This window comes from Providencia sp. PROV188, assembly GCF_027595165.1.
GTDB classification, from domain to species: domain Bacteria; phylum Pseudomonadota; class Gammaproteobacteria; order Enterobacterales; family Enterobacteriaceae; genus Providencia; species Providencia lanzhouensis.
This window is the reverse complement of the sequence record NZ_CP097291.1, coordinates 3690975-3746501: the sequence shown is the minus strand read 5'-3', so window position 1 is coordinate 3746501 and position 55527 is coordinate 3690975. Positions and strand designations below refer to the sequence as shown.

The window sequence follows — 55527 nt, the reverse complement described above, 5'->3', positions numbered from 1 at the left end:
AGTATTCGATGGTATTCCCTTCACCTTTTTGTTCCATAATCGCTTGGCCGATATGAATAATCTCAGCCGCTCTCTCACCGAAACAGTGAATACCTAAAATTTGAAGTGTTTCTCTATGGAAGAGAATTTTCAAACTACCCACATTCATGCCCGCAATCTGTGCTCGTGCTAAATGTTTAAACTGAGCACGACCGACTTCATAAGGGACTTTCATTGCCGTCAATTCTTGTTCTGTTTTACCCACAGAACTAATTTCTGGAATGGTATAAATACCCGTCGGAATATCTTCAACTAAATGGGCATTACCTAAACCAGAGGTAATTGCGCGAGCCGCAATACGTCCTTGATCATAAGCCGCAGAAGCTAGGCTTGGATAGCCAATCACATCACCAACAGCATAGATGTGCTCATTACTTGTGCGATAAGCATGGTCAACTTTAACTAAGCCGCGACCATCCGCTTCGATTCCCACATTCGCCAGACCGATATTATCAGTATTACCAGTACGGCCGTTCGCGAACAGCAAGCAATCCGCTTTCACTTTTTTGCCCGATTTAAGATGAACAATAACGCCATCATCTAAACCTTCAATCTTTTCATATTCTTCGTTGTGACGAATAACCACGCCACTGTTCCAGAAATGATAAGACAACGCATCAGACATCTCTTGATCAAGGAATGCCAATAAGTGATCGCGGGTGTTGATCAAATCGACTTTGACCCCTAACCCACGAAATATGGATGCGTACTCACAACCAATCACACCCGCACCATAAATAATCACATGGCGAGGTTCGTGGGAAAGGCTGAGAATGGTATCGCTGTTATAAATTCGGGAGTGAGTAAAATCAACATCAGGCGGGCAATAAGGTCGTGATCCAGTCGCAATGATAATCTTATCTGCACTTAGGACATCACAACTTCCATCTGCATAGCGCACGCTAACATGCTGATCATCAACAAAAGTTGCTTCACCAGAAAACATTTGGCAACCATTGCGTTCATAAAACCCTTCACGCATGCGAGTTTGCTGACTTATCACGGTTTCGGCATGAGTAAGAATTTCAGAAAAAGAGGAGCGTAAACTGCGGGAATTATCACTATATAGAGGGTTTTGATTAAATTCGATAATGCGACTAACAGCATGACGAAGGGCTTTAGAGGGAATCGTACCCCAGTGGGTACAGCCGCCGCCGACACTGTTATAACGTTCTATAACAGCAACGTTTTTTCCTTGTTTAACCAGCCCCATAGCGGCACCTTCACCACCAGGACCGGAACCAATGACAATTGCATCAAAATGGGTATGTTGTTGCATGAGGTAAGCCTGTTTTAATTCTAGGGACGTTGTGATAGTAACATTCGTTTGCCATCTTGTCTCAATTCGAAATCCTAAAGACAAATAAGTATAGGAAGTAGATAAAAATAAAGAGGTGCAAAGTATATAAAAAGTTTATAGGAAAAAAGTCGATAAAAGACACAGCCTAGAAAAAAATGAAGCTGGGTGAAATTCTGAAAATGGCGAAATTGATGGGAGAGTCATCTTTTCATTAAACTAGATTAATAATTTTCAGGTATGCTTAACGGATGGGCGTATTCAAAAGTGATATTTTGATCTATTCGCGGCGTTTTAATTGTAGAAAACTAGGAAAATCGTGAGCAACACTATTGGCGTTAGAGCAAAACAAAAAGAAAAAACTCGTCGTTCACTCGTGGAAGCGGCATTTAGCCAATTAAGTGCAGAACGTAGTTTTACTAGCCTCAGCTTACGGGAAGTAGCTCGTGAAGCGGGCATCGCACCAACTTCGTTTTACCGTCACTTCAAAGATGTTGATGAGCTTGGGTTAACCATGGTTGATGAAAGCGGTTTGATGCTACGCCAACTGATGAGACAAGCGCGCCAACGTATTGCAAAAGGCGGGAGTGTGATCCGCACATCAGTCTCCACTTTTATGGAGTTTATTGGTAATAACCCTAACGCGTTTAGGTTACTATTGCGTGAGCGCTCAGGAACTTCTGCTGAATTTCGTGCTGCGGTCGCACGAGAAATCCAACATTTTATTGCAGAATTAGCGGATTATCTTGAATTAGAAAATCGTACGCCGCGTTATTTCACTGAAATGCAAGCCGAAGCCATGGTCACTATCGTGTTTAGTGCGGGTGCTGAAGCGCTTGATATTGATGAAGAAAAACGTCGACGCCTCGAAGAGCGGTTAGTGTTGCAACTACGTATGATAGCCAAAGGCGCTTATTACTGGTACCGCCGCGAGCAAGAAAAACAAAATGATACAGACCCTGACTTAACCAAAGAGTAAAGGAGAGACAATGACGGAACACAAGAATTATGAGAGGAGCACATTACTGCTATCTTTAGTAATTGGCTTATCGACTCACGGAACGTTCTCTACCCTGTTTAATTCCCTTGTGGAATTTTCTATCTTCCCAATCGTCACATTAATTTTAGCTGTTTACTGCTTACACCAGCGTTATTTAAATCAAGCCATGCCAATGGGATTACCAAAATTTGTCGCTGGCAGCTTTTTCTTAGGCATGTTTGGCTACGCAGCGATTTTACGCGTCCAACATCCTGATGTCGGTTCTAACTTTATCCCGGCCACGGTGATCGTCATTATTGCATTGTGGATGTACACCAGTTGGAAAGCACGTAAAAAAGTGCTACACGAACAAGCTCTCGAAAGCGAAACTGAACATTAATATCAGTTTTGAATAAAAAGAAACGCCGCAACATAATAGTGCGGCGTTTTTTATGGATAATTTATAGGGAATAATTTATAGAGAGTATTAGCGTCGAGTGAGTAACACACCACTTTCCATATGATGGGTATATGGGAATTGGTCAAATAAAGCCAGTTTTTCGACTTTATGGGTTTTGGTGAGTTCCGCTAAATTATCGCACAGCGTTTCAGGGTTACAGGAGATATACAGAATATGGTCATATTCTTGAACCAGCTGAACAGTTTTGTCATCCAGGCCACTGCGTGGTGGGTCGACAAAAATAGTATTGCACTGGTAATCCGCTAAATTAATCCCTTCTAAACGATTAAACTCACGAACGCCATTCATGGCTTGAGTAAAATCTTCCGCAGACATTCGGATAATCTGCACATTATCTATTTTGTTCGCTTCTATATTGTATTGCGCCGCATGCACGGAAGGCTTGGCAATTTCAGTTGCTAAAACACGATTGAAGTTTTGAGCCAGCGCCAGTGAAAAGTTGCCATTACCACAATATAGCTCTAATAAATCGCCAGTTGAATGTTGAGTCGCATCAATCGCCCACTCTAACATTTTAATATTCACCTGTGCGTTTGGCTGTGTGAAACTATTTTCCACCTGGCGATAAATCATGTTTTTCCCTTTTACAGGTAAAACTTCATCAACATAATCGTGGTCGAGCATAATTTTAGTTTTAGAGGCGCGACCAATAATTTGAACATCAAAGCCTTTCGCCGTTAAATCCGCTTTCAATTGTTTGGCTTGTCCCGTCCATTCATCACCTAATTTTTTATGATAAAGCAGAGAAACAATCAGCTTATTACTCAGCGTCGATAAGTAATCTATCTGGAATAATTTATGGCGCAGTAGTTCAGTGCGTTTTAATAAAGGCAGAAGTTCAGCCATCATGTCGTTGATTAGCTGGCTAGCAACTGGAAATGACTCAATTCGAATGCGTTCTTTGGTCTCTTTATCAAACATAATATGAAATAGGTCATCACCTTCGTGCCAAATTCTAAATTCTGCACGCATCCGATAATGGGAAGTTGGAGATGAATAAATTTCAGGTTCAGGCGCAGCATAAGGGGCCATCAAACTCTTCAGACGGTCAACTTTCTCTGCAAGTTGCAGTTCGTAATCTTCGGTGTGCAAGGTGTTTTGCATCATATGGCCCCATAAAACAGTCAAAATTCACATCAGGGGCGAAATTGTAGGGCAAGCAGCGAAGATGTCCAGTTTTCATTATCGATTCATGGACACTGACAACTATTCAACTTAGGATAATAGTTCGTGGTTTTAGGGAATTTGGTGAGAGTCCAAAGCTGACGCGCAACGGTAATTAAGGTATTCCCGTCATTCTTCAAACTACATGGGTGTTGGCATCGCTCAGCTATCCTAGTCACATACTTCAGTATGCTCCTAGGAATATCTTCGCTTGCCACCTACATGCAGCTTGAGTTATTTAGGGGATATAACAGGTCGAATTTTTATTTTATATATCGCTTCATATATAGAAACCCAACTTGTCACTTTATAAGTCCGATACCTACCACACTTCTTATCGCTTTGTTGAATCTCAGCGCGGATCTGATTTTCGGCGTCGCGGAATGTTAATTTAATTGATTTTCCGAGTGTAAACATAATGAATAATAACAAGTCGCTATCGCTTTCGGTGGCAGCTCTGGCAGTGTTGTGCGGTATTTCCTCTTTGGCAAGTGCAAGCTCTAATTCGTCAGATGAAATGGTGGTGTCTGCTAACCGTTTCGAGCAACCTATCTCTTCTATATTAGCGCCAGTCACTGTAGTGACCCGTGAAGATATTGATCATTGGCAGTCAAATACCGTGATTGATGTATTGAGACGCCTGCCGGGTGTGGATGTTGCACAAAATGGTGGAATAGGGCAACAAAGTTCCCTCTTTATTAGAGGAACAGAATCACGCCATGTTTTGGTTTTAATTGATGGTGTTCGTCTTAATCAAGCAGGGATTTCTGGTTCTTCAGATATGAGCCAAATTCCAATCTCGCTAGTGCAGCGTATTGAATATATTCGTGGCGCACGTTCAGCAGTTTATGGCTCTGATGCAGTGGGTGGTGTGATTAACATTATTACTCGCCGTAATAATGAAGGAACCACACTAAATGCTGGAATTGGTTCTTATGGCTATCAAAACTATAACGGTTCAACGCAACAAAAAATTGGTGAGAATACAACCGTTACGGGCGCGGCGGCTTATACATATACAAAAGGGTTTGATGTAGAGGCAAGAGGAAATACAGGAGGACATCCCCAGCCAGACAAGGATGGTTTTCTTAATAAAACATTATGGCTAGGTGTGGAACATCAATTTACTCCAGATGTTTTAGCTTATGCCAGAGCCTATGGGTACGATAATCGAACAAATTATGATGCCTCTGAGTTTGCTGGTATTTTGGCTGATACCCGCAAGCTATATAGCCGTACCTATGAAACTGGTGTTAAATATCATCAGGAGAAATACTCTACTTCATTAATGGGCAGTTATAGTCACGTTAAAGATTATAACTATGACCCAAGATATGGAAAATACGGTAAAGGTTCTCGTGTTGATGATTCGAAACAGTATAACGTTCAATGGGGAAATAATTACCAATTTGAAAATGGTACAGTTTCGGCTGGCATTGATTATCAAAAGCAAACCATTGAAGCGGGAACATCTTCATTACCAAACAATGAATCAATCAATAATACTGGAATCTATTTAACGTCTCAGCAAGCAATCTCTGCTTTCACTATTGAAGGCGCTGTAAGGTCTGAAAAACATTCAGAGTTTGGCTGGCATACAACATGGCAAGCAGGTGCTGGATGGGAATTCATTGATGGATATCAGCTAATAGGCTCTTATGCTACGGCTTATAAAGCACCAAACATTAGCCAACTATATGCTTCAGCGCCATATGGCAATCCAGACCTAAAGCCAGAAGAAAGCAAGCAATGGGAAGGTGGAATGAAAGGGCTCACAGGTCCTTTAAATTGGCAATTAGTTGCATATAAGAATGAAATTACCAATCTTATTGATGCGAAAGCCGAAACTAATTGGGGATGGCAAAATGTTGGTGAGGCGACAATAAAAGGTATCGAGTGGAACGGGGATATGGATACAGGCATATTCCACCATCAGCTTACATATCAATATACCGATCCTAGGGATGAGAAAACGAATAAAGTCTTAATTCGTCGAGCTAAGCAACAGATCAAATATCAACTAGATTGGAATGTTGCCAATGTAGATTGGGGGCTAACTTATCAATACATTGGCTCTAGATATGATAAAGACTTCGGTCAATATGACACTAGTACTGGTGACTATAAAAGATTAAAACTCGGTGGCGTTAGCCTTTGGGATATCACAGCCGCATATCCAATCACTTCACATCTCACAATTCGTGGTAAAATAGCTAATATGTTCGATAAAGACTATGAGACCGCGTATGGTTATCGCACCGCTGGAAGAGAATATTTCCTCACAGGAAGCTACAACTTCTGATAACAACCTATCTGTTCGCCCGACCATTCTGGTGTTTGACTCCGGAGTGGGCGGGTTATCTGTCTATCGTGAAGTCAAAAAACTGATCCCGAATGCGCACTATATATATGCATTCGATAATGAAGCCTTCCCTTACGGGGAGAAAAGTGAAGAGTTCATTATTGATAGGGTTTATCAAATCGTTAATGCCATCGCGAAAAAGCATCCTCTCACCATTGCCGTCATTGCGTGTAATACTGCAAGCACGGTGAGCTTACCTAACTTAAGAGCAAATTTTACTTTCCCAATTGTCGGTGTCGTTCCGGCGATTAAGCCCGCAACTAAACTGACGCGTAATGGTGTAGTTGGTTTGTTGGCAACTCGGGGTACAGTAAATCGTGAATACACAAAAGAGCTGATTGAGCGCTTTGCGACAGACTGCAAAGTCATCTCTTTAGGTTCAGCGGAACTCGTACAACTGGCAGAGAGAAAATTGCATGGTGAAATATTGCCGCTGGATGAAGTGGCTCAAGCCGTCAAACCGTGGATTAAAATGAAAGAGGCCCCAGATACGGTGATTCTTGGCTGCACTCATTTCCCTCTTATAGTAGAAGAGTTAGAAAAAGTACTTCCAAGCGGAACTCGATTCATTGATTCTGGTGCCGCGATTGCCAGAAGAACCGTTTGGCTCATCAATAATCAGGCTGAAGTTACGGATTCAAATGAAGAAGACTTCGCTTACTGCTTATTAATGAATGAGAGCTTACAAGAATTACGCCCTGTTCTTGAGGCGGAAGGCTTCAAATCGCTGCAAAAACTGGCTATTTAAGTCAAATTCGCTGAAAAGCTGAGCGAACGAAAAAAAATATCAAAAAAAGGGTTGCCAGATTTTTCTGACTCCCTATAATGCGCCACCACTGACCGGGAACAAGCCAACGCAAAGCGCGATGGACACTGAACCGGCAGCGAGAGAATCTGAAAAGATTAAGTAAAAAAATACTTGACTCTCAATGAGGAAAGCGTAATATACGCCACCTCGCGACAACGACCTAAGTTGATAAAAACTGAGTCGAATTTCTCAAGAAATGTCGCACCGCTCTTTAACAATTTATCAGACAATCTGTGTGGGCACTCACAGGACACTATCAAAAAAATATTTGATTTTAAGTCTTGAAGAGTGACTAACACGTTAATTCATATATATGAACTAATAGGTAATTTGGTTTCTTCGGAAATCAAACGACAGTAACATTCTTTGAGCATCAAGCTTTTTAATTGAAGAGTTTGATCATGGCTCAGATTGAACGCTGGCGGCAGGCCTAACACATGCAAGTCGAGCGGTAACAGGGGGAGCTTGCTTCTCGCTGACGAGCGGCGGACGGGTGAGTAATGTATGGGGATCTGCCCGATAGAGGGGGATAACTACTGGAAACGGTAGCTAATACCGCATAATCTCTCAGGAGCAAAGCAGGGGAACTTCGGTCCTTGCGCTATCGGATGAACCCATATGGGATTAGCTAGTTGGTGAGGTAATGGCTCACCAAGGCGACGATCCCTAGCTGGTCTGAGAGGATGATCAGCCACACTGGGACTGAGACACGGCCCAGACTCCTACGGGAGGCAGCAGTGGGGAATATTGCACAATGGGCGCAAGCCTGATGCAGCCATGCCGCGTGTATGAAGAAGGCCTTAGGGTTGTAAAGTACTTTCAGTTGGGAGGAAGGCGTTGATGCTAATATCATCAGCGATTGACGTTACCAACAGAAGAAGCACCGGCTAACTCCGTGCCAGCAGCCGCGGTAATACGGAGGGTGCAAGCGTTAATCGGAATTACTGGGCGTAAAGCGCACGCAGGCGGTTGATTAAGTTAGATGTGAAATCCCCGGGCTTAACCTGGGAATGGCATCTAAGACTGGTCAGCTAGAGTCTTGTAGAGGGGGGTAGAATTCCATGTGTAGCGGTGAAATGCGTAGAGATGTGGAGGAATACCGGTGGCGAAGGCGGCCCCCTGGACAAAGACTGACGCTCAGGTGCGAAAGCGTGGGGAGCAAACAGGATTAGATACCCTGGTAGTCCACGCTGTAAACGATGTCGATTTGGAGGTTGTTCCCTTGAGGAGTGGCTTCCGGAGCTAACGCGTTAAATCGACCGCCTGGGGAGTACGGCCGCAAGGTTAAAACTCAAATGAATTGACGGGGGCCCGCACAAGCGGTGGAGCATGTGGTTTAATTCGATGCAACGCGAAGAACCTTACCTACTCTTGACATCCAGAGAATTTAGCAGAGATGCTTTAGTGCCTTCGGGAACTCTGAGACAGGTGCTGCATGGCTGTCGTCAGCTCGTGTTGTGAAATGTTGGGTTAAGTCCCGCAACGAGCGCAACCCTTATCCTTTGTTGCCAGCGATTCGGTCGGGAACTCAAAGGAGACTGCCGGTGATAAACCGGAGGAAGGTGGGGATGACGTCAAGTCATCATGGCCCTTACGAGTAGGGCTACACACGTGCTACAATGGCGTATACAAAGAGAAGCGACCTCGCGAGAGCAAGCGGAACTCATAAAGTACGTCGTAGTCCGGATTGGAGTCTGCAACTCGACTCCATGAAGTCGGAATCGCTAGTAATCGTAGATCAGAATGCTACGGTGAATACGTTCCCGGGCCTTGTACACACCGCCCGTCACACCATGGGAGTGGGTTGCAAAAGAAGTAGGTAGCTTAACCTTCGGGAGGGCGCTTACCACTTTGTGATTCATGACTGGGGTGAAGTCGTAACAAGGTAACCGTAGGGGAACCTGCGGTTGGATCACCTCCTTACCATTGAAGTGTTTTTGTGAAGTGCTCACACAGATTGTCTGATAGAAAGTAGAGCAAAAAGCGCGTCTGCGAAGCTGACTGTAGTGTCCCCTTCGTCTAGAGGCCTAGGACACCGCCCTTTCACGGCGGTAACAGGGGTTCGAATCCCCTAGGGGACGCCAATTGCGCGGAGAATGAGTGAAAGACGTTCCCCAAAAATAATGATTAAGCCAATTACGTTGTAGTTGGTTTAACAATTATGCTCTTTAACAATCTGGAACAAGCTGAAAATTGAAAACAACGCACATTGTTTATCGCTTAAACAATGTGAGAGTCTCTCAAAAATCTCAACGTGAATGTGTTCAATTGACCGTCGGGTCAGTTGGTAAAGACACCTTCGGGTTGTGAGGTTAAGCGACTAAGCGTACACGGTGGATGCCTAGGCAATCAGAGGCGATGAAGGACGTGCTAATCTGCGATAAGCGTCGGTAAGGTGATATGAACCGTTATAACCGACGATTTCCGAATGGGGAAACCCAGTGCAATTCGTTGCACTATCGTTTGATGAATACATAGTCAAACGAAGCGAACCGAGGGAACTGAAACATCTCAGTACCTCGAGGAAAAGAAATCAACCGAGATTCCCCTAGTAGCGGCGAGCGAACGGGGAGCAGCCCAGAGTCTTAATCAGCATTAGCATCAGGAGAACGGTCTGGAAAGGCCGGCAGTAAAGGGTGATAGCCCCGTATCCGAAGGTGTTAGTGTTGTGAACTCGACGAGTAGGGCGGGACACGTGTTATCCTGTCTGAATATGGGGGGACCATCCTCCAAGGCTAAATACTCCTGATTGACCGATAGTGAACCAGTACCGTGAGGGAAAGGCGAAAAGAACCCCGGCGAGGGGAGTGAAATAGAACCTGAAACCGTGTACGTACAAGCAGTGGGAGCACTTTATGGTGTGACTGCGTACCTTTTGTATAATGGGTCAGCGACTTATATTCTGTAGCAAGGTTAACCGTATAGGGGAGCCGTAGGGAAACCGAGTCTTAACTGGGCGAATGAGTTGCAGGGTATAGACCCGAAACCCGGTGATCTAGCCATGGGCAGGTTGAAGGTTGGGTAACACTAACTGGAGGACCGAACCGACTAATGTTGAAAAATTAGCGGATGACTTGTGGCTGGGGGTGAAAGGCCAATCAAACCGGGAGATAGCTGGTTTCCCCGAAAGCTATTTAGGTAGCGCCTCGTGAACTCATCTTCGGGGGTAGAGCACTGTTTCGACTAGGGGGTCATCCCGACTTACCAACTCGATGCAAACTACGAATACCGAAGAATGTTATCACGGGAGACACACGGCGGGTGCTAACGTTCGTCGTGAAGAGGGAAACAACCCAGACCGCCAGCTAAGGTCCCAAAGTCATAGTTAAGTGGGAAACGAAGTGGGAAGGCTCAGACAGCCAGGATGTTGGCTTAGAAGCAGCCATCATTTAAAGAAAGCGTAATAGCTCACTGGTCGAGTCGGCCTGCGCGGAAGATGTAACGGGGCTAAACTATGCACCGAAGCTGCGGCAGCGATATGTAAATATTGTTGGGTAGGGGAGCGTTCTGTAAGCCTGTGAAGGTGTACTGTGAGGTATGCTGGAGGTATCAGAAGTGCGAATGCTGACATAAGTAACGATAATGCGGGTGAAAAACCCGCACGCCGGAAGACCAAGGGTTCCTGTCCAACGTTAATCGGGGCAGGGTGAGTCGACCCCTAAGGCGAGGCAGAAATGCGTAGTCGATGGGAAACGGGTTAATATTCCCGTACTGGTGATAATTGCGATGGGGGGACGGAGAAGGTTAGGCTAGCCGGGCGACGGTTGTCCCGGTTTAAGGATGTAGGCAGGTGAATTAGGCAAATCCGGTTCACTATATGCTGAGGTCTGATGACGAGTCACTACGGTGGCGAAGTAGCTCATACCCCGCTTCCAGGAAAAGCCTCTAAGCTCTAGATTATCATTAATCGTACCCCAAACCGACACAGGTGGTCAGGTAGAGAATACTCAGGCGCTTGAGAGAACTCGGGTGAAGGAACTAGGCAAAATGGTGCCGTAACTTCGGGAGAAGGCACGCTGGCATTAGGTGAAGTGATTTACTCATGGAGCTGAAGCCAGTCGCAGATACCAGCTGGCTGCAACTGTTTATTAAAAACACAGCACTGTGCAAACACGAAAGTGGACGTATACGGTGTGACGCCTGCCCGGTGCTGGAAGGTTAATTGATGGGGTTATCCGTAAGGAGAAGCTCTTGATCGAAGCCCCAGTAAACGGCGGCCGTAACTATAACGGTCCTAAGGTAGCGAAATTCCTTGTCGGGTAAGTTCCGACCTGCACGAATGGCGTAATGATGGCCAGGCTGTCTCCACCCGAGACTCAGTGAAATTGAACTCGCTGTGAAGATGCAGTGTACCCGCGGCAAGACGGAAAGACCCCGTGAACCTTTACTATAGCTTGACACTGAACATTGAGCCTTGATGTGTAGGATAGGTGGGAGGCTTTGAAGCGTGGACGCCAGTCTGCGTGGAGCCAACCTTGAAATACCACCCTTTAATGTTTGATGTTCTAACGTAGCCCCATTATCTGGGGTGCGGACAGTGTCTGGTGGGTAGTTTGACTGGGGCGGTCTCCTCCCAAAGAGTAACGGAGGAGCACGAAGGTTGGCTAAGCATGGTCGGACATCATGCGGTTAGTGCAAAGGCATAAGCCAGCTTGACTGCGAGAGTGACGGCTCGAGCAGGTACGAAAGTAGGTCTTAGTGATCCGGTGGTTCTGTATGGAAGGGCCATCGCTCAACGGATAAAAGGTACTCCGGGGATAACAGGCTGATACCGCCCAAGAGTTCATATCGACGGCGGTGTTTGGCACCTCGATGTCGGCTCATCACATCCTGGGGCTGAAGTAGGTCCCAAGGGTACGGCTGTTCGCCGTTTAAAGTGGTACGCGAGCTGGGTTTAGAACGTCGTGAGACAGTTCGGTCCCTATCTGCCGTGGGCGTTGGAAGATTGAAAGGGGCTGCTCCTAGTACGAGAGGACCGGAGTGGACGCACCACTGGTGTTCGGGTTGTCATGCCAATGGCATTGCCCGGTAGCTAAGTGCGGAAGAGATAACCGCTGAAAGCATCTAAGCGGGAAACTTGCCTTGAGATGAGTCTTCCCTGACTCTTTAAGGGTCCTAAAGGAACGTTTAAGACTAAGACGTTGATAGGTTGGGTGTGTAAGCGTAGCGATACGTTGAGCTAACCAATACTAATGAACCGTGAGGCTTAACCTGACAACACCGAAGGTGTTTTCGAGAAGAGAGATTGAGTTGATTTTCAAAGAAAGTGAGAAGCCGAAAGGTAGGCACACAGCTTGTTCAGGATTGAAGTTCTGGTTTAAGAGAAAACTTAGACGGGAATAAACAGAATTTGTCTGGCGGCAATAGCGCGGTGGTCCCACCTGACCCCATGCCGAACTCAGTAGTGAAACGCCGTAGCGCCGATGGTAGTGTGGGGTCTCCCCATGTGAGAGTAGGGAACTGCCAGACATCAATTTTTAAGGTTGTGTCAGTGCTGACTGACCGTACCATATTGCTGATATGGCTCAGTTGGTAGAGCACACCCTTGGTAAGGGTGAGGTCCCCAGTTCGAATCTGGGTATCAGCACCATGAATACTAAAATAGTTTAAAAGAATTTACCTAGCGGCAATAGCGCGGTGGTCCCACCTGACCCCATGCCGAACTCAGTAGTGAAACGCCGTAGCGCCGATGGTAGTGTGGGGTCTCCCCATGTGAGAGTAGGGAACTGCTAGGTTTTAAATATAAGAAGCCACCCAATGGGTGGCTTTTTGCTATCTAACGATCTGTACTTTCCAAAACTCTTCTCAATTTTTTACTTATCATATTATTTCCGCCTACATGCTATTCACTGTTAGGTCTGGCTGATAGACTTATAAAATCTTAGATCACTATTTGAAATGAAGGTAGTAATGAACCTGACCGCCGAACTCAAATCACTTAATAGCTTCGGTATTGATGCCAAAGCTATTAAGGTGAATATTGTACAAAGCGCTGATGCGCTGTACCAACAGTGGACAACAGCAAAAAATGGCAATCTTCCAGTACTGCTATTAGGCGGGGGAAGCAATGTGTTATTTACTGAAGACTTTGAAGGTGTGGTCATTGTAAACAGAATTAAAGGTATCGAAATTACTGAGTCTGCAGATGCTTGGCATGTACACGCATCCGCGGGGGAAAACTGGCATCAACTACTTGAAACATTGCTTCATAAAGGAATATATGGCGCAGAGAATTTAGCGCTGATCCCTGGATGCGTAGGTTCTGCACCGATACAAAATATTGGAGCTTATGGCTTAGAGCTAAAAGATATTTGTGAATATGTGGATATCCTCTGCTTAAATACAGGTCGAATCACTCGAATCCTTGCTGAAGAATGCGGTTTTGGATATCGAGACAGCATCTTTAAACATGAATATCAGAATTCACATGCGATTATCAGCGTTGGATTGATTTTTGCTAAGGAATGGTCACCAAAGCTAACATATGGTGATTTAGCTAAGCTCGATCCTAATACTGTAACGCCTTCTGATGTGTTTGATACGGTATGTGCGACTCGCAGAAGTAAATTACCGGATCCCGCTGTAACAGGTAATGCTGGTAGTTTCTTTAAAAATCCGGTCGTCTCTGGTGAACTCGCGGAGACAATCAAAGCTAGCTATCCTAATTGTCCTCAATACGCTCAGGCAGATGGAAATGTGAAATTAGCGGCAGGTTGGTTGATTGACCAATGTGGCTTAAAAGGTTATGAACTAGGTGGTGCTGCAGTTCATACACAGCAAGCTTTGGTATTGATCAATAGAGAGAATGCGACAGGAAAAGATATTGTGGAGCTCGCTAAGCATGTCAGCCACACAGTTGCACAGCATTTCGATATATTTTTGGAGCCTGAAGTTCGTTTTATAGGACGAAATGGAGAGGTCAATGCGATGGACTGTATACAATGAAAGAGATGAGTATTCCATTACAGGTTATCGATATTTTGGCGGATGGACAAATTCATTCAGGAGAACAACTGGGTGAACGCTTAGGAATGACGAGAGCGGCAATTAACAAACATATTAAAACATTGCGCTCATGGGGTCTCGATATTCAAACAGTGACTAGCAAAGGATATCAGCTTCCTTCGCAAATTAACCTACTGAGTAAAGAACGCATTGAACAGTATGTTACTGACTCTAATGTTATAGTTGAACCGGTTATCGATTCAACTAACCAATATATGTTGGATCGAATCCCTCATCTGCAATCTGGGGATACTTGCTTAGCTGAATACCAAAGTGCGGGAAGAGGTCGTCGCGGGCGCCAATGGATTTCGCCATTCGGATGTAACCTTTACCTTTCAACATATTGGAAGTTAGAGCAAGGTCCTGCTGCTGCGATTGGTTTGAGCTTAGTTGTTGGTATTGTGATTGCTGAAACCTTAAATAAATTATGTGGAAATAAAGTCAAAGTTAAATGGCCTAATGACCTCTACATGAATGATAAGAAGCTTGCTGGAATTCTGGTTGAACTAACCGGTAAAACTGGTGATGCAGCGCATATTATTATTGGTGTTGGTATCAATATTGGTATGAGTAAAAATATCATTAAAAAAGAAGAAACAATAAATCAAGCTTGGTCTGCATTAATTGATGAAATTGAAAATATTGAGAGAAATGAGTTAGCTGGAAATATTATTAATTCATTAAAAGAATCATTATGTATATTTGAGAAACAAGGATTGGAACCATTTTTGTCTCGATGGTTTGAATTAGATAATTTTTTAGGACGCAAGGTTAAATTATTGATTGGTAATGATATTGTTGTAGGTGTTGAAAAGGGAATAAATGAGCAGGGCGCTCTGTTATTACAAAAAGAAAATGGAGACATTATCCCCTATATTGGCGGTGAAATATCATTAAGATCGAATGAAAATTAATTAAATTGGCCGGATAATACCGGCCTTATCAATTATTTTCTTAAGCGTACATTCCTAATAGAATGATTTTCACCCTTAGTCATAATTAAACTTGCCCGTTCTTTAGTCGGCAAAATATTCTCTTCAAGATTTAAACCATTAATCTCATCCCAAATTGAACTCGCTACATTGATAGCTTCTTCTTCACTGAGTTTAGAGTAATTATGGAAATATGAATCGGGATCAGAAAACGCACCTTGTCTAAATTTCAAAAAGCGTCCGATATACCATTGCTTCAGTAATTGAGGGTCAGCATCAACATAAATGGAAAAATCAACAAAATCAGAAACAAAGACATGGTGAGGATCTTGAGGGTAGTCCATATCACTTTGCAGGACGTTTAACCCTTCTAATATTAAAATATCAGGTTGGTCGATAACTTGTGTCTGATCAGGAACAATATCGTATGTTAAATGCGAATAAACAGGTGCTGCAACATTGCGCGCTCCTGACTTGATTTGAGAAACAAAGTTAACCAACTTCCGCATATCGTAAGATTGCGGAAAACCTTTTTTCTTCATTATATCTTTGTCGCGCAAGACTTGGTTTGGATATAAAAAGCCATCGGTAGTAATCAAATCAACTTTTCGATGTTCTGGCCAACGGGTTAGTAGCGCTTGTAGCAAACGAGCGGTAGTGCTTTTTCCTACAGCAACACTACCAGCGATACCAATGATATAGGGTACCTTTGCACCATTAGTCCCTAAAAATTGCTCTAACACCGCCTGACGGCGCAAATTGGAACTTATATAAAAGTTCAGCAGACGCGAAAGAGGAAGATAAATTTCGATGACATCATCCATGGAGAGCTCTTCATTAATACCTTTAAGTTCAAGAAGCTCACTTGATGATAATGTTAGAGGTACAGAATCACGCAAAGTGGCCCAATGCTCTCTATCGAACTCTAAATATGGTGTCGTCATAAAATTTTCTTTTTGTTTCATAAGCCAACATCTGCCTATTGTGTGCAGGTTGGACAGGCTGCAAAAGCATCTGTATCCATAAAATTTGGTAGCATCATAGCGAGTGAAGAGAAGTAGGCGTAGGTTTTTTTGTGTTTTATGTGAATTTTTTTTGACGTATGCAAAAAAAAGCAGGATTTTTGCTGAAAAACTAAACGATAAAAATAGGGGAAAAACTGTGATAGTGAATAAAAAAATTATATTTTACGAAACCAAACTCGATAACGGTGCTTTACTCCTAAGATTATAATCGATTATAGTTGATGGCTGCTGTTGATGTTTTAATCTCAAAATAGATAAAAAATCAACAAAATCGCAAAAAGTGAATAAAATATGAGCAAATGAACAAAAAATTAAATTTTTTTGTTGCAACCTGCGCTCACTCTCCCTAGAATGCGCAGCACTTGATGCCGGCATAGCTCAGTTGGTAGAGCAACTGACTTGTAATCAGTAGGTCCCGAGTTCGACTCTTGGTGCCGGCACCATTAAAAATTTGGATAGGTGGGATACCCAAGCGGCCAAAGGGAGCAGACTGTAAATCTGCCGTCACAGACTTCGAAGGTTCGAATCCTTCTCCCACCACCATCTCCAATAAGCTTCTATAAGCTTTGCGGAAAACAGTTTAACAGCTGATAACTCAGGTAGCCGAGTTCATTGCGGGCATCGTATAATGGCTATTACCTCAGCCTTCCAAGCTGATGATGCGGGTTCGATTCCCGCTGCCCGCTCCAAGATGTGCTGATATAGCTCAGTTGGTAGAGCACACCCTTGGTAAGGGTGAGGTCGGCAGTTCGAATCTGCCTATCAGCACCACTTCCCCGATGTTCTCAATTATCTCCTGTTTTGTCTCCTGTAAAGAAAGAATACAAGCGAATTTAATCCTTGCTTGGTTGATGTGGTTTAACCACCGATTCCGTGTCTTAGAGGGACAATCTAATGTCTAAAGAAAAATTTGAACGTTCAAAACCGCACGTTAACGTTGGTACAATCGGCCACGTTGACCATGGTAAAACTACCCTGACAGCAGCAATCACTACTGTTCTGGCGAAAACTTACGGCGGTAACGCTCGTGCATTCGACCAAATCGATAACGCACCAGAAGAAAAAGCGCGTGGTATCACCATTTCTACTTCTCACGTAGAATACGATACTCCAACTCGCCACTACGCACACGTAGACTGCCCAGGTCACGCCGACTATGTTAAAAACATGATCACTGGTGCTGCGCAGATGGACGGTGCAATTCTGGTTGTTGCTGCGACTGATGGCCCAATGCCACAAACTCGTGAGCACATCCTGTTAGGTCGCCAAGTAGGTGTTCCTTACATCATCGTTTTCCTGAACAAATGTGACATGGTAGACGACGAAGAACTGTTAGAATTAGTTGAAATGGAAGTTCGTGAACTTCTGTCTCAATACGATTTCCCAGGCGACGACACTCCAGTTGTTCGCGGTTCAGCACTGAAAGCGCTGGAAGGCAACCCAGAGTGGGAAGCGAAAATTGTTGAATTAGCAGGCTACCTGGATTCTTACATCCCAGAACCAGAGCGTGCAATTGACAAGCCATTCCTGCTGCCAATCGAAGACGTATTCTCAATCTCTGGTCGTGGTACAGTAGTAACAGGCCGTGTTGAGCGTGGTATCATCAAAGTTGGTGAAGAAGTTGAAATCGTTGGTATCCAAGCAACGGCTAAGACGACTTGTACTGGCGTTGAAATGTTCCGTAAACTGCTGGACGAAGGTCGTGCGGGTGAGAACGTTGGTGTTCTGCTGCGTGGTACTAAGCGTGAAGAAATTCAACGTGGTCAAGTACTGGCTAAACCAGGTTCAATCAAGCCACACACTCAATTCGAATCAGAAGTTTATATTCTGAGCAAAGATGAAGGTGGTCGTCATACTCCATTCTTCAAAGGCTACCGTCCACAGTTCTACTTCCGTACAACTGACGTAACCGGTACTATCGAACTGCCAGAAGGCGTAGAGATGGTAATGCCAGGCGACAACATCAACATGATCGTGACTCTGATTCACCCAATCGCGATGGATGATGGTTTACGTTTCGCAATCCGTGAAGGTGGTCGTACTGTAGGTGCGGGTGTTGTTGCAAAAATCATTGCATAATACCGCTCTTTCTGAATAAGAAAGAACCACAGAAAAAGGGACGTCTTAGGACGTCCTTTTTGTTTTTATATAGCTCATTAATTTGTTTTATTTTCAAATATTGCAATTAATGATAATTGAAATGCCAATCATTTTCATTTAAACTTGCTGTATGTAATTTGTGCAGGTAAATGATCATGTATGTATGCCTTTGTGAAGCAATCACTGATAAACAAATCAGGAACGTGGCGCGTAAATATCATGTCACCTCTTTGAAAGGGCTACGTCAGATTTTGCCAGTAGGGCGCGAATGCGGAAAATGTATCCGACAAACGCGCGAGATTCTGCAGGAAGAACTTCAGCATCTAGAAGAACAGTGTATTGAACACGTCGCATAACCCTTTCACATACCCCTTTATTGTTCAGTTAAAATTCGTCACGCAGATAACTGTGTAAATATTATTCTTATCATCAATTTCAGTACTACACTTATAGGACTGGAAGCGATGGAGGTAATATGAAAGGCGATAAAAAAATGATAGCCCACTTAAATAAATTACTGGGCAATGAACTTGTTGCAATTAATCAATATTTTCTACATGCCCGGATGTTTAAAAATTGGGGGCTAACTAAACTCAATGAAATGGAATATCACGAGTCGATTGATGAAATGAAACACGCGGATAAGTACATTGAGCGCATTTTATTTCTCGAAGGTATTCCGAATCTACAAGATCTAGGTAAGCTGAACATTGGTGAAGATGTCGAAGAGATGCTTGCTTCAGATTTGAAATTAGAACTCGATGGAGCCAAAAATTTAAAAGAAGCTATTAGCTATGCGGATTCAATCCATGATTATGTTAGCCGAGATTTAATGATAGAAATTCTTGCAGATGAAGAAAATCATATAGATTGGATTGAAACTCAGCTGGAATTGATCAAACGTTTAGGTATTCAAAACTATCTTCAAGCACAAGTTATTGAAGAATAGTTTTGTATGATTGGCGAAAACATAATTAGGCCCAGTAATGGGCCTTTTTTATATCTGCTAAATTTGCACATCAGAAAATTCGCACATATTTTCCCCGATTGCTTGCGTTTCGCGATAAATTACGTATAATGCGCGGGCTTACTGATGAGTAAGCCCTAAATTTTAGGACTGAAATCTCAGTATTGAGTCAACGATTTGTTGCTCATTTAGACAATACTCCCGATATGGGGGTTACATCAAGAACGATTACACTCCCCTATCAATCGAAATGGGTGCGAGGAGTAATCATTTACGTTTATAAAATAGTTGGAGCTCTGGTCTCATGCAGAACCAAAGAATCCGTATCCGCCTGAAAGCTTTTGATCATCGTTTAATCGATCAATCAACTGCGGAAATCGTAGAGACTGCTAAGCGCACTGGTGCGCAAGTACGTGGTCCTATCCCGCTGCCGACACGTAAAGAGCGTTTTACCGTTCTGATCTCTCCGCACGTTAACAAAGACGCGCGTGATCAGTACGAAATTCGCACTCACAAACGTCTGGTTGACATCGTTGAGCCAACCGAGAAGACCGTTGATGCTCTGATGCGTCTGGATCTGGCTGCCGGCGTTGACGTGCAGATCAGCCTGGGTTAATCAGGTCGTCGAACGATTGAGAGGTTGAAACAATGATTGGTTTAGTCGGTAAGAAAGTGGGAATGACTCGTATCTTCACTGAAGATGGCGTATCTATCCCTGTAACTGTTATCGAAATTGAAAATAACCGCGTTACTCAGGTTAAAACTGCAGAAACTGACGGTTACAATGCAATTCAGGTTACTACTGGTAGCAAAAAAGCTAACCGTGTAACTAAGCCTGAAGCAGGTCATTTCGCTAAAGCTGGCGTTGAAGCTGGCCGCATTCTGCGTGAATTCCGTACTGAAGAGGGTACTGAATTTAACGTAGGTCAAAGCATTAGCGTTGAAATTTTCGCTGACGTTAAAAAAGTCGACGTTACTGGTACATCTAAAGGTAAAGGTTTTGCCGGCACAGTTAAGCGCTGGAATTTCCGTACTCAAGATGCTACTCACGGTAACTCCTTGTCTCACCGTGTTCCGGGTTCTATCGGTCAGAACCAGACTCCGGGCAAAGTGTTTAAAGGCAAGAAAATGGCAGGCCAACTGGGTAATGAACGTGTAACTGTTCAAAGCTTAGATGTAGTACGTGTTGACGCTGAGCGCAACCTGCTGCTGGTCAAAGGTGCTGTTCCAGGAGCAACTGGCAGCAACCTGATCGTAAAACCGGCTGTCAAGGCTTAACGTCGAGGAGATAGGAATGGAATTGGTAATGAAAGACGCGCAAAGCGCGCTGACTGTTTCCGAAACTACCTTCGGGCGTGATTTCAATGAAGCGCTTGTTCACCAAGTAGTTGTTGCGTATGCAGCTGGTGCTCGTCAAGGTACTCGTGCTCAGAAAACTCGTGCTGAAGTTTCTGGTTCTGGTAAAAAACCATGGCGTCAAAAAGGCACAGGCCGTGCACGTTCTGGTTCAATCAAGAGCCCAATCTGGCGCTCTGGTGGTGTTAGCTTCGCAGCTAAACCACAGGACCACAGTCAAAAAGTTAATAAGAAGATGTACCGCGGTGCTCTGAAAAGCATCCTGTCTGAATTGGTACGTCAAGATCGTCTGATCGTTGTCGAGCAGTTCTCTGTAGAAGCGCCTAAAACTAAGCTGCTGGCACAGAAACTGAAAGATATGGCTCTGCAAGATGTTCTGATCATCACTGCTGAATTAGATGAAAATCTGTTCTTAGCAGCACGTAACCTGTACAAGGTTGACGTTCGTGATGCAGCAGGTATCGACCCAGTTAGCCTGATTGCTTTCGACAAAGTGGTTATGACTGCTGATGCTGTGAAGCAAGTTGAGGAGATGCTGGCATGATCCGTGAAGAACGTCTGCTACAAGTACTGCGCGCGCCGCACGTATCTGAAAAAGCTTCTACAGCGATGGAAAAAAGCAATACCATCGTTCTCAAAGTTGCAAAAGACGCAACTAAAGCAGAAATCAAAGCTGCTGTACAGAAACTGTTTGAAGTTGAAGTTGAAGGTGTTAACACTTTGCTGGTTAAAGGCAAAACTAAACGCCACGGTCAGCGTTCTGGTCGTCGTAGTGACTGGAAAAAAGCTTACGTTACGCTGAAAGAAGGCCAGAATCTGGACTTCGTTAGCGGCGCAGAGTAAGTCGGAGGAGTAAAGAACAATGGCAGTTGTTAAATGTAAACCTACGTCTCCGGGCCGTCGCCACGTTGTTAAAGTGGTTAACCCTGAGCTGCATAAGGGTAAGCCTTATGCTCCGCTGTTAGAAAAAAACAGCAAATCCGGTGGTCGTAACAACAATGGCCGTATCACTACCCGTCATATTGGTGGTGGCCATAAGCAGCATTATCGTTTAGTTGACTTCAAACGCAACAAAGACGGTATCCCTGCAGTTGTTGAACGTTTGGAATATGATCCAAACCGTTCTGCGAACATTGCACTGGTACTATATAAAGACGGTGAACGTCGTTATATTCTTGCACCAAAAGGCCTGAAAGCTGGTGACCAGATTCAATCTGGCGTTGATTCAGCTATCAAAGCTGGTAACGCACTGCCAATGCGCAACATCCCTGTTGGTTCTACAGTTCATAACATCGAACTGAAACCAGGTAAAGGTGGTCAGTTAGCGCGTTCAGCAGGTACTTACGCTCAAATCGTTGCTCGTGATGGTGCTTATGTCACCCTGCGTCTGCGTTCTGGTGAAATGCGTAAAGTTTTAGCTGATTGCCGTGCAACCTTAGGTGAAGTTGGTAACGCTGAGCATATGTTACGAGTTCTCGGTAAAGCTGGTGCTAGCCGCTGGCGTGGTATTCGTCCTACCGTTCGCGGTACTGCGATGAACCCAGTTGACCATCCACATGGTGGTGGTGAAGGCCGTAACTTTGGTAAACACCCAGTAACACCATGGGGCGTTCAGACCAAAGGTAAGAAAACTCGTAGTAACAAGCGTACTGATCAATTCATCGTACGTCATCGTTCTAAAAAATAATTAGAGGATAAGCCATGCCACGTTCTCTCAAGAAAGGTCCTTTTATTGACCTGCACTTGCTGAAGAAGGTAGAGAAAGCGGTGGAAAGCGGAGACAAGAAGCCTCTCAAGACTTGGTCCCGTCGTTCAACGATCTTTCCTAATATGATCGGATTGACCATCGCTGTCCATAATGGTCGTCAGCATGTTCCAGTATTCGTAACCGACGAAATGGTTGGTCACAAACTGGGTGAATTCGCACCGACTCGCACTTATCGCGGCCACGCGGCAGATAAGAAAGCTAAGAAACGTTAAGGATAGGAGGAAGAGATGGAAACTTTAGCTATGCATCGCCACGCTCGTTCTTCTGCCCAGAAGGTTCGCTTAGTAGCCGACCTGATTCGCGGTAAGAAAGTGTCGCAAGCTCTGGAAATTCTGACCTACACCAACAAGAAAGCTGCTGGTTTAGTGAAGAAAGTACTGGAATCTGCTATTGCTAACGCAGAGCAAAACGATGGCGCTGACATTGATGACCTGAAAGTTGCGAAAATTTTCGTAGACGAAGGTCCAACTATGAAACGCATCATGCCGCGTGCGAAAGGCCGTGCAGATCGTATTCTTAAGCGCACCAGCCACATTACTGTGGTTGTGTCCGATCGCTGAGACTCTGGAGACTAGCAATGGGTCAGAAAGTACATCCTAATGGTATTCGCCTGGGTATTGTCAAACCTTGGAACTCTACTTGGTATGCGAATACTAATGAATTCGCTGACAACCTAGACAGCGACTTTAAAGTACGCCAGTACTTGAATAAAGAATTGGCAAAAGCGTCAATTTCACGCATCGTAATCGAGCGTCCTGCTAAAAGCATCCGTGTGACTATTCACACTGCTCGCCCAGGTATCGTTATCGGTAAGAAAGGTGAAGACGTTGAAAAACTGCGTAAAACAGTAGCGGATATCGCTGGTGTTCCTGCGCAAATCAATATCGCCGAAGTTCGTAAACCAGAACTGGACGCTAAATTAGTTGCTGACAGCATCTCTTCACAGCTGGAACGTCGTGTTATGTTCCGTCGTGCTATGAAGCGTGCAGTACAGAACGCAATGCGTCTGGGCGCTAAAGGTATCAAAGTTGAAGTCAGTGGCCGTTTAGGCGGTGCTGAAATCGCTCGTACCGAGTGGTATCGTGAAGGCCGTGTGCCACTGCACACATTACGTGCTGACATCGATTACAACACTTCAGAAGCGCACACCACTTATGGTGTTCTCGGCGTTAAGGTATGGATCTTCAAAGGTGAGATTCTGGGTGGTATGGCTGCAGTTGAACAAGCTGAGAAACCAGCTGCTCAACCTAAAAAGCAGCAGCGTAAAGGCCGCAAGTAAGGAGCGTCGCTATGTTACAACCAAAGCGTACAAAATTCCGTAAGGTGCACAAAGGCCGCAACCGTGGTCTGGCGCAAGGTACGGATGTTAGCTTCGGCACTTTCGGTCTTAAAGCTGTTGGCCGTGGTCGTCTGACTGCACGTCAGATCGAAGCGGCACGTCGTGCTATGACCCGTGCTGTTAAGCGTCAAGGTAAAATCTGGATTCGTGTATTCCCAGACAAGCCAATCACTGAAAAGCCACTCGAAGTTCGTATGGGTAAAGGTAAAGGTAACGTAGAATATTGGGTTGCCTTAATTCAGCCTGGTAAAGTCCTGTATGAAATGGACGGTGTGCCTGAAGAGCTGGCTCGTGAAGCATTCTCTCTGGCAGCAGCGAAACTGCCTATCAAAACCACCTTTGTAACTAAGACGGTGATGTAATGAAAGCACAAGAGCTGCGCGAAAAAAGCGTAGAAGAGCTGAACGCTGAACTTTTAAACCTGTTACGTGAGCAATTTAACTTACGTATGCAGGCTGCGAGTGGTCAGCTGCAACAGTCTCATCTAATGAAACAAGTGCGTCGTGATATCGCACGCGTGAAGACTTTACTGACTGAGAAGGCAGGTGCGTAATGAACGATAAAATCCGTACTCTGCAAGGTCGTGTAGTTAGTGACAAAATGGAGAAATCTATTGTTGTTGCTATCGAGCGTATGGTGAAACACCCTCTGTATGGTAAATTCATCCGTCGTACGACTAAATTGCACGTACATGACGAGAACAATGAATGTGGAATTGGTGACGTGGTAGAAATCCGCGAAACTCGTCCACTGTCTAAGACTAAGTCTTGGGCCTTAGTTCGCGTTGTAGAAAAAGCTGTTCTGTAATAGAATAGATTTTTCGTGATGAATAAACGGCTCTTTTTGATCGAGCCGTTTATTTTTTCCTGTCCAACACGAAGATGTGGTGTTATAATGCCGCGCCCTCGTAGTATGGGTATATTTGAACGGCCTCTTCATAATGAGGTGGCTCAGTAGTAGTTGACATTTAGCGGAGCACTAAAATGATCCAAGAACAGACTATGCTGAACGTGGCCGACAACTCCGGTGCACGTCGCGTAATGTGTATCAAGGTTCTAGGTGGCTCGCACCGTCGCTATGCACATGTAGGCGACATCATTAAAATTACTGTTAAGGAAGCAATTCCACGCGGTAAAGTTAAAAAGGGTGATGTCCTGAAAGCGGTAGTGGTGCGCACCAAGAAGGGTGTACGTCGCCCTGACGGTTCTGTCATTCGCTTCGATGGTAATGCTTGTGTGTTATTAAACAATAACAGTGAGCAAGTAATCGGTACGCGTATTTTTGGGCCGGTAACTCGTGAACTTCGTAATGAGAAGTTTATGAAAATTATCTCTCTGGCACCTGAAGTACTCTAAGGAGCGAACTATGGCAGCGAAAATCCGTCGTGATGACGAAGTTATCGTGCTAACTGGGAAAGACAAAGGTAAGCGCGGTAAAGTAAAGCAGGTTATTTCTTCTAGTAAAGTTATCGTTGAAGGTATCAATCTGGTTAAAAAACATCAGAAGCCAGTTCCGGCTCTGAACCAACCAGGTGGCATCGTTGAAAAAGAAGCGGCTATTCAAGTTTCTAACGTTGCAATCTTTAACGCGGCAACTGGCAAGGCTGACCGTGTAGGCTTTAGATTCGAAGACGGCAAAAAAGTCCGTTTCTTCAAATCTAACAGTGAAACTATCAAGTAATTTTTGGAGTATACGATGGCGAAACTGCATGATTACTATAAAGACGAAGTAGTTAATAAACTCATGACTGAGTTTAACTACACTTCTGTCATGCAAGTCCCTCGGGTCGAGAAGATCACCCTGAATATGGGTGTTGGTGAAGCGATCGCTGATAAAAAACTGCTGGATAACGCAGCAGCTGACTTAACAGCAATCTCTGGTCAAAAACCATTGATCACCAAAGCACGCAAATCTGTTGCAGGCTTCAAAATCCGTCAGGGCTATCCAATCGGCTGTAAAGTAACTCTGCGTGGCGAACGCATGTGGGAGTTCCTTGAGCGTCTGATTTCTATTGCTGTACCACGTATTCGTGACTTCCGTGGCTTGTCCGCTAAGTCTTTCGATGGTCGCGGTAACTACAGCATGGGTGTACGTGAACAAATCATCTTCCCTGAAATCGATTACGATAAAGTGGATCGTGTACGTGGTTTAGATATTACTATCACCACTACTGCGAAATCTGATGATGAAGGTCGCGCACTGTTAGCAGCGTTCAACTTCCCGTTCCGCAAGTAAGGCAGGTTACTCATGGCTAAGAAATCTATGAAAGCGCGTGATGTTAAGCGTGCTAAATTAGCTGAGAAATTCTTCGCAAAACGCGTAGAACTGAAAGCTATCATCTCTGATGTTAAAGCATCTGATGAAGATCGCTGGGACGCTGTTCTCAAGCTGCAAACACTGCCACGTGATTCAAGTCCTTCTCGTCAGCGTAACCGCTGCCGTCAAACTGGGCGTCCGCATGGTTTCCTGCGGAAATTTGGTCTGAGCCGTATTAAAGTCCGTGAAGCCGCTATGCGCGGTGAAATCCCGGGCCTTAAAAAGGCTAGTTGGTAATTGTCACCATATTGAATCACGGGAGTAAAGACAGATGAGCATGCAAGATCCCATCGCGGATATGCTGACCCGTATCCGTAACGGTCAGGCCGCGAATAAAGTTGCGGTCACCATGCCTTCCTCCAAGCTGAAAGTGGCGATTGCCAAAGTGCTGAAGGAAGAAGGTTATATTGAAGATTTTAAAATTGAAGGCGACATCAAGCCAGAATTGGAACTGACTTTACGTTATTTCCAAGGTAAGGCTGTCGTAGAAAGCATCCAGCGTGTAAGCCGCCCAAGTCTGCGCATCTATAAGAAAAAAGATGAGCTGCCACAAGTTATGGCTGGCTTAGGTATCGCTGTTGTTTCTACCTCTAAAGGTGTCATGACTGATCGTGCAGCTCGCCAAGCTGGTCTTGGTGGCGAGATTCTCTGCTACGTAGCTTAATTCGGGAGGAAAGAATGTCTCGTGTGGCAAAAGCACCCGTCGTCATTCCTGCCGGCGTAGAGGTAAAACTCAACGGTCAGGTTATTTCGATCAAGGGTAAAAACGGCGAGCTTACTCGTACTATCCATAATGCAGTTGAAGTTAAACATGAAGATGGCCACTTAACTTTCGCTCCGCGCGAAGGTTTTGCTGATGCATGGGCACAAGCGGGTACTTCTCGCTCACTGCTGAATGCAATGGTTATCGGTGTTACCGAAGGCTTCACCAAAAAACTTCAACTGGTCGGTGTTGGTTACCGTGCAGCAATCAAAGGCAACGCAGTAAGCTTGTCTTTAGGTTTCTCGCATCCGGTTGAACACGCACTGCCAGCAGGCATTACTGCTGAATGTCCAACACAAACTGAAATCGTACTGAAAGGTGCGGATAAGCAAGTGATTGGTCAAGTTGCAGCAGAACTGCGTGCTTACCGTCGTCCTGAGCCTTATAAAGGCAAAGGTGTTCGTTACGCCGATGAAATCGTGCGTACTAAAGAGGCTAAGAAGAAGTAAGGTAACACTATGGATAAGAAAGCAGCTCGTATCCGTCGTGCGACCCGCGCACGCCGCAAGATCCAAGAGTTGGGTGCGACTCGCCTGGTGGTACATCGTACTCCACGCCATATTTATGCGCAGGTTATTGCACCTAACGGTTCTGAAACATTGGTTGCCGCTTCTACTACAGAAAAAGCTATCAATGAGCAAGTGAAATTCACTGGAAACAAAGATGCAGCAGCAGCAGTTGGTAAATTAATTGCTGAGCGTGCACTGGAAAAAGGCATCACTGTTGTTGCTTTTGACCGTTCTGGTTTCCAATATCATGGTAGAGTCCAGGCACTGGCAGATGCTGCCCGTGAAGCTGGCCTTCAGTTCTAAGGTAGAGGTGTAAGATGTCTCACATCGAAAAACAAGCTGGCGAACTGCAGGAAAAGCTGATCGCGGTAAACCGCGTAGCTAAAACCGTTAAAGGTGGCCGTATTTTCAGCTTTACCGCACTGACTGTAGTTGGTGATGGTAACGGTCGCGTTGGTTTTGGTTACGGCAAAGCGCGCGAAGTTCCGGCAGCAATCCAGAAAGCGATGGAAAAAGCCCGTCGCAGTATGAAAACCGTTGCTCTAAACAACGGCACATTATTCCACCCAGTGAAAGGTACACACACCGGTTCTCGCGTGTTTATGCAACCTGCTCACGAAGGTACCGGTATTATTGCCGGTGGTGCAATGCGTGCTGTTTTAGAGGTAGCTGGAGTTCGCAACGTACTGGCTAAAACCTATGGTTCCACTAACCCAATCAACGTGGTTCGTGCAACACTGGATGCTTTAGACAGCATGAAGTCTCCAGAAATGGTCGCAGCTAAGCGTGGAAAATCCGTCGAAGAAATTCTGGGGTAATCAGCCATGGCTAAGACTATTAAAATTACACAAGTTCGCAGTTCAATCGGTCGTCTGCCGAAACACAAGGCAACACTGGTCGGTTTAGGTCTGCGTCGCATTGGTCATACAGTAGAGCGCGAGGATACTCCTGCTGTTCGTGGTATGATCAACTTGGTTTCCTACATGGTTAAAGTTGAGGAGTAAGAGATGCGTTTAAATACTCTGTCTCCGGCTGAAGGTGCCAAGCACGCGCCTAAACGCGTAGGTCGTGGTATCGGTTCTGGTCTGGGTAAAACCGGCGGTCGTGGTCACAAAGGTCAGAAGTCTCGTTCTGGCGGTGGCGTACGTCGTGGTTTCGAAGGTGGCCAGATGCCTTTATACCGTCGTTTACCGAAATTCGGTTTCACTTCACGTAAAGCAATGATCACTGCGGAAATCCGTCTGTCTGATTTTGCTTCTGTTGAAGGCGATGTTATTGATCTGAACGCACTGAAAGCCGCGAACGTTATTGACATCCAGATTGAATACGCAAAAGTTATTCTGTCTGGCGAAGTGAATCGTGCAGTTACTGTACGTGGCCTTCGTGTTACTAAAGGTGCTCGCGCTGCAATCGAAGCTGCCGGCGGTAAAATTGAGGAATAAGTGACAGATGGCTAAACAACCAGGATTAGATTTCCAAAGTGCCAAAGGTGGAGCTGGCGAACTAAAACGCAGACTTTTGTTTGTTATTGGGGCGCTAATTGTTTTCCGAATTGGTTCTTTTATTCCAATCCCTGGTATTGATGCCACTGTGCTTGCCAAATTGCTCGAACAGCAACAAGGCACCATCATTGAAATGTTTAACATGTTCTCTGGTGGTGCTCTTAGCCGTGCTTCTATCTTTGCTCTGGGTATCATGCCGTATATTTCGGCATCGATCATTGTCCAGTTATTATCTGTGGTTAACCCACGATTAGCAGAGATCAAGAAGGAAGGAGAAGCAGGTCGTCGGAAGATAAGCCAATATACTCGCTGGGGTACTCTGGTATTAGCAATATTCCAATCTATTGGTATTGCAATGGGTCTACCGAATATGCCAGGGATGCAGGGATTAGTTCTTGATCCAGGCCTCCCATTCTACTTCACGGCAGTTGTTAGCTTAGTCACAGGAACTATGTTCCTTATGTGGTTAGGTGAGCAGATAACTGAAAGAGGTATCGGTAACGGTATTTCAATTATTATCTTCGCTGGTATCGTTGCGGGTCTCCCGCCGGCTATTGGCCATACCATCGAGCAAGCTCGGCAAGGCGATCTGCACTTCCTCCTGTTGCTGTTGGTTGCGGTATTAGTATTCGCGGTAACTTTCTTTGTAGTGTTTATGGAACGTGGTCAACGTCGTATCGTCGTAAACTACGCTAAACGCCAACAAGGACGCCGTGTCTACGCTGCACAAAGTACACATTTACCGTTAAAAGTGAATATGGCGGGTGTAATTCCTGCAATTTTTGCTTCCAGTATCATACTATTCCCGGGTACAATAGCGTCTTGGTTTGGTGATGGAACTGGCTGGGACTGGCTGACTACAGTATCTATGTACTTACAGCCTGGACAACCGTTATATGTGTTGCTTTATGCCTCTGCGATCATCTTCTTCTGTTTCTTCTATACTGCGTTGGTTTTCAACCCAAGAGAAACAGCAGATAACCTGAAGAAGTCCGGTGCATTTGTACCAGGAATTCGTCCGGGAGAGCAAACGGCCAAGTACATCGATAAGGTAATGACACGATTAACATTAATCGGTGCTCTTTATATTACCTTTATCTGCCTAATCCCGGAGTTCATGCGTGACGCAATGAAAGTACCTTTTTACTTTGGTGGTACTTCCCTCTTAATCGTGGTTGTCGTTATCATGGACTTTATGGCTCAAGTGCAAACTCTGATGATGTCAAGTCAGTATGAGTCTGCATTGAAGAAAGCAAATCTAAAAGGTAAATAATCACGCGAGTGATTATGGTTTGCTTAGAAGTTACGGAGAGTAAAAATGAAAGTTCGTGCTTCCGTCAAGAAATTATGCCGTAACTGCAAAATTATCCGTCGCAATGGTAGCGTTCGTGTGATTTGCAGTGTTGAGCCAAGACATAAACAACGTCAAGGCTAAGAAAAAGCATTTTTTTCTTGCAAAGTTGGGTTGAGCTGGCTAAATTAGCCAGCCAATCTTTTTTATCTAAGATACATTATTGTTTGAGTATCCTGAAAACGGGCTTTTCAGCACAGTAATGTATATTTTAACTTAGGAGTGCATAGTGGCCCGTATAGCAGGCATTAACATTCCTGATCATAAACATACCGTAATCGCTTTAACATCGATTTTCGGCATCGGCAAAACTCGTTCACAGGCTATCTGTGAAGCAACTGGTATTGCTGAAAATGTTAAGATCAGTGAGCTGTCTGAAGAACAAATCGACAAGCTGCGTGACGAAGTTGCTAAATACGTTGTAGAAGGTGACTTACGCCGTGAAATTACCCTGAGCATCAAGCGTCTGATGGACCTTGGATGTTACCGTGGTTTACGTCATCGTCGTGGTCTTCCTGTGCGCGGACAGCGTACTAAGACTAACGCTCGTACCCGCAAGGGTCCGCGTAAGCCGATCAAGAAATAAGTCGGGGTATTGAATAATGGCAAAGGCACCAGTTCGTGCACGTAAGCGTGTAAGAAAACAAGTCTCAGACGGTGTGGCTCATATCCATGCTTCTTTCAACAACACAATCGTTACCATTACTGACCGTCAGGGTAACGCATTAGGTTGGGCAACTGCCGGTGGTTCCGGTTTCCGTGGTTCTCGCAAATCCACTCCGTTCGCAGCTCAAGTTGCGGCAGAGCGTTGCGCAGAAGCTGTGAAAGAATACGGAATCAAAAACCTGGAAGTTATGGTTAAGGGACCGGGTCCGGGTCGCGAATCAACAATTCGTGCTCTGAACGCCGCTGGTTTCCGCATCACTAATATTACTGATGTGACTCCTATCCCTCATAACGGTTGTCGCCCACCGAAAAAACGTCGCGTTTAATACGTTTCGTTTTTTTTAGGACTGTTGGAGAAAGAAAATGGCTAGATATTTGGGTCCTAAGCTCAAGCTGAGCCGTCGCGAAGGAACAGACCTCTTCCTGAAGTCTGGTGTTCGCGCGATTGACACCAAGTGTAAATTAGAACAGGCACCTGGCCAGCACGGTGCGCGTAAACCGCGTCTGTCTGACTATGGTGTTCAGTTACGTGAAAAACAAAAAGTTCGTCGTATTTACGGTGTTCTGGAACGTCAATTCCGTAACTATTATAAAGAAGCAACTCGCCTGAAAGGCAACACAGGTGAAAACCTGCTGACCCTGCTGGAAGGTCGTTTAGATAACGTCGTTTATCGTATGGGCTTTGGCGCAACTCGCGCAGAAGCACGTCAAATGGTTAGCCACAAAGCTATCATGGTAAATGGTCGTGTAGTTAATATCGCTTCTTATCAGGTTTCCCCGAATGACGTTATCAGCGTTCGTGAGAAAGCTAAAAAACAGTCTCGTATCAAGGCTGCTTTAGAGCTGGCTGAACAGCGTGAGAAGCCAACTTGGCTGGAAGTTGATGCTGCTAAAATGGAAGGTGTGTTCAAGCGTATTCCTGAACGTACTGACTTGTCTGCGGACATTAACGAACACCTGATCGTCGAGCTTTACTCCAAGTAAAGCTTAGCACCAAAGAGAGGACACAATGCAGGGTTCTGTGACAGAGTTTCTAAAACCGCGCCTGGTAGATATCGAGCAAGTGAGTTCGACGCACGCTAAGGTGACCCTTGAGCCTTTAGAGCGCGGCTTTGGCCACACTCTAGGTAACGCACTGCGCCGTATTCTGCTTTCGTCTATGCCGGGTTGTGCGGTGACAGAGGTTGAGATTGATGGTGTACTGCATGAGTACAGCACCAAAGAAGGTGTACAGGAAGATATCCTGGAGATTCTCCTCAACCTGAAAGGGCTGGCGGTAAAAGTTCAGGGGAAAGATGAAGTTATTTTAACCTTGAATAAATCTGGCATTGGCCCTGTGACTGCAGCCGACATCATCCATGATGGTGATGTCGAAATCGTCAAGCCACAGCATGTGATCTGCCACCTCACTGACGAAAGCGCATCTGTAAATATGCGTATTAAAGTTCAGCGTGGTCGTGGTTATGTGCCGGCTTCTGCCCGAGTTCATTCGGAAGAAGATGAGCGCCCAATCGGTCGTCTGTTAGTCGATGCTTGCTATAGCCCTGTAGAGCGTATTGCCTACAATGTTGAAGCAGCTCGTGTTGAGCAGCGTACTGACTTGGATAAGTTAGTAATCGAAATGGAAACTAATGGTACAATCGATCCTGAAGAGGCGATTCGCCGTGCAGCTACCATCCTGGCTGAACAACTTGAAGCTTTTGTTGACCTACGTGATGTACGTCAGCCAGAAGTTAAAGAAGAGAAACCAGAATTCGATCCTATCTTACTGCGCCCAGTTGACGATCTGGAATTGACTGTCCGCTCTGCTAACTGCCTCAAAGCAGAAGCTATCCACTACATCGGTGATCTGGTACAGCGTACAGAAGTTGAGTTGCTCAAAACTCCGAACCTCGGTAAGAAATCTCTTACTGAAATTAAGGACGTCTTGGCATCTCGTGGTCTTTCTCTGGGCATGCGCTTAGAAAATTGGCCACCAGCAAGTATTGCTGATGATTAGGATCACAGGTTAAGGTTTTACTGAGAAGGATAAGGTCATGCGCCATCGTAAGAGTGGTCGTCAATTGAACCGCAACAGCAGCCACCGCCAAGCTATGTTCCGTAACATGGCAGGTTCTTTAGTTCGTCATGAAATCATCAAGACGACTCTGCCTAAAGCGAAAGAACTGCGTCGCGTCGTTGAGCCGCTGATTACTCTTGCCAAGACCGACAGCGTAGCTAATCGTCGTCTGGCATTCGCACGTACTCGTGATAACGAGATCGTTGCAAAACTATTTAATGAACTGGGACCTCGTTTCGCAGCTCGCGCAGGTGGTTACACTCGTATTCTTAAGTGTGGCTTCCGCGCAGGTGACAACGCTCCGATGGCTTACATCGAGCTTGTTGACCGTGCTGTTGAGTCTCAAGAAGCAGCTGCAGAGTAATCTGTAATTGCTTTCAAGAAAACCGGGTGTATTGCCCGGTTTTTTTGTACCTGCTATTCTAACCCTCCAAATTAATTCTTTTCCATCCTTGAATTTTTATTTTCTATCCATACTTATAGGCATAAGCAAATGAGCATGTATAAGATAGGTCAAATAGCTAAGTTGGCAGATGTTACACCAGATACGATCCGTTTTTATGAAAAACAGGGGTTGATGGGGCACAAAACGAGAACGGAAGGTGGCTACCGGTTGTTTACGGAGCAAGATTTACAGCGCCTACGTTTTATCCGTTATGCTAAGCAGCTAGGATTTACACTTGAAGCGATTACTGAGTTATTATCAATTCGTGTTGACCCCGAACATCACACTTGTCAGGAATCAAAAAATATTGTTGATATTAGACTGATTGAAGTAGAAAAAAAGATCCAAGAGCTGATCATCATGAGAGACTCATTGAAAACCTTGAGTTCAGCATGCTGTGGTGATGAGCATGCATCAACATACTGCTCTATCATGGAGATTTTGGAAAAAGGCGCATCAAAAATTTATTAATTTAAAACTGATTATGAAGGTAGATTATGAATAAGTATCAGCATAAGCGTGGTGAGATTAAAGATAATGCCATTGAGGCACTGTTGCATGACCCTCTATTTCGTCAGAGAGTTGAGAAAAATAAGAAAGGCAAAGGAAGCTATACAAGAAAAGGAAAAACCAATAAGGCAGATAACTGGGAGGCCAGTGGTAATCGGTTAATAAACTTATTACCACTGACCTTTTAGTTATTTTTTATTCTGTTCTTTCAGTAAGTCACGAATTTCAGACAGTAAAACTTCTTCTGTAGATGGTGCAGCAGGCTCTGCTGGTGCAGCTTCTTCTTTTTCACGACGAACTTTGTTCATTACTTTGATCGCCATAAAAATAGCAAATGCGACAATAACAAAATCAAAAACAGTTTGGATAAACATCCCATAATTCATTACGACGGCAGGTACACTTCCTTCCGCTTCTCGAAGTACAAGGCTGAATTGTTTAAAATCTACACCACCAATGATTAGTCCAAGTGGGGGCATGATCACATCGGCGACTAGCGAAGAAACAATTTTACCAAATGCGGCACCAATAATAATACCGACTGCCATATCCACAACGTTGCCCTTCATGGCAAATTCGCGGAACTCTTTTAAAAAACTCATGTACGACCCCTTCCCTTTATTTATTAACTAAATGACTAAACGTGTGGAACCACGTATCAAAATTATAGTATCTAGAATTATTAACCTGCAAACCTTTACTATTTATTTTAGATAATTATAAAAAGAACGGACTTGGTTGGAACAGCTTTTCCACATCCGGCACATATTTTTTATCGGTAATAAACATAATGACATGGTCACCTTGCTCAATAATATGGTAATCGCTAGCAATGATGACTTCTTCCTCTCTTACGATGGCTCCAATAATTGTGCCTGGAGGGAGTTTAATTTCTGATATTTTTTTACCAACCACTTTTGATGTGTTCTCATCACCGTGGGCAATCGCTTCAATGGCCTCTGCGACTCCTCGGCGTAACGATGAGACACTGACAATATCCGCTTTTCTGACGTGACCAAGTAAAGCTGAAATAGTCGCTTGCTGTGGAGATACTGCAATATCAATAACACCACCTTGAACTAATTCAACATAGGCAGACCGTTGAATTAATACCATGGCTTTTTTGGCCCCCATTTTTTTTGCAAGCATAGCGGACATGATATTTGCTTCATCATCATTGGTAAGTGCAATAAACACATCCATTTGTTCAATGTGTTCTTCAGTCAGTAACTCTTGATCTGAGGCATCACCATAAAAAACAATCGTATCATGGAGCAACTCAGCGAGTTCAGTTGCTCTTTCCTGATTACGTTCAATCAGTTTAACGCTATAGTCTTTTTCCAATCGCTTAGCTAAACCAGCACCTACGTTACCACCACCCACAATCATTAAACGCTTGTATGGTTTTTCTAATCGCTGAAGCTCACTCATTACTGCTCTTATATGTTGAGTGGAGGCAACGAAGAAAACTTCATCACCTGCTTCAATAATAGTTGAACCTTGAGGACGAATCGGTCTATCTTGACGGAATATGGCGACAACCCGAGTATCAATATGTGGCATGTGCTCACGTAAGCTAGATAATGCATTGCCTACCAGAGAGCCCCCATAGTAGGCTTTTACCGCCACAATACTCACTTTACCTTCAGCGAAATTAACGACCTGTAAAGCCCCCGGATATTGGATAAGTTTATAGATATATTCAATAACCAGCTGTTCTGGTGATATCAGATAATCAATAGGGATTTGCTCTGCCAAAAAAAGCTTGTCCGCTTCGCGGATATATTCGGTTGCACGAATACGCGCGATTTTATTCGGTGTATTAAATAGGCTATAAGCAATTTGGCAAGCAACCATATTGGTTTCATCCGAGTTAGTCACTGCAACTAACATATCCGCATCTTCAGCTCCAGCATCTCTAAGAACTCGGGGATGAGATCCATGCCCATTAACTACGCGCAGATCAAACTGATCTTGTAGCTGGCGCAAGCGATCGGCATTGGTATCAACAACGGTAATATCGTTATTTTCATCCACTAAGTTTTCAGCGAGTGTCCCACCGACTTGCCCTGCACCTAGAATAATGATCTTCATAGCATCTTCCTATCTCAGAGTCTTTGTTAAATATTACTGTACGTGCTTGAGTAAGCGGGCGTAAAAGAAACCATCGCCCCCAGTTGCGCTTGGTAATATTTGTAAGCCTAATTCTGTACCATCATTCATACTTGCATCAGTATGTTTAGAGAGGAAATGCTGAATCTGCTGGCTATTTTCTTCAGGCATGATGGAGCATGTGGCATACACTAATGTGCCGCCAGGTTTTAAGTATGGCCATACAGCCTCTAAGATTTGAGCCTGTAGCTGAGATAGCTCTTGAATATCTGAATCGCGCCTTAGCCATTTAATATCAGGGTGGCGCCTAATAACTCCCGTTGCAGAACACGGAGCATCCAGCAAAATACGATCAAATTGTTGATCTTTCGCCCACTCTTCAGGTTTCGTACCATCCCCTTGAATAACAATAGCTTGTTGCTTCAATCTTTGCAGATTTTCTTTCACTCGCTTGAGCCGTGATTCATCAATGTCTACAGCAAGAACATGGGCTTTAGGAGCTAGTTCTAAAATATGTGTTGTTTTTCCGCCCGGAGCGGCACATAAGTCGAGAATATTCTCGCCATTAACTGGAGAGAGTAATTCAGCACAGCCTTGCGCAGAAACATCTTGCACTGTAGACCAGCCATCTTCAAAACCAGGTAAACCAGTAACGGGAGCCGCTTCTTCTAAGCGAATTGCACTTGGATGGGATGGGTGCAAGTGTGCTGTAATTTCCGCTTGTTCGAGTAACTCTAAATATTGCGCGGCAGTATGATGTTGAGAATTAACTCTCAACCACATTGGCGGACGTTGATTATTGGCATCAACGATATTTTCCCAGTTATCAGGGTAGGCAGTTTGAATGCGTTTTAATAACCAACTAGGATGTAAATATTGGCTATTGTTATTTGTATTGCGCTCTTCTAACTGAACTTGCTGACGCTGAAAAGATCGTAGTACTCCATTTATTAGACCTTTCAATTGTGGGCGCTTTAATGCAACAGCACCATCCACGGTTTCTGCTAAAGCTGCATGTGCAGGGATGCGTGTATAGAGCAATTGATAGATCCCAACCATGATGAGGTAATGTAAAGTTCTTTGCTTACCTGTTAGCGGTTTTTCCATAAGCTGGCTAATAAACCATTCGAGCTTTGGTAGATAACGTAAAACACCGAAGCAAATTTCTTGCAGTAGTGCTTTATCTTTATCATTAATATTACGTTGAAGATCAGGTAAAACGGTACTTAACGATTGTCCGTTATCTAAAACCTGACTAATGGCGGTCGCAGCGATACTACGCAAATTATATTTGTTTTTCATAATTGAAAGAGAGTCTATTAGTTATTTAAGTAGCATTACCGGATTCTGCTCTTTCAGGTAATGCTACCAATATATTAGTCTAGCAATTGCTCAGGTATGAACCATTCGCGGCGGGAGTTAAGGATATCTTGCGCACTCATCGCTTTTTTACCAGGTGGCTGTAGCTGAGTAATATTTAATACCCCATTGCCAGTTGCAACACTGATACCTTTTTTATCGGCACTGATAATAGTACCTGGGCGCAGATTATGTGCTTGAGCGATGACTTCCGCTTGCCATACTTTGATTAATTGCTCTTGCACCATGAAATAACTCATTGGCCAAGGGTTAAAGGCACGAATACACCGTTCAATGTGTTCAGCAGGTAGTTGCCAATCAATTCGCGCTTCATCTTTAGATAATTTTTCAGCGTAATTGGCGAGTGAATCATCTTGTTTTTCTGGGGAACAATGGCCCGAAGAGAGTAAATCTACTGTATGAATGAGCGCTTTAGGCCCTGTCATCGCCAGCTTTTCATATAAAGTCGCACTCGTATCTTCAGCCGTAATCGGGCAAGTGGCTTTATATAACATATCTCCAGTATCAAGACCGGCATCCATCTGCATGATCGTGACACCAGTTTCATTGTCACCTGCCCAAATGGATCGTTGAATCGGAGCTGCGCCTCTCCAGCGTGGTAACAATGAACCATGAACATTCAAACAGCCTAAACGGGGAATATCCAAAACGGCTTGTGGCAGGATCAAACCATAAGCAACGACAATCATCAGATCAGCATTTTGATCTTTGATCCATTGTTGATTGTCTGGATCACGTAAAGTAACGGGCTGGAAAACAGGTATTCCATGTTCTTCCGCAAGGATTTTCACTGGGCTAGGTGTTAGCTTTTTGCCTCTGCCTGCAGGTTTATCGTGACGAGTTAATACACCAACAACGTTATGATTGGTTTCTAACAATGCAGCCAAATGTTTAGCTGCGAAATCAGGCGTACCTGCAAAAATAATTCTTAATGGTTCTGACACGATCCTTTCCCATTTATAGTAATAAAGACTAACTTATTATCAAATCAACGATTTTTAGCTTCTTTAGCTCTCAGTCTATCAAGTTTTTCTACTTTTTGGCGGATACGTTGGCGCTTCAACGGTGATAAGTAATCAACGAATAGTTTTCCAACTAAATGGTCCATTTCATGTTGAATACAGATAGCCAGTAGACCATCAGCTTCCAGTTCAAATGATGTACCGTTATAATCAAGAGCACGAACTTTCACTTTCTCCGCCCTTGGTACAAATCCTAGCTGTTCAGGGATTGATAGGCAGCCTTCTTCTATACCTGTTTCACCTTCTTTATTAAGAAGCTCAGGATTGATAAGTACAAGGCGCTCATTACGTGATTCAGAAACGTCAATAACAATGATGCGCTGGTGGATATCCACTTGCGTTGCTGCGAGCCCAATGCCTTCCTCGTCATACATCGTATCGAACATATCATCAATAATACGCTGGATAGATGCATCAACTTTTTCAACTGGTTTTGCAACGGTGCGAAGGCGCTCGTCTGGATAATGTAACACGTTTAAGACTGACATAAATTTTTCGAGTAGTTTCCAAAATTTGAAAGGTAATTACCGTCTATTCTAGACATTTATCAGTCATATTGACAGTATTGGTTATGATTTGTTCGTTTCCAAATGTGCTAACTTACTGTCAGGAAGACAAAATGAATGAACAGGAAATATGGCTAAGGCTTTCGCAAGTTAGCCGAGTTGGGATAAAAACAGCACCAAAGATAGTATCTCAATTAAAACAAATAGATAAAGTAAGTCATACAGTATTAAAAGCCTGTGGGCTGAATGAAATGCAACGATTGCAATTCCTAAATGTCCCTTTAAAGCGCATTGATTCAACTTTGAAATGGTTGGAAGTCAAAGAAAATCAATTAATTACATTTTTGGATGCACAATATCCTTTTTTATTAAAGCAGATATATAACCCTCCTTTATTACTGTTTGTGTCGGGACGAAGTGAATTATTATCTGAAAAGCAAATTGCCATCATAGGAAGCCGGCAAGTTACTGCATATGGTAAAAAATGGACGGAAGCTTTTGTTCGAAAATTTATAAATTACAAATTGACGATCACCAGTGGTTTGGCTCTCGGTATTGATGGTATCAGTCATAGAACTGCAATAGAAAACCAAGGAAAGACAGTCGCAGTATTAGGAAGTGGACTTTCCCATATTTATCCAAAACAACACTTTGATCTAGCAGAACGAATTAGGTCTGAAGGGGTATTAGTTTCAGAGTATTTTCCTGATACTCCTCCATTAGCAAAACAGTTTCCTCGAAGGAACCGTATCATTAGTGGGTTAAGCAAAGTGGTATTGGTTATCGAAGCGGGTATGAAAAGTGGATCATTGATTACAGCCCGATATGCAATTGAACAAAATCGAGATCTATTTACACTACCGGCACCATTAGGTAACTCAGCATTTAGTGGTAATCATTGGTTGATACAGCAAGGGGCATACCTGCTGGTAGAACCCGAGGACATATTATTACATCTAGAATGCTCACCAAATTGGATACAACCAGAATTGGAGATTGAAACCTCTGTGCAGCCAGAGTTAAATCTGACAGAAAGTCGGATTTTAGGTATGGTAGGGTACCAACCGATCCCTGCAGATATCATAGCGACTGAATTACAGTTACCTATCACGCAAGTAATTTCAGCCTTAACTGAACTGGAGATAGGTGGTGCAGTTATATCTGTGGCTGGTGGATATCTCAGAGTAAACTAGTCGTTGAAGAAAAGAGTGGATTAAACAAAAACATGTCGAAGCAATTGCCTTTTGATACAGATAAAAATGAATACTGTCCTGAATGTAACTCTTTGCTGGTTATTCGAAACGGAGCTCATGGGCCTTTTTTAGCGTGCTCTGGTTACCCTCAATGTCATTATATTAAGCCATTAAGAGCTGTTGCTGAGACTCACATTGTCAAAGTATTGGAAGGTCAAAGCTGTCCTAAATGCGGATATGATTTGGTGTTAAAACAAGGGCGTTTTGGGATGTTTATTGGCTGTAGCCACTATCCTGAATGCGAACATACAGAGCTCATCGATAAACCGGATGAAACCAAGGTTCCTTGTCCTCAATGCCAAACAGGTAATTTACTACAAAGAAAATCCCGTTTTGGTAAAACTTTTTATGCTTGCGATAACTATCCTAACTGTCAGTTTATCCTGAATAATAAGCCTGTAGTGGGAAAATGTCAGTCTTGTGAATACCCATTACTTATGGAAAAAAAGGTTGGACAGGGAGTAAGATTGTTCTGTGCCAGCAAACGCTGCGGTCAGTTACAAGAAGAACTATGAGTTAAAACTATGCAAAATCAATCTACACCTGCAATTAAAAATATTATTGAAGCATTGAAACAACAACAAGTTATCGCTTATCCAACAGAAGCCGTTTTTGGCTTAGGATGTGACCCTGATAGTGAAGTTGCGGTAAATAAATTACTTGAATTGAAGCTGCGCCCTTGGGAAAAAGGGTTAATTTTGATTGCTGATAATTATGAACAGCTCAAAAATTATGTCGATGACAGCCAGCTAAACGAACAGCAGCGCCAAGCAATGTTTGCTACATGGCCGGGACCTGTCACCTGGGTGATCCCTGCAAAGAAAACGACACCAAAATGGTTGACGGGGCAATTTGACACTTTAGCTGTTCGTGTGACAAACCATGAATTAGTGAAAGCGCTTTGCAGGGAATATGGCAAGCCAATCGTATCAACGAGTGCAAATTTGAGTGGATTGGAACCATGTCGAACTACAGAAGAAGTAATCGTGCAGTTTAAAGACACAATCCCTGTTCTTGATGGTGTTGTTGGTGGAAGATTAAATCCATCAGAAATTCGTGATGCTATGACTGGGCAATTATATCGTAAAGGATAATGATTAATGGGAATGTTTGCAGTTTTTGGTAACCCGATTCAACACAGTAAATCACCTTCAATACATCAAATGTTTGCTAAGCAGACAGGCATTGATCTTGAATACCAGAAAATACTTGCTCCCGTAGAAGATTTCGAAGTCTATTTATCAGATTTTTTCGAAAAAGGCGGGCAGGGTGCAAACATTACATTGCCGTTTAAAGAAAGGGCTTTTCAATTCGTATCAGAGTTGACAGAAAGAGCTCAAATCTGTGGTGCCGTCAATACGATTAGAAAACTCGATAATCATCGCTTGTTGGGTGACAATACTGATGGTGTGGGATTGTTGCTTGATCTACAGCGTCTTGGGTTTGTGTCGCCTTCAAGCAAAATATTGGTTATTGGAGCTGGTGGCGCAACTCGTGGTGCTCTATTACCTCTACTTGAGTACGGCTGCGATATTACATTGACTAACCGAACCTTTATAAAAGCAGAATCTTTATCTCACCATTTTTCGGCTCTTGGGAAAATACAGAGTAGACCAATGGCACAGCTCATTTCAGCAGAATTTGATCTAATCATAAATGGTACTTCTTCTGGGGTGACTGGCGAGATCCCTAAAATCAGCCCTGAATTATTTTCTCAACAAACCGCATGCTATGACATGTTTTATCAACGAGGTTTAACACCTTTTTTGTTATTTGCTAAGCAACACCAAGTGAATAAGCTAGCTGATGGCTTAGGTATGCTGGTTGGGCAAGCTGCATTTGCCTTTAAACTTTGGCATGGGGTGGTACCAGAGATTGAGCCAGTATTAAAAGAGTTAAAAAAGGAACTTGAATAATGAATCAGGCGATTCAATTTCCAGATAGGGAAGTATGGGACTCGGCTATTAATAAGGTACGGTTCCCTGTTTTAGTCAATGGACTACTGTCAGAGTGCGTTATTTCACAAACCTTACTTATTAAACGATATGGTCAGAATGAAACACCATTGGCGCTTTTTCAACATTATCGTTGGGATATAGAAGAAGAGTTCGAGACCTTGATTGAACAAGGACTCGATAATGAGAATGGCTTCTATGAATTGCTGGACGATAAATAGTTATTTTTCCACTCAACATAATTATTAGCCGAATAACGTAAATGGCCAAGTTCAGCTTCGGTGAGCTTTCGTATTGCCTTGGCTGGGCTTCCCATATATAAGTAACCAGACTCCAATCTTTTTCCCTGAGTGACGAGGCTGTTAGCGCCGATCACAACATCATCTTCAATAATAGCTCCATCAATCACAATAGATCCCATGCCGACAAGAACACGATTACCTATCGTGCATCCGTGCAGCATGACTTTATGTCCAACAGTGACATCTTCTCCAATAATTAATGGATTTCCATCAGGATTGCTGGCGGATTTATGGGTGACATGTAGCACTGAGCCATCCTGAATATTTGTCCGTGCACCTATAGAGATATAATTTACATCACCACGTAGTACGGATAGTGGCCAGATGCTTACATCTTCGGCTAAGCGAACATCTCCAATGACGACAGAAGATGGGTCAATAAAAACATTTGCAGCGACAGAAGGGAAGGTTTCTAAATAATGTCTTAAAGATGTATTCATATTCGTAGCCATAAAACGTAGATGGATATAAAGGTAACTATAAGGAAGCTCTTAATTAAGAATCAAATAATTAAGAGAGGACAATATGAATAGAATTATACGGCAAAATAGCTGTTTTTATAATCATAGCGATAGTAAAAAAAGCATAATGATGAAATTATCTGCAAACGGTATTTTTTTTTAAAAAAAAAGGTTGTGTAATTTTTCGAGCTCCCTATAATGCGCATCCGTTGTCACGACAAACCGGCTCGAAGAAAACCTCGAAGCCCCGTGATAACAGAGGTGAAGAAAGAAAATAGTTGAAAATAATCGCTTGACTTTCTAAATAAAAAACGTAGTATACGACACCTCGCGACAACGACCTAAAGTCGATAATCAAAAGATTAAGTCGCACCGCTCTTTAACAATTTATCAGACAATCTGTGTGGGCACTCACAGGACACTATCAAAAAAATATTTGATTTTAAGTCTTGAAGAGTGACTAACACGTTAATTCATATATATGAACTAATAGGTAATTTGGTTTCTTCGGAAATCAAACGACAGTAACATTCTTTGAGCATCAAGCTTTTTAATTGAAGAGTTTGATCATGGCTCAGATTGAACGCTGGCGGCAGGCCTAACACATGCAAGTCGAGCGGTAACAGGGGAAGCTTGCTTCTCGCTGACGAGCGGCGGACGGGTGAGTAATGTATGGGGATCTGCCCGATAGAGGGGGATAACTACTGGAAACGGTAGCTAATACCGCATAATCTCTTAGGAGCAAAGCAGGGGAACTTCGGTCCTTGCGCTATCGGATGAACCCATATGGGATTAGCTAGTTGGTGAGGTAATGGCTCACCAAGGCGACGATCCCTAGCTGGTCTGAGAGGATGATCAGCCACACTGGGACTGAGACACGGCCCAGACTCCTACGGGAGGCAGCAGTGGGGAATATTGCACAATGGGCGCAAGCCTGATGCAGCCATGCCGCGTGTATGAAGAAGGCCTTAGGGTTGTAAAGTACTTTCAGTTGGGAGGAAGGCGTTGATGCTAATATCATCAACGATTGACGTTACCAACAGAAGAAGCACCGGCTAACTCCGTGCCAGCAGCCGCGGTAATACGGAGGGTGCAAGCGTTAATCGGAATTACTGGGCGTAAAGCGCACGCAGGCGGTTGATTAAGTTAGATGTGAAATCCCCGGGCTTAACCTGGGAATGGCATCTAAGACTGGTCAGCTAGAGTCTTGTAGAGGGGGGTAGAATTCCATGTGTAGCGGTGAAATGCGTAGAGATGTGGAGGAATACCGGTGGCGAAGGCGGCCCCCTGGACAAAGACTGACGCTCAGGTGCGAAAGCGTGGGGAGCAAACAGGATTAGATACCCTGGTAGTCCACGCTGTAAACGATGTCGATTTGGAGGTTGTTCCCTAGAGGAGTGGCTTCCGGAGCTAACGCGTTAAATCGACCGCCTGGGGAGTACGGCCGCAAGGTTAAAACTCAAATGAATTGACGGGGGCCCGCACAAGCGGTGGAGCATGTGGTTTAATTCGATGCAACGCGAAGAACCTTACCTACTCTTGACATCCAGAGAATTTAGCAGAGATGCTTTAGTGCCTTCGGGAACTCTGAGACAGGTGCTGCATGGCTGTCGTCAGCTCGTGTTGTGAAATGTTGGGTTAAGTCCCGCAACGAGCGCAACCCTTATCCTTTGTTGCCAGCGATTCGGTCGGGAACTCAAAGGAGACTGCCGGTGATAAACCGGAGGAAGGTGGGGATGACGTCAAGTCATCATGGCCCTTACGAGTAGGGCTACACACGTGCTACAATGGCGTATACAAAGAGAAGCGACCTCGCGAGAGCAAGCGGAACTCATAAAGTACGTCGTAGTCCGGATTGGAGTCTGCAACCCGACTCCATGAAGTCGGAATCGCTAGTAATCGTAGATCAGAATGCTACGGTGAATACGTTCCCGGGCCTTGTACACACCGCCCGTCACACCATGGGAGTGGGTTGCAAAAGAAGTAGGTAGCTTAACCTTCGGGAGGGCGCTTACCACTTTGTGATTCATGACTGGGGTGAAGTCGTAACAAGGTAACCGTAGGGGAACCTGCGGTTGGATCACCTCCTTACCATTGAAGTGTTTTTGTGAAGTGCTCACACAGATTGTCTGATAGAAAGTAGAGCAAAAGCGCGTCTGCGAAGCTGACTGTAGTGTCCCCTTCGTCTAGAGGCCTAGGACACCGCCCTTTCACGGCGGTAACAGGGGTTCGAATCCCCTAGGGGACGCCAATTGCGCGGAGAATGAGTGAAAGACGTTCCCCAAAAATAATGATTAAGCCAATTACGTTGTAGTTGGTTTAACAATTATGCTCTTTAACAATCTGGAACAAGCTGAAAATTGAAAACAACGCACATTGTTTATCGCTTAAACAATGTGAGAGTCTCTCAAAAATCTCAACGTGAATGTGTTCAATTGACCGTCGGGTCAGTTGGTAAAGACACCTTCGGGTTGTGAGGTTAAGCGACTAAGCGTACACGGTGGATGCCTAGGCAATCAGAGGCGATGAAGGACGTGCTAATCTGCGATAAGCGTCGGTAAGGTGATATGAACCGTTATAACCGACGATTTCCGAATGGGGAAACCCAGTGCAATTCGTTGCACTATCGTTTGATGAATACATAGTCAAACGAAGCGAACCGAGGGAACTGAAACATCTCAGTACCTCGAGGAAAAGAAATCAACCGAGATTCCCCTAGTAGCGGCGAGCGAACGGGGAGCAGCCCAGAGTCTTAATCAGCATTAGCATCAGGAGAACGGTCTGGAAAGGCCGGCAGTAAAGGGTGATAGCCCCGTATCCGAAGGTGTTAGTGTTGTGAACTCGACGAGTAGGGCGGGACACGTGTTATCCTGTCTGAATATGGGGGGACCATCCTCCAAGGCTAAATACTCCTGATTGACCGATAGTGAACCAGTACCGTGAGGGAAAGGCGAAAAGAACCCCGGCGAGGGGAGTGAAATAGAACCTGAAACCGTGTACGTACAAGCAGTGGGAGCACCTTTATGGTGTGACTGCGTACCTTTTGTATAATGGGTCAGCGACTTATATTCTGTAGCAAGGTTAACCGTATAGGGGAGCCGTAGGGAAACCGAGTCTTAACTGGGCGAATGAGTTGCAGGGTATAGACCCGAAACCCGGTGATCTAGCCATGGGCAGGTTGAAGGTTGGGTAACACTAACTGGAGGACCGAACCGACTAATGTTGAAAAATTAGCGGATGACTTGTGGCTGGGGGTGAAAGGCCAATCAAACCGGGAGATAGCTGGTTCTCCCCGAAAGCTATTTAGGTAGCGCCTCGTGAACTCATCTTCGGGGGTAGAGCACTGTTTCGACTAGGGGGTCATCCCGACTTACCAACTCGATGCAAACTACGAATACCGAAGAATGTTATCACGGGAGACACACGGCGGGTGCTAACGTTCGTCGTGAAGAGGGAAACAACCCAGACCGCCAGCTAAGGTCCCAAAGTCATAGTTAAGTGGGAAACGAAGTGGGAAGGCTCAGACAGCCAGGATGTTGGCTTAGAAGCAGCCATCATTTAAAGAAAGCGTAATAGCTCACTGGTCGAGTCGGCCTGCGCGGAAGATGTAACGGGGCTAAACTATGCACCGAAGCTGCGGCAGCGATATGTAAATATTGTTGGGTAGGGGAGCGTTCTGTAAGCCTGTGAAGGTGTACTGTGAGGTATGCTGGAGGTATCAGAAGTGCGAATGCTGACATAAGTAACGATAATGAGGGTGAAAAACCCGCACGCCGGAAGACCAAGGGTTCCTGTCCAACGTTAATCGGGGCAGGGTGAGTCGACCCCTAAGGCGAGGCAGAAATGCGTAGTCGATGGGAAACGGGTTAATATTCCCGTACTGGTGATAATTGCGATGGGGGGACGGAGAAGGTTAGGCTAGCCGGGCGACGGTTGTCCCGGTTTAAGGATGTAGGCAGGTGAATTAGGCAAATCCGGTTCACTATATGCTGAGGTCTGATGACGAGTCACTACGGTGGCGAAGTAGCTCATACCCCGCTTCCAGGAAAAGCCTCTAAGCTCTAGATTATCATTAATCGTACCCCAAACCGACACAGGTGGTCAGGTAGAGAATACTCAGGCGCTTGAGAGAACTCGGGTGAAGGAACTAGGCAAAATGGTGCCGTAACTTCGGGAGAAGGCACGCTGGCATTAGGTGAAGTGATTTACTCATGGAGCTGAAGCCAGTCGCAGATACCAGCTGGCTGCAACTGTTTATTAAAAACACAGCACTGTGCAAACACGAAAGTGGACGTATACGGTGTGACGCCTGCCCGGTGCTGGAAGGTTAATTGATGGGGTTATCCGTAAGGAGAAGCTCTTGATCGAAGCCCCAGTAAACGGCGGCCGTAACTATAACGGTCCTAAGGTAGCGAAATTCCTTGTCGGGTAAGTTCCGACCTGCACGAATGGCGTAATGATGGCCAGGCTGTCTCCACCCGAGACTCAGTGAAATTGAACTCGCTGTGAAGATGCAGTGTACCCGCGGCAAGACGGAAAGACCCCGTGAACCTTTACTATAGCTTGACACTGAACATTGAGCCTTGATGTGTAGGATAGGTGGGAGGCTTTGAAGCGTGGACGCCAGTCTGCGTGGAGCCAACCTTGAAATACCACCCTTTAATGTTTGATGTTCTAACGTAGCCCCATTATCTGGGGTGCGGACAGTGTCTGGTGGGTAGTTTGACTGGGGCGGTCTCCTCCCAAAGAGTAACGGAGGAGCACGAAGGTTGGCTAAGCATGGTCGGACATCATGCGGTTAGTGCAAAGGCATAAGCCAGCTTGACTGCGAGAGTGACGGCTCGAGCAGGTACGAAAGTAGGTCTTAGTGATCCGGTGGTTCTGTATGGAAGGGCCATCGCTCAACGGATAAAAGGTACTCCGGGGATAACAGGCTGATACCGCCCAAGAGTTCATATCGACGGCGGTGTTTGGCACCTCGATGTCGGCTCATCACATCCTGGGGCTGAAGTAGGTCCCAAGGGTACGGCTGTTCGCCGTTTAAAGTGGTACGCGAGCTGGGTTTAGAACGTCGTGAGACAGTTCGGTCCCTATCTGCCGTGGGCGTTGGAAGATTGAAAGGGGCTGCTCCTAGTACGAGAGGACCGGAGTGGACGCACCACTGGTGTTCGGGTTGTCATGCCAATGGCATTGCCCGGTAGCTAAGTGCGGAAGAGATAACCGCTGAAAGCATCTAAGCGGGAAACTTGCCTTGAGATGAGTCTTCCCTGACTCTTTAAGGGTCCTAAAGGAACGTTTAAGACTAAGACGTTGATAGGTTGGGTGTGTAAGCGTAGCGATACGTTGAGCTAACCAATACTAATGAACCGTGAGGCTTAACCTGACAACACCGAAGGTGTTTTCGAGAAGAGAGATTGAGTTGATTTTCAAAGAAAGTGAGAAGCCGAAAGGTAGGCACACAGCTTGTTCAGGATTGAAGTTCTGGTTTAAGAGAAAACTTAGACGGGAATAAACAGAATTTGTCTGGCGGCAATAGCGCGGTGGTCCCACCTGACCCCATGCCGAACTCAGTAGTGAAACGCCGTAGCGCCGATGGTAGTGTGGGGTCTCCCCATGTGAGAGTAGGGAACTGCCAGACATTAAATTAAAGCTTATTGCGAAGCAATAAGTTGCCGAAAGGCAAAAAGAATAAGTGGAGCGGTAGTTCAGTTGGTTAGAATACCTGCCTGTCACGCAGGGGGTCGCGGGTTCGAGTCCCGTCCGTTCCGCCACTTAATTTAGGGGCGTAGTTCAATTGGTAGAGCACCGGTCTCCAAAACCGGGTGTTGGGAGTTCGAGTCTCTCCGCCCCTGCCAGTTACCAATTAAGTAATAATAAAAGAAGTATCTATTGATAACCCGATTATATTAATCGGGTTTTTCTTTTTGTATCCCTTCATTTCTTCCTAACTATAAAATTTCCTAGCACTTATCCTACCTATCTACCTTTAAATATTCCATCTAAGTGATAAAACATAGCAATAAAAAAGGGCGACAGTTCGCCCTGTTTTGAATTCTCTAATGTCTATTGGGTGTTTGGTATTGGTGTTTTAATAAGTTGATTAATTAGAACTTGCTGATCATTTTTTTTCAGCCAAATTGCATATAAAGGCTTAGTAATAACGTTATTTGAGAGTGTTTTTAACGTTGGATAATGTTGGAGCCAATGTGTTGGTAAAAATGCCGCTGAAAGCGATACAGGCAACAATTGACGCGTAATTTCTGCGGACGTCGTAATCATTACAGGGGAATCATCTTGAAGTAGCGTTGGTTCATTCTTGGGATGAAAATCAGCCCCCCATTCTAGCTTGATAAAATTATACTGAGTAAGGGCTATATTCTTTTGGGATGCCATTAATTGAAGTTGAATAGAACCAATGATGGTACTTTCAAATTCATCCATTTTTGGCGGCTCGATCGCTATCAGTAAGTCTAATTCTCTAGAGTGTAACTGTTTGACGAGTGATTGACGTGTAGATACGCGAGCTTCTAATCGTAGCTCATCATGTTGGTTATATAAAACTTCCAACCAACCAGTGAGATAACTTTCCCATAATGATGAAGTAGCGCCGATAGACAGCTCTGTATGCTGGGATGCGTGTGATATCTCTTTTTTGGCTTGAAGCCATGTATTCATTAGAGATTCAGCATAAGGAACTAAACGTTCTCCAGCAGCAGTTAAACGAATATTATTTCGGTGTCGTGTGAATAGACTTGTACCTAATTGGGTTTCTAACTGTCTGATACGAAAGCTAACGGCAGACTGCGTTAAGTAGAGAGATTCTGCGGCTCTGCCGAAGTGTCTGGTTCTACTAACTTCTAAAAAAGTTCTTAATAACTCGCTGTCCACACGCATCTCCAATAATTTTTGTCGTGATGATTCAAATGTTTTGTTTTACAGATTGTCAATGCTGTCTAATACTCCGCGCCATATAGAGTTGACCGTAATCAGTTAGGAGTGTGTCAGATGGCAGATAGCTTCATCACGACTAATCGTTTTTTTGATAATAAACATTACCCACGTGGCTTTTCTCGTCATGGTGATTTCACCATCAAAGAAGCTCAGTTGCTAGAACGTCATGGTCAAGCTTTCAATGAGCTTGATACAGGAAAACGCGCAGCGCAAACAGAAGAAGAAAAATTATTCGTCGCTGTTTGCCGTGGAGAGCGCGAACCTACAACCCTTGAAGAAAAAGTATGGGTGAAATATTCTAGCAGAATTAACCGTCCAAAGCGCTTCCACACACTATCGGGTGGTAAGCCACAGATAGATCCATCAGAAGACTATACTGATACGGATGATTAATTTCATTAGTATTAAAACAGTATAAGCATTAAAACAAATAGGGACTTAGGTCCCTTTTGTTGTTTATGTCTAAGCATTAACTTTTGTCTTAATTCCTTCAGCTTACTTGTTTTTGCAAATGAAGCAATAACTTATCCATTGCCCGATACCCTAGCGCCTCTAGTAAATGTTCACGTTGTATATTCGGTGAATAGCTAAGATCTGCAATTGTTCGCGAAACTCTAAGAATCCTGTGCCAAGCGCGGATAGATAGCCCTAGTTTAATAAGTGCATTCTCTAAGAATAGTGCATCTTCAGCAGCCAGTAGGCAGGTTTTTGTTGTTTCACTTGCTGTTAGCTGACTATTAATTTTACCCGCTCGATTGATTTGTTGGTTTCTTGCTTCAATAACTCGTAAGCGAATTTGTTTGCTAGCTTCGCCTTGGTGCGTTTGTTGACTTAAAGTACCTAGAGGGAGTAGAGGGATCTCAATAGAGAGATCAAACCTGTCTAAGAATGGCCCTGAAATGCGTGATAAGTATCGTAGTACTTTCGCTGGAGAGGTACGACTCATTTCTCCTTGGTAATGCCCAGTGGGGCTAGGGTTAAGGGCTGCGATTAATTGGAAGTTAGCAGGGAAACACACCTTAGCTTTTGCTCTTGAAATGACAATTTGATGAGATTCTAGCGGTTCTCGTAAAGAGTCTAATACGGAGCGTGTGAATTCAGGTAATTCATCTAGAAACAATATGCCGTGATGGGCGAGGGATATCTCTCCTGGCTTAGGTAAGGAGCCACCACCAATCAAAGCGGTCATTGATGTATTGTGGTGAGGGCATCTAAATGGTCGTGTAGGCCACTTATTTATGGTTTCCATGGTTTGGCTAAGGCTATGTAATGCTGTGACTTCCAGTGCTTCTTGAGGCGTTAAGGGCGGGAGTAAAGTTATCAACCTGTGAGCTAACATAGTTTTACCTGTACCAGGAGGACCTAGCAGTAATAAATTGTGTCCACCTGCTGCGCTGATTTCTAATGCTCGCTTTCCTTGCTCTTGACCTATGATATCGCGAATATCATTTTCATGGTCAGAGGGATAAGCATGTTGAATAACTTGTTGATTCCTCGATAGTGTACTTTTTTGATGCAAGTAATGACAAAGTTCCAGTAAAGATGCGGCAAAACAGACGCTACTATCTGCTAATAAACTGAGTTGATATTGATTATCTTTCGATAGAATTAATTGTCTGTTTTGGTTTATTGCTGCTTGAGCGGCAGGGATCCCGCCGTTGACATAACGTATATCTCCAGAGAGCGCTAATTCACCAAGAAACTCATGGTGCTCCAATAACTGATCAGGAATTTGTCCAGATGCCGCCAGTATTGCAATCGCAATAGCTAAATCATAACGACCACTTTCTTTAGGCAAATCTGCTGGCGCTAAGTTTACCGTCATCTTTTTTACTGGATATTCAAAGCCACTATTGACCATAGCACTCCGTACCCTATCTCGCGCTTCTTTAACTGCAGTTTCTGGTAATCCAACTAGAGTTAACCCCGGTAGTCCATTACTAATATGAGCTTCAACGGTCACAAGAGGAGCGTCTAATCCAATAGATGCTCGCGTGTAAACAATAGCTAACGTCATAAATCACCTCGTTGATTGACTAGCATAATATTCTGTTGTGAATCAGACGTGTTTTTCTATTGTGATTTTCATATTTGCGAAGCGACTCGATAATTAAATTGTTTAATTGCATGGGTGTTTCATTTTTTCTCGATGCGCTTTGAAGCCTTTAACTTAGCTAGTTACATTCATTTTGTTTTTTGAATAACAATAGTTTCAACAGCAAATTGGTTAAGTGAGGTTAATTTTTTGGATAGGCTTGATGGCGTACATTTCGCTAAATCAGAGATAGAGAATTGAGCTAAATCATGGGAAAATATTATTGCTAATCGCTAGTTTTTTGCTTTATTAATAGTTGTTTAGTCTGATTTAATTGTAATTCATTGAATTTAAATGAAATAAAAAACTTAATCATTAAAAAAATAAATAAGAGTTGTCAAAGTAATTTTAAAATGATAGTTCTTTAATAAAGATAACGATTAAAGTTGAAAAGATTAAACACATGAACAAATTCATCCAAGTGATTAGCCTAATTATTAGCGTGGTGGTGATTATTATCCCACCGTGCGGGGCTGCACTTGGACGACGAAAGCTGAAATAATAGCTAAATCTTACGAGAACCCCGCACCGAAAGGCGCGGGGTTTTTTTTGACATAAAATTTATGCAAACCAACAAAGATAATAAAAACATAATAAATACAAGTAAATAAAAAGGTAGATAGGTGATAAACATGAACGGAGCACAGTGGTTAGTTCAAGCATTAAGGACACAAGGCGTTGATACTGTTTTTGGATATCCAGGTGGCGCTATCATGCCTGTTTATGACGCGTTGTACGATGGTGGTGTGGAGCATTTGCTGTGTCGCCATGAGCAAGGCGCAGTTATCGCTGCCATCGGCTATGCTCGTTCGACAGGAAAAACAGGTGTTTGTATTGCGACTTCAGGTCCTGGAGCAACAAACGTGATTACAGGATTGGCTGATGCATTGCTTGACTCCGTCCCTGTTGTTGCTATCACCGGGCAGGTAGCTTCAGAGTTTATTGGTACAGATGCCTTTCAGGAAATTGATGTTTTAGGATTATCTTTGGCCTGTACAAAACATAGTTTTTTGGTGGAATCCATAGAGGACTTACCTCGTATTCTTGCTGAAGCTTTCGCAATCGCAAATAGTGGGCGTCCCGGACCAGTACTGATTGATATTCCGAAAGATATTCAGCTGCAACGTGCAGATTTATCGCCCTATTTAATGCCTGTAGAGCAACAAGATTCGACTTCTGAGGATGCAATCCAACAAGCAAGAACGCTGTTGGAACAGTCAGAAAAACCGATGTTATACATTGGTGGTGGAGTCGGAATGTCAGGGGCTGTAACTGAATTAAGAGCCTTTATAGAACACACAAAGATTCCGTCAGTTGTCACCTTGAAAGGTTTAGGTGCAGTACATCCAGCAGATAAAAACTATCTAGGCATGTTGGGGATGCACGGTACAAAAGCTGCCAATATTTCAGTGCAACGTTGTGATTTACTCATCGCGGTTGGTGCGCGTTTTGACGATAGAGTTACAGGTAAATTAAACACTTTTGCTCCTAATGCGAAAGTTATTCATATCGACATTGATCACGTTGAGTTGGATAAATTACGTCAAACCCATGTAGCACTATTGGGGGATGCGAAAGCGCTATTGCCTCAATTGATGGTGACAAAAAATATCACAAGTTGGCAGGAAGAGGTTCAACAACTCAAGCACGAGTTTGGCTGGCGCTATGACCACCCCGGCGAACCAATCTATGCCCCATTATTGCTGAAACAGCTGTCAGACAAAATGAAACCCAATACTGTTGTTACAACAGATGTTGGTCAGCACCAAATGTGGTCTGCTCAGCATATTGTTGTTGATGGACCAGAGAATTTTTTAACGTCAAGCGGGTTAGGAACGATGGGTTTTGGGATCCCCGCAGCGGTGGGAGCTCAAGTTGCTCGCCCTGAAGATACCGTTGTTTGTGTATCTGGCGATGGATCTTTCATGATGAACGTGCAAGAGCTGGGAACTATCAAACGTAAGCAATTACCCGTTAAGATTTTATTGTTAGATAACCAACGATTAGGAATGGTTCGTCAATGGCAAGAGCTGTTTTTTGAGCAACGCTACAGTGAAACCATTTTGACTGACAATCCAGATTTTGTTGCATTAGCTAGCGCTTTTGGCATTCAAGGTCGCCGTATTACATGTAAATCAGAAGTGGACGCAGCACTCGATGAGCTACTGACAAGTGAGGGCGCGTTTTTATTACAGGTATCAATTAATGAATTAGAAAATGTCTGGCCATTGGTTCCACCAGGGGCTAGTAACGAAAAAATGATGGAGAAACCGTTATGATGCAACATCAACTCTCGATATTAGCCCGTTTCCGCCCCGAGGTTTTAGAGCGTATTTTGCGAGTAACTCGCCATCGTGGATTTCGGATTAGTTCTATGAATGTGGATCAATTATCAGATAGTGATAATGTAAGTATCGAACTAACTGTCAGCAGCCAGAGACCGTTGGCACAGTTATGTGCACAGTTAACGAAGTTGGCTGACATCACTGAAGTTGAAATAAAACAACAAGAATCGCGACTATTACGCACACAAAGTGCAATGTAAGGAATAGATAAAATGACTAAGAAAGCTGACTTTATTTGGTTTAACGGTGAAATGACGCCATGGGCAGATGCTAAAGTTCATGTAATGTCTCACGCTCTGCATTACGGAACTTCCGTATTTGAAGGCGTCCGTTGCTATGATTCACACAAGGGACCTGTGGTTTTCCGTCATCGTGAACACATGCAGCGTTTACATGATTCTGCGAAAATTTACCGTATGCCTGTCAGCTACAGCGTTGATGAGTTAATGGAAGCTTGTCGTGCAACTCTACGTAAAAATAACTTAGTCAGCGCCTATATTCGTCCATTAGTTTTCATTGGTGATGTGGGCATGGGGGTGAATCCACCAGATGGCTATAGTACTGATGTTATTTTAGCGGCATTCCCATGGGGAGCATATTTAGGTGAAGAGGCATTAGACCAAGGAATTGATGCAATGGTCTCTTCATGGAATCGTGTTGCACCGAATACTATCCCTACTGGTGCAAAAGCAGGTGGTAACTACCTGTCTTCATTACTGGTTGGTAGCGAAGCGCGCCGCCATGGCTACCAAGAAGGTATCGCTCTGGATGTTCATGGTTATCTTTCTGAGGGGGCAGGCGAGAATATCTTTGAAGTGAAAGATGGCATTTTGTATACCCCGCCATTTACGTCATCAGCGTTACCAGGGATCACCCGTGATGCCATTTTGACATTAGCGAAAGATATGGGAATTGAAGTGCGTGAACAAACGTTATCTCGTGAATCTCTGTACTTAGCGGATGAAGTCTTTATGACAGGAACCGCAGCTGAAATCACGCCAGTTCGCAGTGTTGATGGTATCCAAGTTGGTATCGGTCGTTGTGGCCCTGTGACGAAGAAAATTCAGCAAGCATTCTTTGGCTTATTTAACGGTACAACAGAAGACAAATGGGGCTGGTTAGATCCAGTAAACCCTCAATAATTAAATATTAAAAATTACAGGCGGTCGTTCCCCGCCTGTTTTAAAACTCGGGAGTTAAGATATGCCTAAGTACCGTTCAGCAACAACCACTCATGGCCGTAATATGGCAGGAGCGCGAGCATTATGGCGCGCGACAGGTATGACCGATGATGATTTTGGAAAGCCAATTATTGCCGTTGTAAACTCATTTACTCAGTTTGTTCCAGGTCATGTGCACTTACGTGATTTAGGCAAGCTCGTCGCAGAACAAATCGAACAAG

General features: G+C 44.2%; 61 protein-coding genes, 9 tRNA genes and 7 rRNA genes (2 of these 77 running past the window's edge). 66 read left to right on the top strand and 11 right to left on the bottom strand.

From position 1 onward, the window contains the following. On the bottom strand, positions 1 to 1318 hold the 5' portion of the coding sequence (sthA, locus tag M5X66_RS17315) for a Si-specific NAD(P)(+) transhydrogenase (protein WP_036950900.1). 83 nt of this gene lie to the left of the window's left edge; 1318 of the gene's 1401 nt are visible here — the first part of the coding sequence; it begins with the start codon at positions 1316 to 1318; the stop codon falls past the left edge of the window. Positions 1319 to 1655: 337 nt separating this feature from the next. Here sthA and fabR point away from each other — a divergent pair, with 337 nt between their 5' ends. Together fabR and M5X66_RS17305 are read left to right on the top strand one after the other, a co-directional pair. Then, positions 1656 to 2315 (top strand): HTH-type transcriptional repressor FabR, encoded by a 660-nt coding sequence (gene fabR, locus M5X66_RS17310; RefSeq protein ID WP_036950902.1) that lies wholly within the window; start codon positions 1656 to 1658, stop codon positions 2313 to 2315. Between the two features lie 10 nt (positions 2316 to 2325). Then, positions 2326 to 2715, top strand: coding sequence for a YijD family membrane protein (locus tag M5X66_RS17305; RefSeq protein ID WP_270103750.1), 390 nt, complete (start codon positions 2326 to 2328; stop codon positions 2713 to 2715). Positions 2716 to 2802: 87 nt separating this feature from the next. Here the strand turns inward: M5X66_RS17305 and trmA are convergent, their stop codons facing one another. Continuing rightward, complete coding sequence (gene trmA, locus M5X66_RS17300; RefSeq protein ID WP_036950906.1) at positions 2803 to 3900, bottom strand: tRNA (uridine(54)-C5)-methyltransferase TrmA; 1098 nt, start codon at positions 3898 to 3900, stop codon at positions 2803 to 2805. Positions 3901 to 4378: 478 nt separating this feature from the next. Here trmA and btuB point away from each other — a divergent pair, with 478 nt between their 5' ends. The 10 genes from btuB to birA all read left to right on the top strand — a co-directional run bounded on the left by btuB (position 4379) and on the right by birA (position 15049). Then, entirely contained in the window at positions 4379 to 6262 is a 1884-nt protein-coding gene (gene btuB / locus M5X66_RS17295) for a TonB-dependent vitamin B12 receptor BtuB (protein ID WP_108479188.1), read from the top strand. Further along, positions 6207 to 7070, top strand: coding sequence for a glutamate racemase (gene murI / locus M5X66_RS17290; RefSeq protein WP_154609922.1), 864 nt, complete (start codon positions 6207 to 6209; stop codon positions 7068 to 7070). Before btuB ends, murI begins: the two co-directional genes overlap by 56 nt. A 443-nt stretch (positions 7071 to 7513) precedes the next feature. Further along, positions 7514 to 9053: ribosomal RNA gene (locus M5X66_RS17285) — 16S ribosomal RNA — on the top strand. Between the two features lie 85 nt (positions 9054 to 9138). Continuing rightward, a tRNA-Glu gene (locus M5X66_RS17280) sits at positions 9139 to 9214 on the top strand. A 226-nt stretch (positions 9215 to 9440) separates the two neighbouring features. Beyond that, positions 9441 to 12344: ribosomal RNA gene (locus M5X66_RS17275) — 23S ribosomal RNA — on the top strand. A 139-nt stretch (positions 12345 to 12483) separates the two neighbouring features. Continuing rightward, positions 12484 to 12599: ribosomal RNA gene (gene rrf / locus M5X66_RS17270) — 5S ribosomal RNA — on the top strand. 45 nt (positions 12600 to 12644) lie between these two features. Beyond that, positions 12645 to 12720 (top strand) — tRNA-Thr (locus M5X66_RS17265). A gap of 29 nt (positions 12721 to 12749) precedes the next feature. Continuing rightward, positions 12750 to 12865 (top strand): 5S ribosomal RNA (gene rrf / locus M5X66_RS17260). Together the 16S, 23S and 5S rRNA genes with 2 tRNA genes alongside form the textbook arrangement of a ribosomal RNA operon. A 175-nt stretch (positions 12866 to 13040) precedes the next feature. Further along, the gene (murB, locus tag M5X66_RS17255; protein WP_036950944.1) at positions 13041 to 14075 is read left to right on the top strand and encodes a UDP-N-acetylmuramate dehydrogenase; all 1035 of its coding nucleotides are present in this window, start codon (positions 13041 to 13043) and stop codon (positions 14073 to 14075) included. Continuing rightward, entirely contained in the window at positions 14072 to 15049 is a 978-nt protein-coding gene (birA, locus tag M5X66_RS17250) for a bifunctional biotin--[acetyl-CoA-carboxylase] ligase/biotin operon repressor BirA (protein WP_036950942.1), read from the top strand. The genes murB and birA overlap by 4 nt, the downstream gene beginning before the upstream one ends. A 32-nt stretch (positions 15050 to 15081) precedes the next feature. Here birA and coaA read toward each other — a convergent pair whose 3' ends face one another. Beyond that, on the bottom strand, positions 15082 to 16032 hold the full coding sequence (coaA, locus tag M5X66_RS17245; RefSeq protein WP_036950939.1) for a type I pantothenate kinase: 951 nt from the start codon (positions 16030 to 16032) through the stop codon (positions 15082 to 15084). Positions 16033 to 16459: 427 nt separating this feature from the next. Between coaA and M5X66_RS17240 the strand changes: the two genes are divergently transcribed. From M5X66_RS17240 to M5X66_RS17060, 37 genes are all read left to right on the top strand, one after another. Next, positions 16460 to 16535: transfer RNA gene (locus tag M5X66_RS17240), tRNA-Thr, on the top strand. Between the two features lie 15 nt (positions 16536 to 16550). Next, positions 16551 to 16635, top strand: a tRNA-Tyr gene (locus tag M5X66_RS17235). Positions 16636 to 16706: 71 nt separating this feature from the next. After that, positions 16707 to 16781, top strand: a tRNA-Gly gene (locus M5X66_RS17230). Between the two features lie 6 nt (positions 16782 to 16787). Further along, positions 16788 to 16863, top strand: a tRNA-Thr gene (locus tag M5X66_RS17225). Positions 16864 to 16986: 123 nt separating this feature from the next. Beyond that, complete coding sequence (gene tuf / locus M5X66_RS17220; protein WP_187128653.1) at positions 16987 to 18171, top strand: elongation factor Tu; 1185 nt, start codon at positions 16987 to 16989, stop codon at positions 18169 to 18171. 176 nt (positions 18172 to 18347) lie between these two features. Continuing rightward, positions 18348 to 18548 (top strand): bacterioferritin-associated ferredoxin, encoded by a 201-nt coding sequence (gene bfd / locus M5X66_RS17215; RefSeq protein WP_036955919.1) that lies wholly within the window; start codon positions 18348 to 18350, stop codon positions 18546 to 18548. 119 nt (positions 18549 to 18667) lie between these two features. Next, entirely contained in the window at positions 18668 to 19141 is a 474-nt protein-coding gene (gene bfr / locus M5X66_RS17210) for a bacterioferritin (protein ID WP_036955915.1), read from the top strand. A gap of 322 nt (positions 19142 to 19463) precedes the next feature. Further along, on the top strand, positions 19464 to 19775 hold the full coding sequence (gene rpsJ, locus M5X66_RS17205) for a 30S ribosomal protein S10 (protein ID WP_001181005.1): 312 nt from the start codon (positions 19464 to 19466) through the stop codon (positions 19773 to 19775). A 32-nt stretch (positions 19776 to 19807) separates the two neighbouring features. After that, the gene (gene rplC / locus M5X66_RS17200; protein ID WP_036955911.1) at positions 19808 to 20437 is read left to right on the top strand and encodes a 50S ribosomal protein L3; all 630 of its coding nucleotides are present in this window, start codon (positions 19808 to 19810) and stop codon (positions 20435 to 20437) included. A 16-nt stretch (positions 20438 to 20453) separates the two neighbouring features. After that, positions 20454 to 21059, top strand: coding sequence for a 50S ribosomal protein L4 (gene rplD / locus M5X66_RS17195; protein ID WP_036955909.1), 606 nt, complete (start codon positions 20454 to 20456; stop codon positions 21057 to 21059). Beyond that, a complete protein-coding gene (gene rplW / locus M5X66_RS17190) occupies positions 21056 to 21358 on the top strand; it encodes a 50S ribosomal protein L23 (protein ID WP_006657015.1) in 303 nt (100 codons plus the stop codon). Before rplD ends, rplW begins: the two co-directional genes overlap by 4 nt. Before the next feature lie 19 nt (positions 21359 to 21377). Then, positions 21378 to 22202: a 50S ribosomal protein L2 gene (rplB, locus tag M5X66_RS17185; protein WP_006657016.1), complete on the top strand. Its 825-nt coding sequence runs from the start codon at positions 21378 to 21380 to the stop codon at positions 22200 to 22202. 14 nt (positions 22203 to 22216) lie between these two features. Beyond that, a complete protein-coding gene (gene rpsS, locus M5X66_RS17180; RefSeq protein ID WP_004265426.1) occupies positions 22217 to 22495 on the top strand; it encodes a 30S ribosomal protein S19 in 279 nt (92 codons plus the stop codon). A 15-nt stretch (positions 22496 to 22510) separates the two neighbouring features. Then, positions 22511 to 22843: a 50S ribosomal protein L22 gene (gene rplV / locus M5X66_RS17175; RefSeq protein WP_004265430.1), complete on the top strand. Its 333-nt coding sequence runs from the start codon at positions 22511 to 22513 to the stop codon at positions 22841 to 22843. 17 nt (positions 22844 to 22860) lie between these two features. Beyond that, positions 22861 to 23562 carry a 30S ribosomal protein S3 gene (gene rpsC, locus M5X66_RS17170; protein ID WP_004907131.1) on the top strand — a complete coding sequence of 234 codons (702 nt, stop codon included), beginning with the start codon at positions 22861 to 22863 and terminating at the stop codon, positions 23560 to 23562. A gap of 11 nt (positions 23563 to 23573) precedes the next feature. After that, the gene (gene rplP, locus M5X66_RS17165; protein WP_004926449.1) at positions 23574 to 23984 is read left to right on the top strand and encodes a 50S ribosomal protein L16; all 411 of its coding nucleotides are present in this window, start codon (positions 23574 to 23576) and stop codon (positions 23982 to 23984) included. Further along, complete coding sequence (rpmC, locus tag M5X66_RS17160; RefSeq protein WP_006657017.1) at positions 23984 to 24175, top strand: 50S ribosomal protein L29; 192 nt, start codon at positions 23984 to 23986, stop codon at positions 24173 to 24175. Before rplP ends, rpmC begins: the two co-directional genes overlap by 1 nt. Continuing rightward, the gene (rpsQ, locus tag M5X66_RS17155) at positions 24175 to 24429 is read left to right on the top strand and encodes a 30S ribosomal protein S17 (RefSeq protein WP_006657018.1); all 255 of its coding nucleotides are present in this window, start codon (positions 24175 to 24177) and stop codon (positions 24427 to 24429) included. The genes rpmC and rpsQ overlap by 1 nt, the downstream gene beginning before the upstream one ends. A 176-nt stretch (positions 24430 to 24605) precedes the next feature. After that, the gene (gene rplN, locus M5X66_RS17150) at positions 24606 to 24977 is read left to right on the top strand and encodes a 50S ribosomal protein L14 (protein ID WP_004265449.1); all 372 of its coding nucleotides are present in this window, start codon (positions 24606 to 24608) and stop codon (positions 24975 to 24977) included. A gap of 10 nt (positions 24978 to 24987) precedes the next feature. Continuing rightward, on the top strand, positions 24988 to 25302 hold the full coding sequence (rplX, locus tag M5X66_RS17145; protein WP_004265452.1) for a 50S ribosomal protein L24: 315 nt from the start codon (positions 24988 to 24990) through the stop codon (positions 25300 to 25302). A 15-nt stretch (positions 25303 to 25317) separates the two neighbouring features. Continuing rightward, on the top strand, positions 25318 to 25857 hold the full coding sequence (gene rplE, locus M5X66_RS17140) for a 50S ribosomal protein L5 (RefSeq protein WP_006657019.1): 540 nt from the start codon (positions 25318 to 25320) through the stop codon (positions 25855 to 25857). A 12-nt stretch (positions 25858 to 25869) separates the two neighbouring features. Beyond that, positions 25870 to 26175 carry a 30S ribosomal protein S14 gene (rpsN, locus tag M5X66_RS17135; protein ID WP_004265458.1) on the top strand — a complete coding sequence of 102 codons (306 nt, stop codon included), beginning with the start codon at positions 25870 to 25872 and terminating at the stop codon, positions 26173 to 26175. Between the two features lie 34 nt (positions 26176 to 26209). Next, on the top strand, positions 26210 to 26602 hold the full coding sequence (gene rpsH / locus M5X66_RS17130) for a 30S ribosomal protein S8 (protein WP_004907134.1): 393 nt from the start codon (positions 26210 to 26212) through the stop codon (positions 26600 to 26602). 14 nt (positions 26603 to 26616) lie between these two features. After that, the gene (rplF, locus tag M5X66_RS17125; protein WP_006657020.1) at positions 26617 to 27150 is read left to right on the top strand and encodes a 50S ribosomal protein L6; all 534 of its coding nucleotides are present in this window, start codon (positions 26617 to 26619) and stop codon (positions 27148 to 27150) included. 9 nt (positions 27151 to 27159) lie between these two features. Continuing rightward, positions 27160 to 27513 (top strand): 50S ribosomal protein L18, encoded by a 354-nt coding sequence (rplR, locus tag M5X66_RS17120; RefSeq protein ID WP_006816326.1) that lies wholly within the window; start codon positions 27160 to 27162, stop codon positions 27511 to 27513. A gap of 14 nt (positions 27514 to 27527) precedes the next feature. After that, positions 27528 to 28028, top strand: coding sequence for a 30S ribosomal protein S5 (gene rpsE, locus M5X66_RS17115; RefSeq protein ID WP_006657022.1), 501 nt, complete (start codon positions 27528 to 27530; stop codon positions 28026 to 28028). 6 nt (positions 28029 to 28034) lie between these two features. Beyond that, a complete protein-coding gene (gene rpmD, locus M5X66_RS17110) occupies positions 28035 to 28214 on the top strand; it encodes a 50S ribosomal protein L30 (RefSeq protein ID WP_006657023.1) in 180 nt (59 codons plus the stop codon). Positions 28215 to 28217: 3 nt separating this feature from the next. Further along, a complete protein-coding gene (gene rplO, locus M5X66_RS17105) occupies positions 28218 to 28652 on the top strand; it encodes a 50S ribosomal protein L15 (protein WP_006657024.1) in 435 nt (144 codons plus the stop codon). A 7-nt stretch (positions 28653 to 28659) separates the two neighbouring features. Next, a complete protein-coding gene (gene secY / locus M5X66_RS17100; protein WP_036955906.1) occupies positions 28660 to 29985 on the top strand; it encodes a preprotein translocase subunit SecY in 1326 nt (441 codons plus the stop codon). Positions 29986 to 30030: 45 nt separating this feature from the next. Next, positions 30031 to 30147, top strand: coding sequence for a 50S ribosomal protein L36 (gene rpmJ, locus M5X66_RS17095; protein ID WP_004265484.1), 117 nt, complete (start codon positions 30031 to 30033; stop codon positions 30145 to 30147). 145 nt (positions 30148 to 30292) lie between these two features. Then, positions 30293 to 30649, top strand: coding sequence for a 30S ribosomal protein S13 (rpsM, locus tag M5X66_RS17090; RefSeq protein ID WP_004907144.1), 357 nt, complete (start codon positions 30293 to 30295; stop codon positions 30647 to 30649). Between the two features lie 16 nt (positions 30650 to 30665). Then, positions 30666 to 31055: a 30S ribosomal protein S11 gene (gene rpsK / locus M5X66_RS17085; protein ID WP_004388621.1), complete on the top strand. Its 390-nt coding sequence runs from the start codon at positions 30666 to 30668 to the stop codon at positions 31053 to 31055. A gap of 37 nt (positions 31056 to 31092) precedes the next feature. After that, positions 31093 to 31713 carry a 30S ribosomal protein S4 gene (gene rpsD / locus M5X66_RS17080; protein WP_004265487.1) on the top strand — a complete coding sequence of 207 codons (621 nt, stop codon included), beginning with the start codon at positions 31093 to 31095 and terminating at the stop codon, positions 31711 to 31713. Positions 31714 to 31738: 25 nt separating this feature from the next. Beyond that, positions 31739 to 32728, top strand: coding sequence for a DNA-directed RNA polymerase subunit alpha (locus M5X66_RS17075; RefSeq protein WP_036955903.1), 990 nt, complete (start codon positions 31739 to 31741; stop codon positions 32726 to 32728). Positions 32729 to 32765: 37 nt separating this feature from the next. After that, entirely contained in the window at positions 32766 to 33152 is a 387-nt protein-coding gene (gene rplQ, locus M5X66_RS17070) for a 50S ribosomal protein L17 (RefSeq protein WP_036955900.1), read from the top strand. A 135-nt stretch (positions 33153 to 33287) separates the two neighbouring features. Next, complete coding sequence (gene zntR / locus M5X66_RS17065) at positions 33288 to 33704, top strand: Zn(2+)-responsive transcriptional regulator (protein WP_036955922.1); 417 nt, start codon at positions 33288 to 33290, stop codon at positions 33702 to 33704. A 26-nt stretch (positions 33705 to 33730) separates the two neighbouring features. Next, complete coding sequence (locus tag M5X66_RS17060; RefSeq protein WP_036955893.1) at positions 33731 to 33931, top strand: alternative ribosome-rescue factor A; 201 nt, start codon at positions 33731 to 33733, stop codon at positions 33929 to 33931. On the opposite strand, the gene mscL is transcribed toward M5X66_RS17060, so the two are convergent. From mscL to def, 5 genes are all read right to left on the bottom strand, one after another. Further along, positions 33932 to 34345, bottom strand: a complete 414-nt coding sequence (gene mscL / locus M5X66_RS17055; protein ID WP_036955890.1) for a large-conductance mechanosensitive channel protein MscL — start codon at positions 34343 to 34345, stop codon at positions 33932 to 33934. 115 nt (positions 34346 to 34460) lie between these two features. Next, on the bottom strand, positions 34461 to 35837 hold the full coding sequence (trkA, locus tag M5X66_RS17050) for a Trk system potassium transporter TrkA (protein ID WP_036955884.1): 1377 nt from the start codon (positions 35835 to 35837) through the stop codon (positions 34461 to 34463). Positions 35838 to 35870: 33 nt separating this feature from the next. Further along, entirely contained in the window at positions 35871 to 37157 is a 1287-nt protein-coding gene (rsmB, locus tag M5X66_RS17045; protein WP_036955881.1) for a 16S rRNA (cytosine(967)-C(5))-methyltransferase RsmB, read from the bottom strand. Between the two features lie 74 nt (positions 37158 to 37231). Continuing rightward, the gene (gene fmt / locus M5X66_RS17040) at positions 37232 to 38179 is read right to left on the bottom strand and encodes a methionyl-tRNA formyltransferase (RefSeq protein ID WP_036955878.1); all 948 of its coding nucleotides are present in this window, start codon (positions 38177 to 38179) and stop codon (positions 37232 to 37234) included. Positions 38180 to 38223: 44 nt separating this feature from the next. Continuing rightward, a complete protein-coding gene (gene def, locus M5X66_RS17035; RefSeq protein ID WP_036955874.1) occupies positions 38224 to 38745 on the bottom strand; it encodes a peptide deformylase in 522 nt (173 codons plus the stop codon). 131 nt (positions 38746 to 38876) lie between these two features. Between def and dprA the strand changes: the two genes are divergently transcribed. From dprA to M5X66_RS17010, 5 genes are read left to right on the top strand one after another with little or no spacing between them, the layout of a single operon-like run. Further along, positions 38877 to 39956 carry a DNA-processing protein DprA gene (dprA, locus tag M5X66_RS17030; RefSeq protein WP_270103749.1) on the top strand — a complete coding sequence of 360 codons (1080 nt, stop codon included), beginning with the start codon at positions 38877 to 38879 and terminating at the stop codon, positions 39954 to 39956. 32 nt (positions 39957 to 39988) lie between these two features. Beyond that, the gene (locus M5X66_RS17025; protein WP_036955862.1) at positions 39989 to 40531 is read left to right on the top strand and encodes a DNA topoisomerase family protein; all 543 of its coding nucleotides are present in this window, start codon (positions 39989 to 39991) and stop codon (positions 40529 to 40531) included. Between the two features lie 9 nt (positions 40532 to 40540). Next, positions 40541 to 41110 carry an L-threonylcarbamoyladenylate synthase type 1 TsaC gene (gene tsaC / locus M5X66_RS17020; protein WP_036955858.1) on the top strand — a complete coding sequence of 190 codons (570 nt, stop codon included), beginning with the start codon at positions 40541 to 40543 and terminating at the stop codon, positions 41108 to 41110. Between the two features lie 6 nt (positions 41111 to 41116). Further along, positions 41117 to 41932, top strand: coding sequence for a shikimate dehydrogenase (aroE, locus tag M5X66_RS17015; protein ID WP_036955855.1), 816 nt, complete (start codon positions 41117 to 41119; stop codon positions 41930 to 41932). Further along, entirely contained in the window at positions 41932 to 42192 is a 261-nt protein-coding gene (locus M5X66_RS17010; RefSeq protein WP_036955850.1) for a DUF1488 domain-containing protein, read from the top strand. The genes aroE and M5X66_RS17010 overlap by 1 nt, the downstream gene beginning before the upstream one ends. Here the strand turns inward: M5X66_RS17010 and M5X66_RS17005 are convergent. Beyond that, positions 42168 to 42713 carry a gamma carbonic anhydrase family protein gene (locus tag M5X66_RS17005; protein ID WP_036955843.1) on the bottom strand — a complete coding sequence of 182 codons (546 nt, stop codon included), beginning with the start codon at positions 42711 to 42713 and terminating at the stop codon, positions 42168 to 42170. The genes M5X66_RS17010 and M5X66_RS17005 overlap by 25 nt on opposite strands. Before the next feature lie 572 nt (positions 42714 to 43285). Here M5X66_RS17005 and M5X66_RS17000 point away from each other — a divergent pair. From M5X66_RS17000 to M5X66_RS16975, 6 genes are all read left to right on the top strand, one after another. Further along, positions 43286 to 44825 (top strand): 16S ribosomal RNA (locus M5X66_RS17000). Positions 44826 to 44909: 84 nt separating this feature from the next. After that, a tRNA-Glu gene (locus M5X66_RS16995) sits at positions 44910 to 44985 on the top strand. 226 nt (positions 44986 to 45211) lie between these two features. Beyond that, a 23S ribosomal RNA gene (locus M5X66_RS16990) occupies positions 45212 to 48117 on the top strand. A gap of 139 nt (positions 48118 to 48256) precedes the next feature. Further along, positions 48257 to 48372, top strand: a 5S ribosomal RNA gene (rrf, locus tag M5X66_RS16985). 56 nt (positions 48373 to 48428) lie between these two features. Beyond that, positions 48429 to 48505, top strand: a tRNA-Asp gene (locus M5X66_RS16980). An 8-nt stretch (positions 48506 to 48513) separates the two neighbouring features. Continuing rightward, positions 48514 to 48589: transfer RNA gene (locus M5X66_RS16975), tRNA-Trp, on the top strand. A gap of 208 nt (positions 48590 to 48797) precedes the next feature. On the opposite strand, the gene hdfR is transcribed toward M5X66_RS16975, so the two are convergent. Beyond that, positions 48798 to 49628: an HTH-type transcriptional regulator HdfR gene (gene hdfR / locus M5X66_RS16970; protein WP_036948769.1), complete on the bottom strand. Its 831-nt coding sequence runs from the start codon at positions 49626 to 49628 to the stop codon at positions 48798 to 48800. 111 nt (positions 49629 to 49739) lie between these two features. Here hdfR and M5X66_RS16965 point away from each other — a divergent pair, with 111 nt between their 5' ends. Continuing rightward, positions 49740 to 50078, top strand: coding sequence for a DUF413 domain-containing protein (locus tag M5X66_RS16965; protein ID WP_036948772.1), 339 nt, complete (start codon positions 49740 to 49742; stop codon positions 50076 to 50078). Positions 50079 to 50175: 97 nt separating this feature from the next. Here M5X66_RS16965 and M5X66_RS16960 read toward each other — a convergent pair whose 3' ends face one another. After that, positions 50176 to 51702, bottom strand: a complete 1527-nt coding sequence (locus tag M5X66_RS16960; protein WP_036948775.1) for a YifB family Mg chelatase-like AAA ATPase — start codon at positions 51700 to 51702, stop codon at positions 50176 to 50178. A 481-nt stretch (positions 51703 to 52183) separates the two neighbouring features. Here M5X66_RS16960 and ilvL point away from each other — a divergent pair, with 481 nt between their 5' ends. From ilvL to ilvD, 5 genes are all read left to right on the top strand, one after another. Continuing rightward, a complete protein-coding gene (gene ilvL, locus M5X66_RS16955; RefSeq protein WP_108478773.1) occupies positions 52184 to 52282 on the top strand; it encodes an ilv operon leader peptide in 99 nt (32 codons plus the stop codon). A gap of 130 nt (positions 52283 to 52412) precedes the next feature. Next, positions 52413 to 54059: an acetolactate synthase 2 catalytic subunit gene (gene ilvG, locus M5X66_RS16950; protein ID WP_036948776.1), complete on the top strand. Its 1647-nt coding sequence runs from the start codon at positions 52413 to 52415 to the stop codon at positions 54057 to 54059. Next, positions 54056 to 54325, top strand: coding sequence for an acetolactate synthase 2 small subunit (gene ilvM / locus M5X66_RS16945; protein WP_036948778.1), 270 nt, complete (start codon positions 54056 to 54058; stop codon positions 54323 to 54325). The genes ilvG and ilvM overlap by 4 nt, the downstream gene beginning before the upstream one ends. Positions 54326 to 54337: 12 nt before the next feature. Then, positions 54338 to 55267 carry a branched-chain amino acid transaminase gene (locus tag M5X66_RS16940; protein ID WP_006658220.1) on the top strand — a complete coding sequence of 310 codons (930 nt, stop codon included), beginning with the start codon at positions 54338 to 54340 and terminating at the stop codon, positions 55265 to 55267. Between the two features lie 61 nt (positions 55268 to 55328). Then, positions 55329 to 55527: the start of a dihydroxy-acid dehydratase gene (ilvD, locus tag M5X66_RS16935; RefSeq protein WP_036948781.1), read on the top strand. 1652 nt of this gene lie beyond the right edge of the window; only the first 199 of its 1851 coding nucleotides appear in the window; it begins with the start codon at positions 55329 to 55331; its stop codon lies beyond the right edge, outside the window.

Coding starts and splice junctions, on each gene's coding strand:
- M5X66_RS17305 (WP_270103750.1), top strand. CDS start 2,326: ATGACGGAACACAAGAATTATGAGAGGAGCACATTACTGCTATCTTTA.
- trmA (WP_036950906.1), bottom strand. CDS start 3,900: ATGCAAAACACCTTGCACACCGAAGATTACGAACTGCAACTTGCAGAG.
- btuB (WP_108479188.1), top strand. CDS start 4,379: ATGAATAATAACAAGTCGCTATCGCTTTCGGTGGCAGCTCTGGCAGTG.
- murI (WP_154609922.1), top strand. CDS start 6,207: ATGGTTATCGCACCGCTGGAAGAGAATATTTCCTCACAGGAAGCTACA.
- murB (WP_036950944.1), top strand. CDS start 13,041: ATGAACCTGACCGCCGAACTCAAATCACTTAATAGCTTCGGTATTGAT.
- birA (WP_036950942.1), top strand. CDS start 14,072: ATGAAAGAGATGAGTATTCCATTACAGGTTATCGATATTTTGGCGGAT.
- coaA (WP_036950939.1), bottom strand. CDS start 16,032: ATGAAACAAAAAGAAAATTTTATGACGACACCATATTTAGAGTTCGAT.
- tuf (WP_187128653.1), top strand. CDS start 16,987: ATGTCTAAAGAAAAATTTGAACGTTCAAAACCGCACGTTAACGTTGGT.
- bfd (WP_036955919.1), top strand. CDS start 18,348: ATGTATGTATGCCTTTGTGAAGCAATCACTGATAAACAAATCAGGAAC.
- bfr (WP_036955915.1), top strand. CDS start 18,668: ATGAAAGGCGATAAAAAAATGATAGCCCACTTAAATAAATTACTGGGC.
- rpsJ (WP_001181005.1), top strand. CDS start 19,464: ATGCAGAACCAAAGAATCCGTATCCGCCTGAAAGCTTTTGATCATCGT.
- rplC (WP_036955911.1), top strand. CDS start 19,808: ATGATTGGTTTAGTCGGTAAGAAAGTGGGAATGACTCGTATCTTCACT.
- rplD (WP_036955909.1), top strand. CDS start 20,454: ATGGAATTGGTAATGAAAGACGCGCAAAGCGCGCTGACTGTTTCCGAA.
- rplW (WP_006657015.1), top strand. CDS start 21,056: ATGATCCGTGAAGAACGTCTGCTACAAGTACTGCGCGCGCCGCACGTA.
- rplB (WP_006657016.1), top strand. CDS start 21,378: ATGGCAGTTGTTAAATGTAAACCTACGTCTCCGGGCCGTCGCCACGTT.
- rpsS (WP_004265426.1), top strand. CDS start 22,217: ATGCCACGTTCTCTCAAGAAAGGTCCTTTTATTGACCTGCACTTGCTG.
- rplV (WP_004265430.1), top strand. CDS start 22,511: ATGGAAACTTTAGCTATGCATCGCCACGCTCGTTCTTCTGCCCAGAAG.
- rpsC (WP_004907131.1), top strand. CDS start 22,861: ATGGGTCAGAAAGTACATCCTAATGGTATTCGCCTGGGTATTGTCAAA.
- rplP (WP_004926449.1), top strand. CDS start 23,574: ATGTTACAACCAAAGCGTACAAAATTCCGTAAGGTGCACAAAGGCCGC.
- rpmC (WP_006657017.1), top strand. CDS start 23,984: ATGAAAGCACAAGAGCTGCGCGAAAAAAGCGTAGAAGAGCTGAACGCT.
- rpsQ (WP_006657018.1), top strand. CDS start 24,175: ATGAACGATAAAATCCGTACTCTGCAAGGTCGTGTAGTTAGTGACAAA.
- rplN (WP_004265449.1), top strand. CDS start 24,606: ATGATCCAAGAACAGACTATGCTGAACGTGGCCGACAACTCCGGTGCA.
- rplX (WP_004265452.1), top strand. CDS start 24,988: ATGGCAGCGAAAATCCGTCGTGATGACGAAGTTATCGTGCTAACTGGG.
- rplE (WP_006657019.1), top strand. CDS start 25,318: ATGGCGAAACTGCATGATTACTATAAAGACGAAGTAGTTAATAAACTC.
- rpsN (WP_004265458.1), top strand. CDS start 25,870: ATGGCTAAGAAATCTATGAAAGCGCGTGATGTTAAGCGTGCTAAATTA.
- rpsH (WP_004907134.1), top strand. CDS start 26,210: ATGAGCATGCAAGATCCCATCGCGGATATGCTGACCCGTATCCGTAAC.
- rplF (WP_006657020.1), top strand. CDS start 26,617: ATGTCTCGTGTGGCAAAAGCACCCGTCGTCATTCCTGCCGGCGTAGAG.
- rplR (WP_006816326.1), top strand. CDS start 27,160: ATGGATAAGAAAGCAGCTCGTATCCGTCGTGCGACCCGCGCACGCCGC.
- rpsE (WP_006657022.1), top strand. CDS start 27,528: ATGTCTCACATCGAAAAACAAGCTGGCGAACTGCAGGAAAAGCTGATC.
- rpmD (WP_006657023.1), top strand. CDS start 28,035: ATGGCTAAGACTATTAAAATTACACAAGTTCGCAGTTCAATCGGTCGT.
- rplO (WP_006657024.1), top strand. CDS start 28,218: ATGCGTTTAAATACTCTGTCTCCGGCTGAAGGTGCCAAGCACGCGCCT.
- secY (WP_036955906.1), top strand. CDS start 28,660: ATGGCTAAACAACCAGGATTAGATTTCCAAAGTGCCAAAGGTGGAGCT.
- rpmJ (WP_004265484.1), top strand. CDS start 30,031: ATGAAAGTTCGTGCTTCCGTCAAGAAATTATGCCGTAACTGCAAAATT.
- rpsK (WP_004388621.1), top strand. CDS start 30,666: ATGGCAAAGGCACCAGTTCGTGCACGTAAGCGTGTAAGAAAACAAGTC.
- rpsD (WP_004265487.1), top strand. CDS start 31,093: ATGGCTAGATATTTGGGTCCTAAGCTCAAGCTGAGCCGTCGCGAAGGA.
- M5X66_RS17075 (WP_036955903.1), top strand. CDS start 31,739: ATGCAGGGTTCTGTGACAGAGTTTCTAAAACCGCGCCTGGTAGATATC.
- rplQ (WP_036955900.1), top strand. CDS start 32,766: ATGCGCCATCGTAAGAGTGGTCGTCAATTGAACCGCAACAGCAGCCAC.
- zntR (WP_036955922.1), top strand. CDS start 33,288: ATGTATAAGATAGGTCAAATAGCTAAGTTGGCAGATGTTACACCAGAT.
- M5X66_RS17060 (WP_036955893.1), top strand. CDS start 33,731: ATGAATAAGTATCAGCATAAGCGTGGTGAGATTAAAGATAATGCCATT.
- mscL (WP_036955890.1), bottom strand. CDS start 34,345: ATGAGTTTTTTAAAAGAGTTCCGCGAATTTGCCATGAAGGGCAACGTT.
- trkA (WP_036955884.1), bottom strand. CDS start 35,837: ATGAAGATCATTATTCTAGGTGCAGGGCAAGTCGGTGGGACACTCGCT.
- rsmB (WP_036955881.1), bottom strand. CDS start 37,157: ATGAAAAACAAATATAATTTGCGTAGTATCGCTGCGACCGCCATTAGT.
- def (WP_036955874.1), bottom strand. CDS start 38,745: ATGTCAGTCTTAAACGTGTTACATTATCCAGACGAGCGCCTTCGCACC.
- dprA (WP_270103749.1), top strand. CDS start 38,877: ATGAATGAACAGGAAATATGGCTAAGGCTTTCGCAAGTTAGCCGAGTT.
- M5X66_RS17025 (WP_036955862.1), top strand. CDS start 39,989: ATGTCGAAGCAATTGCCTTTTGATACAGATAAAAATGAATACTGTCCT.
- tsaC (WP_036955858.1), top strand. CDS start 40,541: ATGCAAAATCAATCTACACCTGCAATTAAAAATATTATTGAAGCATTG.
- aroE (WP_036955855.1), top strand. CDS start 41,117: ATGGGAATGTTTGCAGTTTTTGGTAACCCGATTCAACACAGTAAATCA.
- M5X66_RS17010 (WP_036955850.1), top strand. CDS start 41,932: ATGAATCAGGCGATTCAATTTCCAGATAGGGAAGTATGGGACTCGGCT.
- M5X66_RS17005 (WP_036955843.1), bottom strand. CDS start 42,713: ATGAATACATCTTTAAGACATTATTTAGAAACCTTCCCTTCTGTCGCT.
- hdfR (WP_036948769.1), bottom strand. CDS start 49,628: ATGCGTGTGGACAGCGAGTTATTAAGAACTTTTTTAGAAGTTAGTAGA.
- M5X66_RS16965 (WP_036948772.1), top strand. CDS start 49,740: ATGGCAGATAGCTTCATCACGACTAATCGTTTTTTTGATAATAAACAT.
- M5X66_RS16960 (WP_036948775.1), bottom strand. CDS start 51,702: ATGACGTTAGCTATTGTTTACACGCGAGCATCTATTGGATTAGACGCT.
- ilvL (WP_108478773.1), top strand. CDS start 52,184: ATGAACAAATTCATCCAAGTGATTAGCCTAATTATTAGCGTGGTGGTG.
- ilvG (WP_036948776.1), top strand. CDS start 52,413: ATGAACGGAGCACAGTGGTTAGTTCAAGCATTAAGGACACAAGGCGTT.
- ilvM (WP_036948778.1), top strand. CDS start 54,056: ATGATGCAACATCAACTCTCGATATTAGCCCGTTTCCGCCCCGAGGTT.
- M5X66_RS16940 (WP_006658220.1), top strand. CDS start 54,338: ATGACTAAGAAAGCTGACTTTATTTGGTTTAACGGTGAAATGACGCCA.